Genomic DNA, 55,680 nt, shown 5'->3' on the forward strand with positions numbered 1-55,680 from the left:
TCAGATTGTTTGGGTGTTATATGGTCAAGCCTCACGGGCAATTAGTACTGGTTAGCTCAACGCCTCACAACGCTTACACACCCAGCCTATCAACGTCGTAGTCTTCGACGGCCCTTCAGGGGAATCAAGTTCCCAGTGAGATCTCATCTTGAGGCAAGTTTCCCGCTTAGATGCTTTCAGCGGTTATCTTTTCCGAACATAGCTACCCGGCAATGCCACTGGCGTGACAACCGGAACACCAGAGGTTCGTCCACTCCGGTCCTCTCGTACTAGGAGCAGCCCCTCTCAAATCTCAAACGTCCACGGCAGATAGGGACCGAACTGTCTCACGACGTTCTAAACCCAGCTCGCGTACCACTTTAAATGGCGAACAGCCATACCCTTGGGACCGGCTTCAGCCCCAGGATGTGATGAGCCGACATCGAGGTGCCAAACACCGCCGTCGATATGAACTCTTGGGCGGTATCAGCCTGTTATCCCCGGAGTACCTTTTATCCGTTGAGCGATGGCCCTTCCATACAGAACCACCGGATCACTAAGACCTACTTTCGTACCTGCTCGACGTGTCTGTCTCGCAGTCAAGCGCGCTTTTGCCTTTATACTCTGCGACCGATTTCCGACCGGTCTGAGCGCACCTTCGTACTCCTCCGTTACTCTTTAGGAGGAGACCGCCCCAGTCAAACTGCCCACCATACACTGTCCTCGATCCGGATCACGGACCAGAGTTAGAACCTCAAGCATGCCAGGGTGGTATTTCAAGGATGGCTCCACGCGAACTGGCGTCCACGCTTCAAAGCCTCCCACCTATCCTACACAAGCAGGCTCAAAGTCCAGTGCAAAGCTACAGTAAAGGTTCACGGGGTCTTTCCGTCTAGCCGCGGATACACTGCATCTTCACAGCGATTTCAATTTCACTGAGTCTCGGGTGGAGACAGCGCCGCCATCGTTACGCCATTCGTGCAGGTCGGAACTTACCCGACAAGGAATTTCGCTACCTTAGGACCGTTATAGTTACGGCCGCCGTTTACCGGGGCTTCGATCAAGAGCTTCGCTTGCGCTAACCCCATCAATTAACCTTCCGGCACCGGGCAGGCGTCACACCCTATACGTCCACTTTCGTGTTTGCAGAGTGCTGTGTTTTTAATAAACAGTCGCAGCGGCCTGGTATCTTCGACCAGCCAGAGCTTACGGAGTAAATCCTTCACCCTAGCCGGCGCACCTTCTCCCGAAGTTACGGTGCCATTTTGCCTAGTTCCTTCACCCGAGTTCTCTCAAGCGCCTTGGTATTCTCTACCCGACCACCTGTGTCGGTTTGGGGTACGGTTCCTGGTTACCTGAAGCTTAGAAGCTTTTCTTGGAAGCATGGCATCAACCACTTCGTCATCTAAAAGACGACTCGTCATCAGCTCTCGGCCTTGAAACCCCGGATTTACCTAAGATTTCAGCCTACCACCTTAAACTTGGACAACCAACGCCAAGCTGGCCTAGCCTTCTCCGTCCCTCCATCGCAGTAACCAGAAGTACAGGAATATTAACCTGTTTCCCATCGACTACGCTTTTCAGCCTCGCCTTAGGAACCGACTAACCCTGCGTCGATTAACGTTGCGCAGGAACCCTTGGTCTTTCGGCGTGGGTGTTTTTCACACCCATTGTCGTTACTCATGTCAGCATTCGCACTTCTGATACCTCCAGCAAGCTTCTCAACTCACCTTCACAGGCTTACAGAACGCTCCTCTACCGCGTCACTTGCGTGACACCCGCAGCTTCGGTGTGTGGTTTGAGCCCCGTTACATCTTCCGCGCAGGCCGACTCGACTAGTGAGCTATTACGCTTTCTTTAAAGGATGGCTGCTTCTAAGCCAACCTCCTAGCTGTCTAAGCCTTCCCACATCGTTTACCACTTAACCACAACTTTGGGACCTTAGCTGGCGGTCTGGGTTGTTTCCCTTTTCACGACGGACGTTAGCACCCGCCGTGTGTCTCCCATGCTCGGCACTTCTGGGTATTCGGAGTTTGCATCGGTTTGGTAAGTCGGGATGACCCCCTAGCCGAAACAGTGCTCTACCCCCCAGAGTGATACATGAGGCGCTACCTAAATAGCTTTCGAGGAGAACCAGCTATCTCCGAGCTTGATTAGCCTTTCACTCCGATCCACAAGTCATCCCCTACCTTTTCAACGGGAGTGGGTTCGGTCCTCCAGTCAGTGTTACCTAACCTTCAACCTGCTCATGGATAGATCGCCCGGTTTCGGGTCTATACCCAGCGACTAAACGCCCTATTAAGACTCGCTTTCGCTACGCCTACCCTATACGGTTAAGCTTGCCACTGAATATAAGTCGCTGACCCATTATACAAAAGGTACGCAGTCACCTAACAAGTAGGCTCCCACTGCTTGTACGCATACGGTTTCAGGTTCTATTTCACTCCCCTCTCCGGGGTTCTTTTCGCCTTTCCCTCACGGTACTGGTTCACTATCGGTCAGTCAGTAGTATTTAGCCTTGGAGGATGGTCCCCCCATGTTCAGACAAAGTTTCTCGTGCTCCGTCCTACTCGATTTCACTTCAAAGATCCTTTCGCGTACGGGGCTATCACCCACTATGGCCGCACTTTCCAGAGCGTTCCGCTAAAATCAATGAAGCTTAAGGGCTAATCCCCGTTCGCTCGCCACTACTAAGGGAATCTCGGTTGATTTCTTTTCCTCAGGGTACTTAGATGTTTCAGTTCCCCTGGTTCGCCTCTTGCACCTATGGATTCAGTACAAGATACCTAGGTTATCCTAGGTGGGTTCCCCCATTCAGAGATCTCCGGATCAAAGTCTGTTTGCCGACTCCCCGAAGCTTTTCGCAGGCTACCACGTCTTTCATCGCCTCTGACTGCCAAGGCATCCACCGTATGCGCTTCTTCACTTGACCATATAACCCCAAGCAATCTGGTTATACTGTGAAGACGACATTCGCCGAAAATTCGCGCTTGAACTCGCAAATTTTACCTTGACTTGAATGATCACCAGTGAAAGAGATCATTCAGTCTTACTTCTATCACATACCCGAATTTTTAAAGAACAGTTCTGGTGCAAAGACCAGAAATCAATGTTCATTCACGAACATTCATTTCTGAGCTTTCGACGATTGTTTTAGATGGTGGAGCCAAGGAGGATCGAACTCCTGACCTCCTGCGTGCAAAGCAGGCGCTCTCCCAGCTGAGCTATGGCCCCGTATCGGATCACGCAGCACACCAACAATTGGTGGGTCTGGGCAGATTCGAACTGCCGACCTCACCCTTATCAGGGGTGCGCTCTAACCAACTGAGCTACAGACCCAATCGTCTAACCAGTGAATCAAGCAATTCGTGTGGGAGCTTATGAAGAAGCTGAGATCTTCGATTAAGGAGGTGATCCAGCCGCAGGTTCCCCTACGGCTACCTTGTTACGACTTCACCCCAGTCATGAATCACTCCGTGGTAACCGTCCCCCTTGCGGTTAGACTAGCTACTTCTGGAGCAACCCACTCCCATGGTGTGACGGGCGGTGTGTACAAGGCCCGGGAACGTATTCACCGTGACATTCTGATTCACGATTACTAGCGATTCCGACTTCACGCAGTCGAGTTGCAGACTGCGATCCGGACTACGATCGGTTTTATGGGATTAGCTCCACCTCGCGGCTTGGCAACCCTTTGTACCGACCATTGTAGCACGTGTGTAGCCCTGGCCGTAAGGGCCATGATGACTTGACGTCATCCCCACCTTCCTCCGGTTTGTCACCGGCAGTCTCCTTAGAGTGCCCACCCGAGGTGCTGGTAACTAAGGACAAGGGTTGCGCTCGTTACGGGACTTAACCCAACATCTCACGACACGAGCTGACGACAGCCATGCAGCACCTGTGTCTGAGTTCCCGAAGGCACCAATCCATCTCTGGAAAGTTCTCAGCATGTCAAGGCCAGGTAAGGTTCTTCGCGTTGCTTCGAATTAAACCACATGCTCCACCGCTTGTGCGGGCCCCCGTCAATTCATTTGAGTTTTAACCTTGCGGCCGTACTCCCCAGGCGGTCGACTTATCGCGTTAGCTGCGCCACTAAGATCTCAAGGATCCCAACGGCTAGTCGACATCGTTTACGGCGTGGACTACCAGGGTATCTAATCCTGTTTGCTCCCCACGCTTTCGCACCTCAGTGTCAGTATCAGTCCAGGTGGTCGCCTTCGCCACTGGTGTTCCTTCCTATATCTACGCATTTCACCGCTACACAGGAAATTCCACCACCCTCTACCGTACTCTAGCTCAGTAGTTTTGGATGCAGTTCCCAGGTTGAGCCCGGGGATTTCACATCCAACTTGCTGAACCACCTACGCGCGCTTTACGCCCAGTAATTCCGATTAACGCTTGCACCCTTCGTATTACCGCGGCTGCTGGCACGAAGTTAGCCGGTGCTTATTCTGTTGGTAACGTCAAAACAGCAAGGTATTAACTTACTGCCCTTCCTCCCAACTTAAAGTGCTTTACAATCCGAAGACCTTCTTCACACACGCGGCATGGCTGGATCAGGCTTTCGCCCATTGTCCAATATTCCCCACTGCTGCCTCCCGTAGGAGTCTGGACCGTGTCTCAGTTCCAGTGTGACTGATCATCCTCTCAGACCAGTTACGGATCGTCGCCTTGGTAGGCCTTTACCCCACCAACTAGCTAATCCGACCTAGGCTCATCTGATAGCGTGAGGTCCGAAGATCCCCCACTTTCTCCCTCAGGACGTATGCGGTATTAGCGCCCGTTTCCGGACGTTATCCCCCACTACCAGGCAGATTCCTAGGCATTACTCACCCGTCCGCCGCTGAATCCAGGAGCAAGCTCCCTTCATCCGCTCGACTTGCATGTGTTAGGCCTGCCGCCAGCGTTCAATCTGAGCCATGATCAAACTCTTCAGTTCAATACTGCTTGGGTTTTGAGAAAACCCTAAACTTGGCTCAGCAATCGCATTCTCTTAAAAAGAGATAAAACTCTCGAATTCACGAGTGTTACTTGCGTTGCTGATAATCTTGCGATCACCAGTCTTACATCACAAGCACCCACACGAATTGCTTGATTCGACTTGTTAAAGAGCAGTTGGTCAAGGCTTTCGTCTCAACCGAGGCCGCGCATTCTACAGCAACCTCTCGTTCCGTCAAGCGTTATTTTCGAAAATTTTCTTTTCTACTCAACCGCTTGCGCCGACCTTCAAACCATCTTCCGATCAGCGGGAGGCGCATTCTACAGCGTTCAAATTCGCTGTCAAGCACCTCGGTGAAGCTTCGTTTCGAACCCCTTTCGGGACCGAACCGCTGCGGCGGACAACCTGCCGGAGCGCTTCACCACCCCTGGGAGAGAATCCGTAAATCCTTGATTTTCAAGCATTTACTCTTCGTCGTCGCCGGGAGTGGTGCGCATTATAGGGAGATAGAAACTGGCGTCAACACTTATTTGAAAGAATTATTCAGCCTTCAGCGTGATGCGCGCGAAAGCCTTCTTCCCTGCCTGGAACACACGGGTCTCACCCAGCGCCAGCATGAAGGTGCGGTCGACGACCTGCCCATCCACCTTGACGCTGCCGGCACCCAGGAGATCGCGAGCCGCAGCCGCATTCTTCACCAACCCCGCCTTATTAAGGACAGAGGCAACGGGCATATCCTCGGGGGACGACAGCTCGATCTCCGGCAGGTCTTCCGGCAGCTCGCCATCCTTCAGGCGATTGCCGGCCGACTTGTGTGCGCTCGCCGCCGCCTCCTCGCCATGGAAGCGGGCGACGATCTCCTCGGCCAGCTTGATCTTGATGTCACGCGGGTTGGCGCCCGCCTCGACGTCCTTGCGGAAGCTATCGATCTCATCCAGGGAACGGAAGCTGAGCAGTTCGAAGTAACGCCACATCAGCGTGTCAGGAATGGAGACCAGCTTGCTGTACATGACACCCGGCGCTTCCTGGATACCAATATAGTTGCCCAGCGACTTGGACATCTTCTTCACGCCATCCAGCCCTTCCAGCAACGGCATGGTCAGGATCACCTGGGCCTCCTGGCCATAGGCACGCTGCAGCTCGCGCCCCATCAGCAGGTTGAACTTCTGGTCGGTGCCACCCAACTCGACGTCCGCCTTCAGCGCGACGGAGTCATAGCCCTGGACCAGCGGATAGAGGAACTCATGGATAGCGATGGGCTGATTGCTGGCATAGCGCTTGCTAAAGTCATCGCGCTCCAGCATCCGCGCAACGGTGTACTGAGAGGCAAGACGAATGAAGTCAGCCGGGGTCAGTTGGTCCATCCAGGTGGAATTGAAGGCTACTTCGGTCTTGGCCGGGTCGAGGATCTTGAAGACCTGGGACTTGTACGTCTCCGCATTCTCCAGAACCTGCTCGCGCGTCAGGGGAGGACGGGTAACACTTTTCCCACTGGGGTCACCAATCATCCCAGTGAAGTCGCCGATGAGGAAGATCACCTGATGCCCCAGGTCCTGGAACTGGCGCAGCTTATTAATAAGCACGGTATGGCCAAGATGCAGATCGGGAGCGGTCGGGTCGAAGCCGGCCTTGATCCGCAAGGGCTGGCCACGCTTCAGCTTGGCCACCAGTTCCGCCTCTACCAGGATCTCGTCTGCACCGCGCTGGATCAGCGCCAGCTGCTCTTCAACCGACTTCATTTACAGGTTCTGCCCAATTGCCAAAATCGAAAGGGAACCAACCATACAAGATCGCAGACTAAAAACAAATTTTGCCGACCGTCAGGGGGACGGAGCCAGGCCAGACGCGACTTTTGGCTTGATTCAAGGAGATTTTGGTTATATTTTAGGCAGTTATTTATTCACAATCCAAAAACACCAATCACGCCATGACGCAATCCGATCAGAAAGCGCCGCCGTATTACCCGAAAAGCCACTTGTTGGCCGCCAGCGGTGTTGCAGCGCTCCTCAGTTTGGCACTACTGGTGTTCCCCTCGAGCGAAGTCGAGGCCAAGAGGACCACGCTCAATCTGGAGCTTGAAAGCAACACCGATCGCCTCCTTCAGGAGAAAGACGACCTCCTGCCGCAATCGGTCACCAATTCCAGCGACGAAGGCACGCCTTTCGCTCAGGTAGAAGGCGCCTCCGACGACAACACCGCCGAGCAAGACTCGGACAAACCGGGCACATCTGTAGCCGATGCCGACACCAAGCCCGTCGATCCCGAGTGGAAGACCATCACCGTCGCCAGTGGCGATACGCTGTCGACCGTATTCACCAAGGCAGGCCTTTCCACCTCGGCCATGCACGACATGCTGACCAGCAGCAAGGATGCCAAGCGCTTCACCCATCTGAAGGTCGGCCAGGAGGTCAAGCTCAAGCTCGACCCCAAAGGAGAGCTGCAGGCGCTGCGAGTCAAGCAGAGCGAACTCGAGACCATCGGCCTGGACAAGACCGACAAGGGCTACTCCTTCAAACGCGAGAAGGCCCAGATCGACCTGCATACCGCCTATGCCCATGGCCGCATCACCAGCTCGCTGTTCGTTGCCGGTCGTAACGCCGGCCTGCCCTATAACCTGGTCACGTCGCTGTCGAACATCTTCGGCTACGACATCGACTTCGCCCTCGATCTGCGTGAAGGCGACGAGTTCGACGTGATCTACGAACAACACAAGGTCAACGGCAAGCAAGTGGCGACCGGCAATATCCTCGCCGCCCGCTTCGTCAACCGTGGCAAGACCTACACCGCCGTGCGCTATACCAACAAGCAGGGCAATACCAGCTACTACCGCGCCGACGGCTCCAGCATGCGCAAGGCATTCATCCGTACGCCGGTGGATTTCGCCCGCATCAGCTCGCGCTTCTCCCTGGGCCGCCGCCACCCGATCCTGAACAAGATCCGCGCGCACAAGGGCGTCGACTACGCTGCCCCCATCGGCACACCGATCAAGGCCACCGGAGACGGCAAGATCCTCGAAGCCGGACGCAAGGGGGGCTACGGCAACGCCGTGGTGATCCAGCACGGCCAGCGCTATCGGACCATCTACGGACACATGAGCCGCTTCGCCAAGGGTATCCGCGCCGGTACCAGCGTGAAGCAGGGCCAGATCATCGGTTACGTGGGCATGACGGGCCTGGCCACCGGCCCGCACCTGCACTACGAGTTCCAGATCAATGGCCGTCACGTCGATCCGCTGAGTGCCAAGCTGCCCATGGCGGACCCGCTCGGTGGCGCAGATCGCAAGCGCTTCATTGCGCAGACCCAGCCGATGATCGCGCGCATGGATCAGGAGAAGAAAACCCTCCTGGCCCTGAACAAGCAGCGCTGATCGTGCCGCGCTACCTGGGGTTGATGTCCGGAACCAGCCTGGACGGCATGGACATCGTCCTGATCGAGCAAGGTGATCGCACCACCTTGCTCGCTTCCCATTACCTACCCATGCCGGCCGGGCTGCGCGAAGACATCCTCGCCCTGTGCGTCCCCGGACCCGATGAAATCGCCCGCGCCGCCGAAGTCGAGCAACGCTGGGTCGCCCTTGCAGCACAGGGCGTGCGCGAACTGCTGCTCCAGCAGCAGATGAGCCCCGACGGAGTCCGTGCCATCGGCAGTCACGGTCAAACCATCCGGCATGAACCCGCTCGCCACTTCACGGTGCAGATCGGCAACCCCGCCCTGCTGGCGGAGCTGACCGGCATCGATGTCGTCGCCGACTTCCGCCGCCGCGACGTCGCAGCCGGCGGCCAGGGCGCCCCGCTGGTACCGGCCTTCCATCAGGCGCTGTTTGGCGATGGTGACGCCTCCAGGGCGGTCCTGAACATCGGTGGCTTCAGCAACGTTTCGCTGCTCAGTCCCGGAAAGCCGGTACGCGGCTTCGACTGCGGCCCGGGCAACGTGCTGATGGACGCCTGGATTCATCACCAGCGCGGCGAACATTTCGACCGGGACGGTGCGTGGGCCGCCAGCGGCCAGGTGAACCACGCACTGCTGGCAAGCCTGCTGGCGGATGAATTCTTCGCCGCGCGTGGCCCCAAGAGCACCGGGCGCGAGCGCTTCAACCTGCCCTGGCTGCAGGAGCACCTGGCTCGTCACCCTGCCTTGCCGGCAGCGGATATCCAGGCAACCCTGCTGGAACTGAGCGCGCGCAGCATCAGCGAATCGCTGCTGGACGCCCAGCCGGACTGCGAAGAGGTGCTGGTATGCGGCGGCGGCGCCTTCAATACGGCGCTGATGAAGCGCCTGGCCATGCTGATGCCCGAAGCTCGGGTCGCCAGTACCGACGAATACGGCATTCCCCCTGCCTGGATGGAGGGCATGGCATTCGCCTGGCTAGCCCATCGGTTTCTCGAGCGCCTGCCCGGCAACTGCCCTGATGTGACCGGTGCGCTCGGTCCCAGGACTCTGGGCGCGCTGTATCCCGCCTGAAACGAAAACGCCGCGCATATAAGCGCGGCGTTTTCGTAGCGGCCCCATCGACGTCAGATCGAGAACGACTGTCCGCAACCGCAAGTCGTGGCGGCGTTCGGGTTCTTGATGACGAACCTCGAACCTTCCAGGCCTTCCTGGTAGTCGACTTCCGAGCCCGCCAGGTACTGGAAGCTCATCGGGTCCACCACCAGGCCCACGCCATCGCGCTCGATCACGGTATCGTCATCGGCGATATCTTCGTCGAAGGTGAAGCCATACTGGAAGCCCGAGCAACCGCCGCCGGTGACGAATACACGCAGTTTCAGGCGAGGATTGCCCTCTTCGTCAATCAACGTCTTCACCTTGTTGGCTGCGCCTGGGGTAAAGAGCAGGGGCGTAGGGGTGAAGGTCTCGATGCTCATGTTTCCGAATCTCCCGGCTTGAGGCCGTGCGTTACAACATTACGCCCATTATCCTCTTGTCCCAGAAAAATGGTCAACTAATCCACAGTTTCCACGCTGGCAGGCAGTTCCAGCGGGCGCGGACTGGCCTCGGTCATCGGGCACAGGCGGCCCTCGATCTGGGCCCCCATGGCGGTTTCGATCAGCCCATAGTGAAGATTGCCCTTCACCCGGGCCTGGGCCCCCAGCTCCAGGCGTTCGATGGCATGGATGTCGCCATCCACCTGACCGTCGATGATCACATGGGGGGCCCGGATTTCGCCGTCGACACGACCGCCGGCGCTGACCCGCACCAGCCCTTCGTGCGCCTGCAACGCTCCGCGGACGGTGCCGTCGATCTGCACCGCGCCCTTGAGGTTCATGTCACCGACCAGTTCGGCGCCGCTGGCGATCAGGCTGGTCTGCCCGGTGAAACGCTGGACGTCGGCCCGGCCTTTGTTCTTGCTCCACATAATGCTCACTCACTGCTTCGGCCAATCGAAACGGCGCTGTAGCGGTTTGGACTGGCCATTCAGCTCCGCACGTACGTCGATCAGCTTCGGGATGAAGTTCTTCGGCAGCTCCAGCTCGGCGAAACGCCCCCCTTCTGGGATCGACTGGAAATGCCGGAGGGAAATCGACAGCCCTGTCTTGCCCAGTTCCGGCGAGAGCTGTTCGAGGTCGTAGGTAGCGTCCTTGCGCGCCAGCTTGCCGCTGATGCGGACTTTCAGCCGTCCATCCAGCTTGCGGTCGTCCCTGCCCAGGCGGCTGAGCATCACCTTATAGCGGAAGCGCTGCGGGTCGTCCGTGCCCTGCACCTCAAAGGCACGGATTTCCAGCGCATCCGCCTTGCTGGCCGGCGCGACGACCCCCTTGTAGAACGCGATGTCCTGTTGCTGCTTGAACACCTGGTCCTCAAGCAGCTTGATGGTCTGCCGGCTCTGTTCGGTGGCCTGCTGGCTGAGACGTTCTCCGCTGCGCAACACCTCGATTTCGGTACGCAGGCGCTCCAGCTCGGCCTTCTGCTCGCCGATCAGGGTTTCCTGGCGTTGCACATCGGCCTCGCTGCGAGCGGCGTCCGCCCCGGTCGACCAGCGACCGCCGAGAAACGCCAGCGGAACCGCCAGCAGCAGCGCACCCACCCCGAGGCGGACCAGCCAGGCCCGCCGTGGATCACGGAACTGGAGTTCCCAGCCGGACATCAGGGGAGCAGGGCCGCATGCGAGAGGCCCAGGCGCTCGTCCAGCCCGAACAGGATGTTCATGTTCTGGAGCGCCTGACCCGAGGCGCCCTTGACCAGGTTGTCGATCACCGACAGCACCACCACCAGGTCGCCGCCCTGGGGGCGATGCACGGCGATTCGGCAGACATTGGCGCCACGCACGCTGCGGGTCTCCGGATGGCTGCCGGCCGGCATCACGTCGACGAAGGGTTCGTCGGCGTAGCGCTTCTCGAACAACGCCTGGAGGTCGACCGAGCGATCCGCGACATGGGCATAAAGGGTTGCATGGATACCGCGGATCATTGGCGTCAGGTGCGGTACGAACGTCAGCCCGACCTCGCCGCCGGAGGCCCGACGCAGGCCCTGGCTGATTTCCGGGAGATGCCGATGCCCTTTGACCGCGTAGGCCATCATGCTTTCGCCCGCCTCGCAGAACAGCGAGCCAACCTTGGCACCCCGACCGGCGCCGCTGACCCCGGACTTGCAATCGGCGATCAGCCGCGAGGCGTCGGCCAGGCCGGCCTCCAGCAGCGGGATCAGGCCCAGCTGGGTCGCGGTCGGGTAGCAACCCGGCACGGCGATCAGGCGGGCTTGGCGGATCTTCTCGCGGTTCACTTCCGGCAGGCCGTAGACAGCCTCGTCGAGCAGCGCCGGAGCGCCATGCGGCTGTCCGTACCAGCGCGCCCACTCCTCGGCGTCCGCCAGGCGGAAGTCAGCGGACAGATCGATGACCCGGGTCCCGGCGTCCAGCAGTTCGCCAGCCAGCGCGTGCGCCACGCCGTGCGGCGTGGCGAAGAACACCACGTCGCAGGCGCCGAGGCGCTGCGCGTCCGGCACGCTGAACTGCAGGTCATCATAATGACCTCGCAGGTTCGGGTACATGTCGGCGACCTTCACCCCCGCCTCGGAACGTGAAGTGATCACTTCCACCCGGGCCTGCGGATGCTGCGCCAGCAGGCGCAGCAGTTCCACGCCTGTATAACCCGTACCGCCAACGATGCCGACCTTGATCATCTGTCCATCACTCCGCGCGCTGAGGCAAGCTAGCCAAAAGAGGCCAATGATAAGAGCCGAGCGCCGGCATGAACAGCGCTGGGCGTCCGGCTTTGCGACCGGTTCGGCCCTTCGGTCGGCAGTCTAGCCCCCGGGGTCGTCGGGCAGAAATTGCTGCGAGGCCCTATCCGAATGTTCCTACCTGTTATGCGGCCATATCTGCCGGCAAATCAGACAGCGGCAAGCCGCCAGGGTGACGCGTTCCAGCCATCCCTCTACTATCGGGGCACCGTGATCAAGAGGATGTCCTGATGTACATGTGGCTCAAAGCCTTCCATATCATCGCCGTGGTCTGCTGGTTCGCCGGCCTGTTCTACCTGCCGCGCCTGTTCGTCTACCACGCCATGAGCGAGGACCAGACCAGCCGGGAACGCTTCTGCGTCATGGAGCGCAAGCTCTACCGAGGGATCATGATGCCCTCGATGCTCGCCACCCTGGTCCTTGGCCTCTGGATGCTCTATCTCACCCCCGGCTGGCTGAGCCAAGGCTGGCTGCACGCCAAGCTGACCCTGGTGGTCCTGCTGATCGGCTACCACCACGCCTGCGGCGCCATGCTCAAGCGCTTCGCCCGCGGCGAGCCGGGGCGCAGCCATGTGTTCTACCGCTGGTTCAACGAAGTGCCTGTACTGTTCCTGCTGCTGATCGTCCTACTGGTGGTGCTCAAACCTTTCTGACCCAGGAGTCCTGTCCATGTCCTTGCCCGCCCTGCTCGACCAACGCCTGCGACTGCCGATGGTGGCCGCGCCGATGTTCCTGGTATCCAACCCGCAGTTGGTGCTGGCCTGCTGCCGCAGCGGCATCGTCGGCAGCTTCCCGGCGCTCAACCAGCGCGAGAGCAGCGGCTTCGAGGGATGGCTGGAGGAAATCGGGGCCGGCCTGCAGGCGCTGGACAATCCCGCGCCCTATGCGGTGAACCTGATCGTCCACAACACCAATCCGCGGTTGCAGGCCGACCTGCGGATCTGCGTCGAGCACCGCGTACCGATCGTCATCACCAGCCTCGGCGCAGTGCGCGAAGTGGTAGACGCTGTGCATAGCTACGGCGGCCTGGTGTTCCACGACGTCACCACCCGCCGCCACGCCGAAAAAGCCGCCGAGGCCGGGGTCGACGGCCTGATCGCGGTGGCGGCCGGCGCGGGCGGGCACGCCGGGACCTGGAGCCCTTTCGCGCTGGTCGCGGAAATCCGCCAGTTCTTCGACAAGACCCTGCTGTTGGCCGGCTGCATCAACCACGGCCACGAGATTCTCGCCGCACAGATGCTCGGCGCCGACCTGGCCTATCTCGGCACTCGCTTCATCGCCACCCGCGAGAGCAATGCTTCCGACGCCTACAAGCAGATGATCCTGGAGGCACGCGCCGCCGACATCGTGCACACCCCGGCGGTGTCCGGCGTACCGGCCAGCTTCATGCGGCAAAGCCTGGAGGCCGCCGGCTACGATCTGAAGCGCCTGACCGACAAGGCAGACATGAACTACGGCGAGAAACTCAAGCCGGTGAACGACGAGGCCAAGGCCTGGAAGACCGTGTGGTCCGCCGGCCAGGGCGCGGGCAACATAGACGACTTGCCCGGCGTCGACGAGTTGGTCGCCCGCCTCGACCGGGAATATCGCGCCGCCCTGCGGAACATGGATCGCCTGGCCAACCGCTGGCCGCGCTGAAACCGCCGGGTCACGGCGCCCCGGCTTGTGCGGGAGTTCTCATCTCGCGCTTGTGGGCGCCAAGGCCGCCGATTAGGCTGTCGGCTGCATTTCTCTCACCCCAGCTGACAAGGATGCCTGCATGACCGACCAACGCTTCAAGATCGTCTTCTCCGGCGAGCTGATGCCCGACGCATCGCTCGAAACCGTGAAGGACAATCTCGCCCGCCTGTTCAAGAGCGAACCGGGCAAGATCGACGCCCTCTTCGGCGGTCGCCCGGTGGTGCTGAAACGCGAACTTCCAGAGGCCGAGGCGGAGCGTTACCTGACCGCCTTGCGCCAGGCCGGCGCCAATGCCTACAAGGAAGTCGACCTGGCGGCCAGCCTGAGCCTGGTGGAAACGCCCGATCACAACCCCCAGGTCGCGGAGGAAACCCCGGCGCAAGACCTGCCTCCCATGACCTGCCCGAAATGCGGCCATGAACAGCCCAGCGGAGCGGAATGTTCGGCCTGCGGCGTCATCATCGAGAAGTACCTGGCACGCCAGGCGCAGCTCGGCGAAAACGCCGCGCCTGCGGCCACCGCGGCTGCGGGCGCGTCTCCCTACACACCACCCAGCGCCCAGGTCGGCGACGCTCTCCCCGAGTTCGGCGAGCTGAACGTGTTCACCACCAACGGCCGGATCGGACGCCTGCGCTATCTCGGCTGGTCGATGGCGATGACGCTGTGCTTCCTGGTCATCATGGGCCTGGGCTTCCTGCTCGGCGAAACCGTCGGCGTGGCCGTCACCGCCCTGGCCTCGATCGCCTTCATCGTCATCGCCGTGATGATCGGCGTGCAGCGCCTGCATGACCTCGGCTGGTCGGGCTGGCTCTGGCTGCTCAACTTCGTCCCCTTCGTCGGCAGCGTGTTCGGCATCCTGATGCTGGTCCTGCCCGGCAGCACCGGCGCCAACCGCTACGGTCCGCCGCCGCCGGCGAACAGCACCGGGGTGAAAGTCCTGGCCAGTCTGATCATCCTGCTGCCGATAGTCGGTATCATCGCCGCCATCGCCCTGCCGTCCTACCAGGGTTACCTGGAGCGAGCGAACTATGACGGCGGCGCCAGCGCTCCAGCCGACCCGTACACCACCGACGAGCAGGCCGCCGCAGCGGCGGCCGAAGCCGATGAAGCCGCCACGGCGGCGGCAGAGGCCATGGAAGACGGCGACCAACAGTAGCCACGCAACCCCTCGCGACGGGCGGGGTCCAATTCCCCGTCCGTTTCGGAGAAGTCTCGAATGCCCCGTTATGCCCTGATCACCGGCGCTTCCAGCGGTATCGGCCTGGCCCTAGCCGAAGCCCTGGCCCGGCGCGGTCGCGCCCTGATCCTGGTGGCGCGCCAGCGCGACGCGCTGGAGAGCATCGCCTATGAGCTGGCGCAGCGTTTCGGCGTGGAAGTGCTGTTCCGCACCTGCGATCTTTCCGAGCCGCTGCAACTGTCAGGGTTGTTGCACGAACTGGAACAGGGCGAACGACAGATCGACCTGCTGGTTAACAATGCCGGGATCGGTACCTCCGGCCCCTTCATCGACCAGGAATGGGCGCGGGAACAGGAGCTGATCGAACTCAACATCCTGGCCCTGGCCCGCCTTTGCCACTCCCTCGGCGCCCGCATGGTGGCACAGGGCGGTGGCCAGATACTCAATATCGCCTCGGTGGCCGCCTTCCAGCCCGGCGCCTGGATGAGCAACTACTACGCCAGCAAGGCCTACGTCCTGCACTTCTCGGAAGGCTTGCGGGAAGAACTGAAAGAGCGCGGCGTCAAGGTCTCGGTGCTGTGCCCTGGGCCAACCCGCACGGCATTCTTCCGGGAAGCCGGGATGCGGCTCGGCAGGCTCGACCGGAGCAAGCTGATGATGACCCCGGAGGAAGTCGCGCTGCTGGCCCTGCGCGGGCTGGACAAGAACCGCGCCCTGATCGTCCCCGGTTGGCGCAATCGCCTGCTGGCGCTGAGCCCACGCCTGGCGCCACGCTGGCTGGTGCGCCGACTCGCCGCGCGGATCAACGCCTCGGCGGTACCCTCCGCCCCACGGGGTTGACCGGCCTCTCCTCGCAGGGCGGCAAGGTTCGCCGTTGGCTCAGTCTGCCGGTACCGCCCGCCCCTTGGCCCAGGTCCGCAGCGCGGCGAGCTTTTCCGCCATCAGCACCGACAGCGGCGAGGTTCGCGCCAGTTCCCTGAGCAACAGATCCTGATCCACCGCCTGCTGTCGCGCCTGCCCGGCGTACAGTGCCGCCACCACCGCCTGCTCGATCTCCGCCCCGCTGAAACCCTCGCTGGCAGCCGCCAGCAGATGGAGGTCGAACTGTGCCGGCTCCAGCTCGCGGCGTTGCAGGTGGATGCGGAAGATCTCGGCGCGAACCTCCGGCGTCGGCAGGTCGACGAAGAACAATTCGTCGAAGCGTCCCTTGCGGATCAGTTCGGGCGGCAGGCGGTCGATAGCGTTCGCGGTGGCGACCATGAAGACCGGCGCCTCGCGCTCGGCCATCCAGGTCAGCAGGGTACCCAGCACGCGCTGACTGACGCCGTTGTCCTGGTCGCCACCAGAAATGCCCTTCTCCACTTCATCCATCCACAGCACGCAGGGCGCCATCTGTTCGGCCAGGCGCAGCGCCTCGCGCAGGTTGCGCTCGGTTTCGCCGAAGTACTTGTTGTAGAGACAGGCGAAATCCAGACGCAGCAACGGCAAGCCCCAGAGGCCGGCCACCGCCTTGGCCGCCAGGCTCTTGCCGGCGCCCTGTACGCCGACCAGCATCATGCCCTTCGGCTGGTCGCCAGGCGTGCCGGCGAGGAACGCCGACTGACGCTCGCCGAGCCAGCGCTTGAGCGCGGCAAGCCCGCCGACCTCGGCGAAGCGCGCGGTGTCGTACTCGAAGCTCAGCACGCCCTCCAGGTCGAGTAGCTGGAACTTGGTGCGGTTCAGCTCGGGCAGGTCCTCCTGGGTGATCGCTCCATCGTTGCAGATCACGTTGCGCGCCAGCAGTCGCGCCTCGGCATGGCTGAGCCCGCGCAGGTTCTTCACCACCTGCTGCAGGGTGCGGTTGTCGGTGCGCACGCGGGCACCACGGTTGCGCTCGCTCCAGCGCGTCGCTTCCTCGCGGACGATGCCGAGCAGTTCGTCCTCGCTGGGCAGGGACAGCGAGAACCGCGCGGCGAAGCGCTGCACCTCGGCCGGCAGCTTCAGCGCATGGGACACCAGCACCACGGTCGGTCGATGATTGCCTTCGGCCATGGCGATTTCCTTGAGCAGGCGCACCAGGGTCGGGCTGTCGCCAAGGAAAGGATGCAGGTCGCAGAGCACGTAGAGATTCGCCTGCTGATCGTGCTTGATCAAGCGCAACGCCGCGACCGGGTCGCGGCTCTCCTCCCCGCCCAGCGGCTCGCCGCCGAAGCCCAGGCGCTGCACGCCCTCGGTCACCGACCAGGCATACAGGCCAAGGCCGCGCCTGACCGCCAGGCCGGTGAGGGTTTCCATCACCTTCGGCTCGTCCCAGGACTCGATCAGGATCAGCTTGACCCGGGAATCCAGGACCAGGCCGAGGTCGTGTATGTCGTTCTTCACTGCGGCTCCTTCACGCTTGGGCGGTCGCGACGGGCACCGCTACACTCGGGAAAGCACCCGAGGCCGGAGGAATCGCCCATGGACTGTCTGTTCTGCAAGATCGTGGCGGGGGAAGTTCCCGCGCGCAAGTTCTACGAAGACGAGGAAGTTGTCGCGTTTCACGATATCGGCCCGCAGGCGCCGGTGCACTTCCTGGTCATCCCGAAAAGGCACATTCCCACCCTCGAGCACCTGACCGAGGCCGACCGGCCGCTGGCAGGCCATATCCTCTTCACCGCCCAGCGCCTGGCCCGGGAGCAGGGCTGCGAGGAAGGCTTCCGTGTGGTGATGAACTGCAACGACCTTGGCGGGCAGACCGTGCACCACATCCACATGCACGTGCTGGGTCAACGCCAGATGCACTGGCCGCCGGGTTGAATCCCTGCTGGCGCTGCGACATCGCAGCCCGTCCGCAACATCCTGCTATCAGCGCACTTCCGGTAAACTGGTGCGATCTTTCGTTTCCGGAGGTGCGCCATGTCCGCCGACCGCCACTATTCGCCCATCGACCGTTTCCTGCTGCAGGCCGACTCCGCCCTGCGCACCCTGCTGCCGTTCAGCGGCCAGCCGGCGCGACCGTCGCCGGCCATCGTGGAACCCGATGGCGAACTGAGCGAGGAAGACACCCGCCATATCGCCGGCCTGATGCGCATCAACCACACCGGCGAGGTCTGCGCCCAGGCGCTGTACCAGGGCCAGTCGCTGACCGCCAAGCTGCCCGAGGTCCGCGAGGCGATGGAGGAAGCCGCCGAGGAGGAGATCGACCACCTGGCCTGGTGCGAGCAACGCATCCGCCAGTTGGGCAGCCGTCCCAGCGTCCTCAATCCGATCTTCTACGGCCTGTCCTTCGGCGTCGGTGCCGCCGCCGGGCTGGTCAGCGACCGGGTCAGCCTGGGCTTCGTCGCCGCCACCGAAGACCAGGTGTGCAAGCATCTGGACGAACACCTGGCGCAGATTCCCCAGGAGGATCGGAAATCCCGTGCCATCCTCGAGCAGATGCGTATCGACGAGGAACAGCATTCGAGCAACGCCCTGGCCGCCGGCGGCCTGCGCTTCCCGGCACCGGTGAAGCTGGGCATGAGCCTGCTGGCGAAGGTGATGACCAAGAGCACCTACCGCATCTGAATCGCACGCATGAAAAAGCCCGCTCGAAGCGGGCTTTTTCTTTCTCGTGTGCGATCAGCGCGGCATGTTGCGCGCGTAGAAGATCTCCAGCATTTCGTGCTTGAGCCGTTCCGTGACCTGCTCACGCTGTTCCGCCGAGAGCGTCCGGGTAGCGTCGCCGAACAGGTAGTTCTCCAGTTCGAAGTCCTTGAGCAGCATCTTGGTGTGGAACAGGTTCTCCTGGTACACGTTCACGTCGGTCATCTGGTAGGCCTCGCGCGTGTCGTCGGAGAGATAGTTCTGGATCGAGTTGATCTCGTGGTCGATGAAATGCTTGCGCCCCTCGATGTCGCGGGTGAAGCCGCGGACCCGATAGTCGACCGTGACGATGTCCGAGTCGAACTGGTGGATCAGGTAGTTCAGGGCCTTCAGCGGGGAGATCACTCCGCAGGTGGAAACGTCGATGTCCACGCGGAAGGTCGCGATGCCGTCCACCGGATGGATTTCCGGGTAGGTATGCACGGTGATGTGGCTCTTGTCCAGGTGCGCCAGGATGGTGTCCGGCAGCGGGCCCGGGGACTCTTCGATCTGGCTGTCGGTCGGAGTGACCGGCTGCTCGGAGATCAGGATGGTCACGCTGGCGCCCTGGGGGTCGTAGTCCTGACGCGCGATGTTCAGGATATTGGCGCCGATGATGTCGACAACATCGGTAAGAATCTGCGTCAGACGCTCCGCGTCATACTCTTCGTCGATGTACTGCACGTAGGCCTGGAGGTCTTCGGGCGTCTCGGCGTAGCAGATGTCGTAGATGTTGAAGCTCAAGGTCTTCGTCAGGTTGTTGAACCCGTGGAGCTTGAGTTTGCTTTTCACCGTGGGGAACTCTCTCGGTTGCTTGCGGCTCTGCCGCAGGGTTGGGGCATGCCCGTCAGATGCGAACGACGCACCTGCGTAGGACGGTTAACACCTCTTCGCGATGGCGATTGTGGTTTGTTGAGTTGCACGGGCGCCGGCTGGCGCCATTGGTCACCCGACCGGGATGGCTCGGGAAACGTCTATCAGAGCGGAAGAATCTTCCGAACTGAACGGCCGCCCGACGGAATCGCGCGGCACGAAAAAAGGGGCGCATTATGCAGAGCCAATCAAGCCTCCGCCAGAGTTTGCGCCCCTTTTATGATGACCGGATGTCGTCTCAGCCGAGTTCGACGATCTCGTAGTCGTGGGTGATCTCCACCCCGCCGCGACCGAGCATGATCGACGCCGAGCAGTATTTCTCCGCCGACAGCTCCACCGCGCGCTTGACCTGGGCCTCCTTGAGACCGCGGCCCTTGACCACGAAGTGCACGTGGATCTTCGTGAACACCTTGGGCTCCTCGTCGGCCCTTTCGGCCTCGAGGAAGGCTTCGCAGCTCTCCACCGGCTGGCGCGCCTTCTTCAGGATGCTGACCACATCGAAGTTGGTGCAGCCGCCGAGGCCGATCAGGACCATCTCCATAGGGCGCACCCCGAGGTTGCGTCCGCCATGGTCCGGCGGACCGTCCATGACCACCACGTGGCCGCTACCGGACTCGCCGAGGAACATCGCCTCGCCCGCCCACTGGATACGCGCTTTCATCGTTCAGACTCCCGCCGGCAAAGGGCGCCAGCTTAGCACAGGGCCCAAGGACAGTACGGGATCACAGTCCTGATAGCTGCGTCGCAAAATCACATCGACCTTCATGGTCCGTCTGTTAAGCTGGACGCGGTTTACTGGCACACTTCCTGATCTGCCCGGTTGGGGGGAGCTCTCCGCTGAGCTCCCGGGCCCTGGCAGGTCTCTCCATAAGAACTCAAAAAAACATCGCCTTGTACGTCAGGCATATTCTTTATTCTTTCGGGACTCGGGCATGGTAGCTATTACCCACACACCCAAACTCAAACACCTAGACAAGCTGCTCGCACACTGTCACCGCCGCCGCTACACCGCAAAGAGCACCATCATCTATGCCGGCGATCGCTGCGAAACGCTGTTCTTCATCATCAAGGGTTCGGTCACCATCCTCATCGAGGACGACGACGGCCGCGAAATGATCATCGGCTACCTCAACAGCGGTGATTTCTTCGGCGAGCTGGGATTGTTCGAAAAGGAAGGCAGCGAACAGGAACGCAGCGCCTGGGTTCGCGCCAAGGTGGAATGCGAAGTCGCCGAGATCAGCTATGCGAAGTTCCGCGAACTGTCGCAGCAGGACTCGGAGATCCTCTACACCCTCGGCAGCCAGATGGCCGACCGCCTGCGCAAGACCACCCGCAAGGTGGGCGACCTGGCCTTCCTCGACGTCACCGGACGCGTCGCCCGCACCTTGCTGGACCTGTGCCAGCAACCGGACGCCATGACCCACCCGGACGGCATGCAGATCAAGATCACCCGCCAGGAGATCGGCCGGATCGTCGGCTGCTCGCGGGAAATGGTCGGACGCGTGCTGAAGAGCCTGGAGGAGCAGGGCCTGGTGCATGTGAAAGGAAAGACCATGGTGGTCTTCGGCACCCGCTGAACAGCACCCATGAAAAAGGCCGGTCGCAACCGGCCTTTTTCATGGGATTCGACAGCGCGGATCAGTCAGGATCGGCGCCCAGCACCACGCCGCCACGCTCCTGGAAGAACAGGCGCTTCAACTCCAGGCCAGGATCGTCGGCCCGCATGAACGCCTCGCCAACCAGGAAGGCATAGACCTCGCTGACTTCCATCAGCTCCACGTCGGCCCGGTTGAGAATACCGCTCTCGGTGACCACCAGGCGGTCGCGGGGAATTTCCGGCAACAGGTCGAGGGTGGTTTCCAGGCTCACCTCGAAGGTGTGCAGGTTGCGGTTGTTGATGCCCACCAACGGCGTGTCCAGGGTCTTCAGCGCACGTTCCAGCTCGGTGCCGTCATGCACTTCGACCAGTACGTCGAGACCGACCGACTTGGCAGTCGCCGCCAGTTCGGCCATCAGCACGTCGTCCAGCGCCGAGACGATCAGCAGGATGCAGTCGGCACCGATCGCCCGCGCCTCGACGATCTGGTACGGATCGATCATGAAGTCCTTGCGGATCACCGGCAGCGCACAGGCGGCCCGCGCTTCCTTCAGATAGGCATCGGCGCCCTGGAAGAAGTCCACGTCGGTGAGCACCGACAGGCACGCCGCGCCACCCGCCTCGTAGCTGCGGGCTATCTCCGCCGGGACGAAGTGTTCGCGCAGCACGCCCTTGCTCGGCGATGCCTTCTTGATCTCGGCGATCACTGCCGGCTCCTTGCGCTTGGCCCGCTCCAGCAGGGCATTGGCGAAGCCGCGCGGCGCATCGGCGCTACGCGCCAGCCGCTCGACCTCGGCCAGGTTGACGCGCGCACGGCGCTCGGCGACCTCCTCGGCCTTGCGGGCGAGGATCTTCTGCAGAACCGTCGGCACACTCACTGTGCGTTCTCCTCTCTGTAAACGGCGGTGAAGGCCACCAGTTCGTCCATCTTCTCCCGTGCCAGCCCGGTGTGCAGGGCATCGTGGGCGAGTTGAATGCCCTCGTGCAGGCTGGTCGCCAGATCGGCAGCGTACAGTGCCGGGCCGGCATTCATCACGATCAGCTCGGCGGCCTTCTGCCCAGCCTCGGTCTTGCGCCGCCCCAAAGCGTCGCGGATCAGTTCCAGCGAGGCCTGCGGACTGTCGACCTCCAGCCCCATCAGGGTCTGGCTCTTGATCCCGAAGTCCTCGGGACGCACTTCGTACTCGCGTACCTCGCCGTCCTTCAACTCGGCAATGTGGGTCGCCGCGGCCAGACTGAACTCGTCCAGCCCGTCGCGCGAATGCACCACCAGCACATGCTCGCTGCCGAGACGCTTGAGCACTTCAGCCAGCGGCTTGCACAGTTCCTGGGTGAACACCCCGACCACCTGGTGCCTGACTCCCGCCGGGTTGGTCAGTGGGCCAAGCATGTTGAACAGAGTCCGCAAGCCCAGCTCGCGGCGCGGACCGGCGGCGTACTTCATCGCCTTGTGGTGGACCTGGGCGAACATGAACCCGACGCCGACGGTGTCGATGCAACGCGCCACCTGTTCGGAGGTCAGCTCCAGGTAGATGCCGGCGGCTTCCAGCAAGTCGGCGCTGCCGCTCTTGCCGGAGACCGCGCGGTTACCGTGTTTGGCGACCTTGCCGCCAGCGGCGGCGACCACGAAGGACGCCGCCGAGGACACGTTGAAGATGTTCGCGCCATCGCCGCCGGTGCCGACCACGTCGACCACATGCTTCAGCGTAGGCAACTGCACGCCGTCGGCCAGTTCGCGCATCACCGCCACCGCGCCGACGATCTCGTCGATGGTTTCGCTCTTCATCCGCATGCCCATCAGGAAGGCGCCGATCTGCGCGTCGGTGCATTGCCCGGTCATGATCTGGCGCATGACCGCCTGCATTTCCTCGGTGGTCAGGTCGAGCTGGTTGACGATGCGATTGAGGGCTCCCTTGATATCCATCTCAGTTGCCCTCCCCACGCACGCCGCCCTGCTGGCGGAGGAAGTTGGCCAGCAACTCGTGGCCCTGCTCGGTGAGGATGGACTCGGGATGGAACTGCACGCCCTCGACATTCAGGGTCTTGTGGCGTACGCCCATGATCTCGTCGAGCGATCCGTCGGCATGTTGGGTCCAGGCGGTGACCTCCAGGCACTCCGGCAGGCTCTCTCGCTTCACCACCAGCGAGTGGTAGCGCGTCACCGTCAGGGGATTGGCCAGGCCGGCGAACACGCCGAGGTCCTTGTGGTGGATCGGGCTGGTCTTGCCGTGCATCACCTGCCGCGCCCGCACCACTTCGCCGCCGAAGGCCTGGCCGATGCTCTGGTGGCCAAGGCAGACACCGAGCAGCGGCAGCTTGCCGGCGAAGCGCTCGATCACGGCCAGCGAGACGCCGGCCTCGTTGGGGGTGCAGGGACCGGGGGAAAGGACGATGCGCTCGGGCGCCAGGGCCTCGATCTGTTCCACGCTCAGTTCGTCGTTGCGCACCACCTTGACCTCGGCCTTGAGCTCGCCGAAGTACTGCACCAGGTTGTAGGTGAAGGAGTCGTAGTTATCGATCATCAGCAGCATGCTGGCTGTAACCTCTTGATTTCATTCTTATGCGAATCGCATCACCCGGCTTTCGCCACACCCGTTTCCCGGCGCGCTCGCGGAGGAAGGGGGAGTGGATCGTCGGCATTATGCCTGTGGAAAACGGGGGACGCAGGGAGACGTGACCGGCCAGGCCGGCGAAAAAGAAGTCAGGCGCGCCAGCGCCAACGGGCGAATGCCTTGATGAGGGAGGTGATGATGCTGCTGAGGTGGATCACGATAGCGGTCTCACGGAGCCATGTTGGGGAACATAGCCCAGTGGGGAGGATGGGTGCAACAGCGGGATGTCGGAAGGAAGGCCGATCCGAGAGGATCGGCCGAAAGGTTTAGCGGCAGGCACGCAATGCCGCCTGCAATTCGAGTTCGTAGCCCTGCCGCTGGCGGCGCTCGGCGAGCAATGCGCGAACCTTGGCCTGCAGCGAATCGCCGGCCTTCAGCGTGGCGCCGGCCCAGCTCGGCGGGCGCACGTCAGGTACACGGCAGGGCACTGCGAGGGGAACCTCGACGCGCACGGGGCGAGGTGTCGTCGGCGAGGCTGCGCAGCCCGCGAAAAGCAGACAAAGCCCCAGCAGGAGACGAGTCATAGTCCCAGCTCCCGGTCGATCGCCGCACCTGCCGCCTGGCAGTCCACACCAATGTCGGGTTCCTGGAGCAGACGCACGGCCGCGGCATACTGCTCCGCGGCCTGCGCCCTGGCCTCGCCGAGTGCCTGCTCGACGTCCTTCGCGCGCCTCTCGGCGCTCGCCCGCACCGCCGCCAGCGCGCGCTGCTGCTCATCGAGCAAAGCCTCGAGCTGGCCGCTGGCGACGCGGCTGGCAGTGAGTTGTCCCAGGGCCTCCTCCAGTTGCGGACGATAATGGCGGGCAACCAGGCCGCCGCCGAGCAAGGCGCCGGCCAGCAGGACCAGCAACACGGCCGGCAGGAGCAGAGCGAGCCGGCTCATGACAGCACCGCCCTGGCCCGCTGCCACAACGCCAGGCGCTCCGCCTGGCCATTCAGGCCGCCGTTGATGCGGCGGGTGATGGCAGCGAACTCGCCGCGGTCGGCCAGCTCGTTGAGCCCGTGACCGGCCCACCACCAGGCGGCGCTGCGGGCCGCCGGCACGGGCTGCTCCAGGCGCCAGGGCTCGGCTTCCAGCGGCTCGCCGAGGGCCTCGCCGACCAACCGGTAGTTGGCACGCCCGGTGATTTGTAGCAAGCCACGCCCGCGGAAGCGCCAGCCATCGCCGGACGCTTCGTCGCCATTGCCGTTGCGCGTGGCGTAGGTGTTGTCGGCAATCGCCTGCGGATTGCGCGCCAGCCGCAAGGCCAACGCGTTGGGCTGCCCGTCGGGGCCGAGATAGCGACCCGGCCAGGTCGCCGCCAAGCCTTGGGCGCTGTAATTGAGGTTCTCCACCAGCCGGGTCAACTGGCTGCTTTCGTGGCCGACCTGGGCGAGAAACGCGGCACGCCGCGCCGGTGTGTCGATCTCCCTCTCGTCCATGGCCCGTTGCAACGCCACAACGAAAACGCCCGCGACGAGGCGGGCGTTGGGAAAAATGCGCAGCAATTGCTGCTCGGTCAGTTTCATCGATCCTCCTGCACTCCGATGGGTTTCAGGCGTCACCCCTTGCCGCCTCGGCCGCCGTTGCATTGCACGACAGTGGTCCATCCGCTGGAGCTGTAGGTGTGCTCCACCGAGTCGATCAGGAACTCGCCGTCGATTCCCGCCTTGAAGCCTTGGAGCAGCAGGCTGCGCTCGGCGAACAGGTCGCCACGCCCTGGCAGTTCCAGGCGCACACTGGCGCTGGAGCGGCTGAAGCTCGCCAGGCGAGCCTTCGCCGCCTGCTCGGCCTCTCCACGGCTGGTATAGAGGTGCCGGTCGACATGCTCGCCCATAGCCGTAGCCGGTGCCTTCGGGTTCTTCAACTCGACGCTCTTGACCTCGCCGCTGCCGGGCAATTGGTAGCGGGTCTTCACCGTTCTCATCAGGCTGCGGTCGTCGAAGGTAACGTCGAAGCTACCGACGTCAGCACGTCCCAACACCAAAGGTTCGATCCGACGCCCCGTGGCGCTCTGCCCGCTCTGTCGCGGCAGCACCATGAGCATGCCCTCGGCCAGCTTGGCGGTGCAGTCGTACTGGCGCGCCAGACGGGTGACGAAGTGGTAGTCGGACTCATTGACCTGGTCGACCCGGGCGATCGCCACCTGCAACGGACACTCCACGCGCCAGCCGTTGCGTGCGCCAACATCGCGGCAGACCTGAGCCAGGGTAGTGCCCTCCCAACCTCCGCTGCGTATCGTCTTGCCACTGCCGCGCATGTCGCCGGCCTTGGCAGTGACGGTCAGGCAGTCCGGCGGACCAGCCCACTGCAAGGTGTCCACGGTAAAGCGTCCCATGCGCATCAGTGGCTCGCCGGCATAGCCGAGATGAACCTCCAGCACCGCACCGCGCCTGGGTAAGGCCACCTGTCCATCGCGATCGTCGATCCTCAAGGTCAGGCTGTCGGACTCCATGCCCGGCTTGTCCAGCAGGGTCAGCTTGAGCAGGCGGTCATTCAGCCGCTGGGTGACGTCGGTGCCGTCGGCAACGATACGGAAACTCGGTTGCACCTGGTTTCTCCAGAAAAGAAAAACCCCGCCAAGGCGGGGTTGCGGGTGAGCGGTCGATCAATCCCACAGGCGCACCTGTTCGACATTGACCACCGGCATGTCAGGGAAACTGATCAGCAAGCCGGCGCGGAATGGCTGCTGCTCATCGGCCAGCCCGGGATTGGCGTCGAGGGTCGCCTCGACGCAGCCCAACAGATGGCCATAGACGTGGTAGCAGAGGCTGTCCAGCATGTCGCCGTCAGCGGTTCGGCAGGTCGTCGCCATAGCGCTTGAACTCCAGGTCGAAGGTTTGTTTGCGGGGAGCGCCGTTGCCCAGTAGGGCGCTCTGGTTCTCGCTGATCCGCACCAGACACCAGAGGCCCATCTGCACCTCGCCGTAGCCGCTGCTCAGGATCAGCGGCTCACGCCGCTCCGCCAACCGGCGCAGCGCTTCGAGCTGCTCCAGACCGACGACCTTTTCCTGGTTACCTACCTGTCGACGCAGCGGGAATACCGCACCCTTGAGCAGGATGCTCTCCTCGCCCATGCCGACGCTCTGCAGCGCCGGCCGCCGACCCAGGCGCACCTGCCCGCTCCAGTTGTAGGCACTGTTGCGCTGCAGGGCGTCGAAGGCGGCAGTATTCAGGTTGAAGTAGAACGGTTGGGCATTGGCGGTCAGCGGCTGCAGTACCAGCAGGTGCGGCAAGGACGCTGCGGCCTCGCTCGGGGGCGTCGCCGAGGGTGCCAGCAGCCACGACGGCAGCACCCCCGCCAGCGTCGGACTGATGTCGCCAGCGACCTTGCCGACCGCCTGCGCGGCACTGTTCACCTGCACCTTCAGCGCATCCAGGCGTTCGTCGATACCAAGCAACGCCCGGCTCGCCCGGTCATAGGTGGAGACCACGCGGTTCACCTTGCCCTGCGCCTGGCCGATGCCGCGCATGGCACGCTGCAGCCGGGCAGCCATTTCCGGCGATACGCCGGGCAGGTTCTCCAGCTCCGCGGCTGCGCCGCGGATCTCGCTGATCGCGCCGTTCACCGGAGCGACCACCTTGTCCAGACTCTTGCGTCCGGACTCGCCGGCGCGACCCAGGTACCTCAGGCCGGCCTGCAATTGTTCCAGATATGCCATGGGGACTCCTTAAACCATCGCCGGGTCGTAGAGGCTGCGCCGCTGCCGCTCGTCGGCGAAGTCGACAAGCATGCGTTGCAGGTAGGGCAGCAACTCGTCGGCCAGGCGCTGCGGCTCGTGCACGTTGCCTTGCACCGTCAGGTTGATCTGCGGCGCGAAGGTCCAGTTGGGCGCAGCCGCGACGGGTCCGGCCTGTGGTACGGCCACCGCCGGCTTGTTGTCCGAGGCCGCCGGCGGATCGCCAGCCAGACTGCGCCCCAGGCGCCCCCCCAGTTCGCTACCGCCCCAGGCGCCGATAGCGCCGCCAACCAATCCACCGATCAGCGTACCGACCACCGGCACCACCGAGCCGATGCTCGCTCCCAGAGCGGCGCCAGCCAGGGAACCAGCCAGGGAGCCACCTGCCTCGCCATAGGCAACGGTCTTTTCGCTCTCCGACAGGTCGCTGGAGTAGACCTCAGCAACATCGATCAACGACGAGGCCACTTGCAGCGGCGCGTTGCGTATGGGCAAACGCGACAGGCGCGGCAGCTTTCCTGCCATCGCCCCCAAGCCTCCTCCAGCCGAGAAGCCAAGGGATGGAAGGGAGCGGGCCTTCAGCCCACCGCCCTTGCCTCTCTTCCTGCGTGGTGTTTGACCGCGCTTTCGTTGTGCCGGCCTCCTCGCGGACTCCAGCGTAGAGTCGCCTCCCGGCACCGGCCAGTTGGTAACGAACACGCGTTGTATTTCGCTACCACCCGATACCCGGCCTGCACCCCGTTCGATCAGGTCGCCGACGGCAGCGGTCCCTCGCCGACCGAGCCGACCGCCACGCAGCACGTCGATAGCGCCGCGCCCTCCCTTGTAGGCGAGATACCCGGATAACACCGCACCTGCGGCGGCGGTAAGACCGGCCGTCGTCCGCGGATAGGCTTCGAGCAGCTCCGCAGTCGACTCGCCGAGTGCCTTGCTCCCCTTGGCCAGGTTGTCCAGATATGGATTCAGGGCGCTGCCCAAAGCGGTCTGCGCCCTCTCCCAACTGTCGCTGGAAGCCTTCCACAGCTCCTGGGACATCCCCTTGCGACGCTGCGCATCGCGCTCCGAAGAGCCTACGGAAGACTGCTGGGATTCGAGCAAGCCCTGGAACTCGCCGCGCGACGCTCGATAGGCTTCAAGCGCCGGCGACGCCACGCCGGCGCTGAGCTTGCCGCCCTTATCCCGATAGCGCGCAGCCAGCTCCAGGTTGGCCTCCAGCAGACTCGCTCCGTCCTTGCGCAGCGCTTCCAGGTCCCGGTCGTAGTCCTGGCCATAAGCGCGTTTCAAGCTGCCGCTGCCGACGAACTCCAGCCAGGCCTTCATCCGCACGTCCGCTTTGTCTGGCGTGGTGTTCTTTGCCTGAATCTCCAGCAAGGCACCCAGTGCACCGACATCGCCGGCCGTGGCCTCTCCCGCATTGCCCAGCGCTGACAACAAGGCAGGCAGGCGACGCGCCAGGGCCTCACTGCCGACTCTGCCTTTACCCAGGACGACCAGGCGGTCGAGGGAGGCGGACAATTGCTCTGGCGAGTCCGAACCCTGGGCCAGTTGCAACGCTCGAACCAGCCCCGCAGCCTCGGCTGAAGCAATCCCTTGGCCAAAGCCGAAGCGGCCCGCCAGTCCCAGATTCATTTGCGCGGCGGCGAACCCCATGCCGGTGGCGTTCAAGTGCTCCAGCATGTCCAGCGTCGCCGTGCGTCCCAGGCCGCTCTGGCTTGCACTGTCCTGGATCAGGGATGCCAAGGCTGGCTCCCGGCCGGCGTCCAGGCCGTTGCGGATCGCCAGGTCGCGCAACCGCGCTTGATAACCGGCAGCCGTCTTGCTGGCTTCCACGACCAGTCCGGAAAATGCGCTAGCCAATGGCATTGCCTGGCTGGCCTGCTCCAGCCGTTGCAGGCCGCGGACCTGCATATCCAGGCCACGCTGCATCTCGCCCAGTCGAGCGTAGGCATCGCCCGCGGCCCTGGCCTCGATGCCGAGTCGCTTCAGTTGCTCCTGGCGTTCGCCAAGCTGCCGGGCATGCTCAGCAACGCCGCGATCCCCAACCTTGCGCATATCGGCGAGCTCTCGCTCCAGGCGTATGGCGTCTCCCAGCACATCCCTCAGGCTGGAAGCCTGGCGGGCACGTTCCTGGAGACTGTCGAGCCGTGCCTTGACGGTCTCGAATGCCTTGCCCAAGGAGGGGTCGGCGATGCCGCCGATGGAGACCACCAGGTCCATGTCTTTACTCATGACGGTTCGTCTCGTCTGTTATCGATGTCCGCCTCCGCGGACCTACTGAAGTAGCGCGGGCGCCGCTCGCCTGGCGGACGGCGCCGTCGCTCACTCCTCGCCCTCGGCGAGCCACCAGAGCAGGTCGCCCAGGGTCATGCGCTCCAGTTCGCTGGCCTGGAAGCCCAGCTCAATGGCCAGGCGCCTCGCCAGTTGACGCATACGCGAAGGTGTCGTCCGTGTCGTCTTGCACCAGGCGAAAGTAGGCGCCTTGCAGCCGCTGGTAGTCGCTCAGCTTCAGCCCCTCCAGGTCCTGGCGGCTGACCTGCGCCAGCGAGGCGAACAGTTGCAGTTCGCGCTCCTCGGCATCGTCGCCGGCCACCTTGCCGGCCAGGCGGATATCACGCACGGTGGGTGCACGCAGGGTCAGCGTGTCGACGCTGACCCCGTTGCACTGTGCCGGACGCGAGAGACGAACGAGGGCGGCGTCGGCATCCAGCGTCAGCCAGCCCGGCAGTCGATTCTCTTGGGTCATGTCCGGAGCTCCTCTTACAAGCCGAGGTCGTTGCGCATGCCGGCCAACTGGTCGACACCGTTGATCGCGCGGACACCGTTGACCGGATCGATCTCGTAGACCTCGCGGCCATCGACTTCCAGCTTGTAGTAGCTGACCGCAACGGCGTACTTGAACTCGGCTTTCTCGCCGGCTTTCCAGTCGCCCGGGTCGACCTCCTTGAGCAGGCCGCGCAGGGTAGCCACCAATGGCACGCTGGCGCCCTTCTGGCCCTTGAAGGAGCCACGGAACACGCCATTGAAAGCGCTCTGGTCGGCCAGGCCGAAGAAATTCAGCGCTTCTCGGCGGGCACCGTTGGTGGAGAACTTGGCTTCCATCGCCTCCAGGCCCATGTCGATGGATACCGGCGCATCCATGCCGCCGGCACGGTATTGCTCGGTCTTCACAGCCAGCTTGGGCAGGGTCAGGGATGGCACGTCACCGGCGAAGCTCACGCCGTCGATGAACAGATTGGTATTGGTCAGGGTTTGCGGAATCATCACGGGCGCTCCTTAGGCGACATCCAGAACTTCGGTGAGCCACTGATCGGTCACCTCGACACGGAAATTGGGGTTCTCGGCAGGCGGCACATCGGTGAAGCGGATGTTCCAGTACACCTTGCCCTGGGCCAGCTGGCTGGCGCTGTTCAGGTCCGGGTCGGCATAGACCTCGAAGTTGATCACCGCTCCCTGGTTCTTCAGATCGCGCATGAAGGCGCGCAGGCCCTCGGTGACATCCTTCACGTAGGTCTTGGTGATACCGCGGTCCACCGCCCACTTGTGCCCGGCGAGGATCGCATCCATCACCAGGTCCATGGTCCGAACACGGGTGACGAAAGCCCACTTGCTGTCGCTGGACAAGGTGCGGTTGCCCCACAGGCGATAGCCATCGTCGCGAATGATCGTCGCGATATTGGCGTTGTTGAGCAGGTTGGCGCGACAGGTCTCATCGCCGTCGAGGAACTCCACCGGACGGCTGGTGCCGGTGACGCCCTTGATCTCCTTGTTCGACGGCGAGGACCAGAAGCCGTACTCGGCGTCGGTCCAGGCGAACAGGCCGGCGGCGTAGGCCGAAGCCGGGGCGTTGCGCGCGGCATTGGTGGCGCTGTCCCAAACCTGAACGCCCGGGTCGACCATGAAAAGGCGCTTGCTGCCGAAGTTCTTGGCGTAGGCGACGGCCGCCTCGTCGGTGCTATTGGGACCATCGAGAATGGCGATGGCCCGCAGTTTCTCGGCCAGCCCGTCCATGGCGGTGGCCACCGCTTGCTGGGCCGAATGACCCGGCGCAACTAGTAGACGTGGCTGGGCATTGAAGCGGCTCTTGCCGTCGAGCAAAGCCTGCAGCCCGGTGCGCTCGCCGGCGGCACTGATACCACCTATGACGGCGCTGGCCTGGGCCTCGGGAGTCTCCGCGGCTTCCACGCCCACCGCCACGATCACGGCCTGGGCACGGTTATAGATGGCCTCGCAGGCCAGGTAGATAGACGAGCCGATGCCGAACGCCGCGGCGGCGTCCTTCTTGCTGGTGAGCAGCACCGGGACGTTGGGCTTGGCGCTTGCCTGCGCCCCCGGCGTGAACACATCGCAGAGGCCGATGACGGAACTGGCCGGCAGCGCGATGGTGCGCGCACCGATATCGACGTTGGTTACCGTAACGCCGTGGAAGAAACTCATAGGTAGATCTCCATTAATGAAAAACCCCGCACAAGGCGGGGTTCAGGGGGTGATGAGCGATTGGAGCCAGGCAGGCGGCTCGGGCCTTGCGTTCAGGTCGGGAAACTCCGCGGCAATAGGCCAGTCGCGAAGAACGGCGCGATAGAGAGTTAGCTCACGAAGCTGCTCCTGGCTCAGAGTCGTAGTTTTTCCCAGGTCCTGCTCGTCACGATGCCGAGCGAGAGGCCCGTCGGTGAGCTGTAACTGCCGGTCGCGCCAGATGCGTTCCCGTTGGACCAGAATGTCCTTGGCCGGAGCCGGTGGATCGACGCAGATAGGGCGACCGGTGTGGTCCGTGACAATTCGTTTCCCTTCGCTCTGCGCACGAAGAAGAGCCTGGTACTCGGCGTCTTCGAGAGGATGCATTTCATCCTCCAGAGGCATGCGGGACCCATGAATTTCCTTCGAATAAAAGCCGCCCGTGGCGGCATGGAAAAAAATCATTTTCACCTCAATAGCCGATGGCCATCACTCTGATGCCATAGTTTTGAGCCAGTCCGTAGTACTCGGAGGAAACGATCACACATCCCGTGTTGCTGACGCTGACATCGGCGACCGTAACGGTCGACGCGGACGTCGCTGGTCGCCCCACCTCCTTGACAGTCGGTACGACATGCAGACAGGCGCTAGGGAACGCGATCGGGAACGTCAAGGTACGATCGATTATTCCACCGGGATGATCTCCTACGTTCACCTGCATCCACTGGACGATCAGACCGGTATCGTTGTCCTTCCACCAACCATTGAGCGCCCGGCTCGCCGTGGCCGGCACTCCGGCACCAATGTTGTTGCGTGCTCCGGCCGCTGTATTGGCGCCAAGGCCACCACGAGCGAGAGGCAAGATGCCGGAGGTGATCTGGCTGGTATCGTGGTTATGCCCTGAGGGCGGGAAAGTTGCCGGCTTACCCGGCAAAGCCGCCCAGGTAAATCCCGCCTTTGGCAGGTAGCTGGCCGGATCGAAGTTTCCATCGTCCCAGTTCTGCCGCCACGGACGCCAAGAGCCCGCATAGCAGCAGCGCGAATATGTGCTTCCGTTGAGTGTTACGTAGGTCTGATAGATATGGTCTGCATGTGCGCGGTAGACAATCAGCAAACCGGCCAGCCCCACGGGATAGTTAGCTCCACCCGCCGCCCATTCCGATGTCGATTGCAACCACCATCCGGAATTGACGAAGCTGTTTATATTGACGCCATTTCCAATGGATCCGTCAGTCGTCTTCGTGAAGGAACCTCCAATGTCGCAACGCTGCCAGGGCAACCACTCCCGGATGCTAGGGTTGGCCGCGTAGGACACCCGTACATACATCTCGGATGTAGCGTTGTAGCTCGTTGCAATCTGCGAAGCATTGCCGTTCTGATCCGGATAGAACATCGACTGGATGTAGAAGTATCGTCCGGCAACAGGTCCGTTCGCATGATTGGTCAGCATCAACGGCACGGTCGCGGTGTTCGGATCGCTACTGTTCGAGACAGCAGTAGCCAACCCGCGCGCGAATACCGGCAAACGCTGCTCGGCCAGCACCCCGCTGACCAACTTCGAAGCATCCAGCCCGGGAATGTCCGTCGCCGCCAGCGCCATTCCAGCAGTCACCCTTCCCTTCGTATCCACGGTCACCTTCGGATAGCTGCCCGCCGCCACACCGGTAGCGGAAAGACTCAGCGGCGCAGAAACATTGGCACTGCCGTCGAAGGTCACCGACCAGGAGGCATCGCCACTGGCTGCCAGGCTACGCGGTGCGGCCAGCCTGCTGGATGACACGGCGTTGCCATCGACTCGCAGCGCATCGGTAATGCCATAGCCGGCCAGGGTGGTGGCCTTGTTCGCTTTCTGCGCCAGTTTTCCATCGGTATCGGCCTTGGTATAGGCATCTCCGATCGCATAGCCGGCCAGGGTGGTCGGATTGCTGCCCTGGGTGACCACCCCGTTGGCGTTCACCGTGACCGAACGATAGCTGCCCGCCGTCACGCCGGAAGGCGCCAGACCAATGCTGCGGTCGGCAGAAAGATCGCCCCCACCGACCAAGCCATTGCCAGCCAGAATCTTGCGGCCCTTGAAATCGGCAGCGACCTTTTCCTTCACCCAGTCCTGAGTGGCGTAGATGATGCCGTTGTCGATCAGCAGCTGGACATTCTCCAGGCCGGAGAGCGCGATGTTCACCCGAATGGTCTGGGTCCGCGCACTGCCACTTTCCATTGCAGCCTTGTAGCTGGGCGGGCAGTTGGATACCGCGACGAACTTGCCGTCGGCATCCTGCAGGCCGATCTCGCGGATCCAGAAGCCACCTACCTCAACTGGCAGCACCACCTCGGCAACCAAGGTATTGGCGTTCTTGTCGGAAACGAACAGCCGATTCAGCTGAGCCCGATGGCGTTGGTTGATCAGGCTCTTCTGCGCCGCAGAAGGCAATGGATCCGGCGTGTCGCCCGGCGCACCGCCGGCATCGCCGATCAGCATATGAGTCGGCTGCCATTTCTTGCCTGCTGCACTGGCCGCAGCCAGCGCAGCGGCACCTATGTCGGTGAGCAGGCCACCGTATTTCGGAGTATTGGTCGTCATGTCACTGTTTCCAGGGGAAGATTTCCAGGGTGTCGCCGTCGGTCACGGCCAGTCCGTGACGGGACCGGATTACCGGGGTAATGCGCAGGTCCAGCCGGGTCAGGTGTCTGCTCACCGGGCGGACGTCATCGAGCAAGCGCTCCAGCTCCAGTACGGTGCCTTCGTCGATGCCACGGTCGCTGACGTCCACGGTGATCTCGAAGGTCCCCGGCACGCCAAGCGGGCTTCGCTGCCACCATTCGGTGACCTCGCTCAGCGCACCGATCGGCTCGACCACTTGGCGCAACGCGGTCAGCGTGCCTTTGCGCTGGTGCAGGACGAAGGACGTCGCTACCGCATTGCGCTTGGCCTCGTCGCTCCAGTCCGGGTCCCAGCGGTCCACCGAGCGCGTCCAGGCCAGGTAGGGCAGCAAGGCCGCCTCACAGCGTGCCGGATCGTTAAGCTCACGAAGCGGCACCGGCAGCTCGGCAGGCAATACATCACCCAGAGAGCGTTCCAGAGAACTCCTGTTTGGCGGCAGCAGGCGGCTACTCATCGACGCCTCCCAAGGTGATCGCGTACCCCGTGCAATAGGCCGCCTGGGTTTCATCCAGGACCACGTCGGCCGCAGGCTCCTGCAGTTCGACGCGCTGCACGCCTTCGACATGCAGGGTGGCGAACAGGGCCGAACGCCGGATGTCGCGGCCCAGGCGGCGCTGGGCGGAAATGTAGTCGCGCAGCGAAGCCTCGGCGGCGGCACGGATCAGCTCGGCCTCGGGGCCGGGAAACAGGTAGAGCTGCGCCTTGACCTGATAGGGAACGATTCCTGCCGAGCGCACCGTTACCCGATCCGCGACAGGACGCACGTCCTCCGCGTTCAGCGCCAGGCGCACTGCCTGCAACACCGTTTCCGGTGCCTGCCCGTTGCCTTCCACCCCGAGCACGCTGATCAGCACTTCGCAGGGCGCCGGACTGGTCGCAGAGGCATCCGCCACCCTTCCATCCGCGCCCAGCGCATGGGCTATATAGGCGTTCCGCGGTCCTGCGACGGATAGCTGCTCGAACGCGAGCTGGATGCGATTGCGCAGCGACTTGTCGCTCTCGTACTGCGCCTCCACCGGCGGTACCGCCTCGGGCTGAGCGGGCCTGATCAGCAAACGCTGCACATTGAAGCCGGCACCGATCTGGTCGAGATCGGCACCGCTGGCGTATGCCAGCATCACCGCCCGCGCCGCATCGTTGATCCGCGCCCGCAGCAGCAGTTCTCGATAGGCCGCCAGTTGCAGAAGTTTGAGAACCGGATCGGACTCCACCTCCGCTGTCCATTCGCCAGCCATGGCTTCGCGGAAGTCGCCCAACAGCTCTTGGTAAATCGTCTCGAAATCGAGGTTTTCGATAACCTCTGGCTCCGGCAACTGGGAAAGATCGATGATCACGCCGAGACCTCCATATTGATGTTCTCGCCCTCGAACACGCCGCTCAGGAGCAGATCCACGCGGCCATCGACGACCGCGACGACTCGCACGGCAGACAATGCGATGCGCGGTTCCCAGCGCCCCAGGGAACGGGCTACCTCGGCCTGCACGGCGCTTTTCCAGCCTTCGCTCACCGGCATGTCGACCATCCGCCGCAGCTTGCTGCCGTACTCGGGGCGCATGCGCCTGCTGCCCAACGGGGTGGTCAGGATGTCCTCGACGGACTGTTTAAGATGAGCCAGGCCGGACAGGGGCAGCCCGCTACGGCGATCCATCCCGATCATCGCCCTGCCCTCCCGCTCCGGCAGAGACAGGCCGCGCCTGGCTCCGAATGGCTGTGAGTGTTGCCCATGGCGAACTCCGCAAACGAAAATGCCCGCTCGCGCGGGCCGGTTGAATGTTCGACGGACCGCCCTTCGGCAGCCCCGTCGTATGTTCAATGGGTGTGGTGGTTGCTGTTGCCGGCGGTGTCGATGATCGAGCCGCCGCCGAGGATGTCTCCGCTGACCGTCAGTGTCCCGGCGATCTCCACCGGTCCTTCCAGGCTGATCTTCGGCGCCTTGAGACTGACCGCCCCGTCGCTGACCCGCACCTCGCTGGCGCCGACCTTCACTTCCACTGTGCCGCTGGGCAGCTCGACGCGGTAGCGATGTGCAGCCCAGTCGTAACTCAACGAGGCGCCGTCGTCGAAACGCCAGGTCTCACTGCTGGCGCTGTTGTCCGGCGCCGTGCCCGCATCGCCGTACAGACCGGGAATAAAGGTGCCCATTGACACTCCGCCCGACGGGCTGAGCAGTGTCCCCTGTTCGCCTATGCTCGGCGCACGCCAGTGTCGAACCTTGCCGGCTGCCAGGGAGTGCCAGCGCAGCCAGCCGCTGGTCCAGTCGCCGGAGCGCACCCGTACCCGCGCCGCTGCCAGGTCCACGGCGACCACCACGCAGGGCAGGATCATCGCGGCGAGCATGCGGTCATGCTCCGCACTGACATAGCTCATGCCAACGCCTCCGGAGCGAAGTAGTCCGGCTCATGGCCGGGGCCGGTCTGCGGGTCGAAGCCCAGCATCAGGCTGCCGGGCGGCTGGTCCTCCCAGGCCCACTCCGGGTCTCCGAGACGCAGCGACTGCGTCCACTCGACCAGCCAGACACGCAGGCTCTTCAGCTCCTCGCGACTGCCGTCGACGGCCGAGCGTACGAAGCGCGCCGGTTCCAGAGACAGGTTCCAGGTCTGCTCGCGCAATGTCCGAACGATTCCGCAAGCAATGGATACCGCCTGGCGATCGGCACCAGGCGGCACCATTATCCGCGCCTGCAGGCGGCACAGCAGGGCACTCTCGCCGGTACCGGGATCGCGCTCGGGCAGTAGCTCGGCTATCTCCAGGGAAACCGCCGGGGTATTTTCCGGCACGCCTGGCCAGAAGCCGATCAACTGCGCCTCCGGCAGACGCTCACGCAGTACCTGCTCGATGGCCGCGTACAGAGCCTCGAGCGTAACAGCCTGTTCAGGCATGGTTGACTCCTTCGATCAGTTTCAATGCGGGCCACGGTCGTCCGACTGTTCCTCGGGCAGCTCGCAAACCCCCAGGCGCCGGGCGGCCCAGCGTTCGTAGAGACCGACTGCGATCTCCGCGCCGGCCGCGGCGGTCAGGCTGCCCAGCGCCGCGGCGAACAGCAGCGCGGCGCCGCAAGCCAACGCCAGCAGCATCACCGCCACGCCGCAGACGATCGACGCGCCGGAGCGCAGCGCCAGGCGCCGCAACAAGGCCCAGCCGCCGAGACCGGCCTTGTCGGCACGCCACATCTCGCCGCTGACGCCGCCCAGCGCGGCGAGCAGGATCAGTACCCAGAGCGGCATTTCCGTCAGTGTCTGCGGTTCGTTGCCCATGGGCCCCTCCTTGGCAGGCAGCGCCGGGCACGTCCGCACGAACGTTTTCCCGGGCAATAAAAAACCCGGCGCCAGGGCCGGGTTCCGGTGCTTCACGAGTGCCTCCCTGGGGACGCACCTTTACAAGAATGACTACTTTTTACCGCCCGATTCCCAGCCCGGCAATGCCTTCTCGACAATCCACTGCAATAGGAGGGAGACGCACCACGATATGAGGGTGATATACCGCCCTGAGAACCTTCGCCAGGCATCCGGGCAAGCGCATACCCACTTCCGATATGGAAAGCCCGGCATCGACTGACGAAAAGGATGGCTACGCCAGCCCGACCCCGCCTCTACCGTGCAGGGTCCGCTGCTGTGCATGGGACTCGCCGCCTCCATGGGCGACAGGCATAAAAAAACCGGCCCGAAGGCCGGTTGGAAAATTCCAGGGGGGACACGGTATCCGGTCCAGGAACTCAGGCCGCCCGCCGCAGCAGGCCGTCCTGGATACCCTGGTGCGCCACATGCAGGCGCAGATAGAAGGTGTTGCGGCTGCAACCGCAGTGGCGGTACTTCTGCTCGGGGAAGCTGTCGCGATTGAGATAGTGCTCCACCACCACGTTCTTCAGTTCCTCGGGTAGGCGATTTACCAGGCGATCGACCTCCGCCACACGGTCGAGGATCACCCGGCTGCCACGGTGGCCGCGGACCACCTCGCCCTTGCTGGCGATCAGCATGGCGATCAGGTTGCCGCCGGCGTAGCCGCCTCCGTTGCTGCCTGGCGCGTGCATTTCCTCGGCCCAGAGCTTGAGCATTTCATCGATGGCTTTGATCACGGTCGTGTCTCCTTTCACTGCCCGCGAGGGCTCGGCATGAGGTCGGTTCAACGGCGCTCGTGGCGGTCCTGGCAGTCGATGCAGCGACTGCAGCCCGGTGCCGCCCGGCGGCGCGCCTGGGGAATGGGCTCGCCGCAGTCCTCGCAGTCTTCCGCGGACTCGCGGATGGCCAGCGCCGGGCGCGCCGCCAGGAGGCCGTCGAGGCGAGCCAGGACCAGTTCGTTGGCGTGATCGGCAAGGTCAGCCATGGAAAGCCTCCCTGGCGTGCCCGACGCCCGACGGCCGAATGGATGGAACATGACAGATGCGCGGCGCCGGTTCGGCGACCTGCGTTCCTCTGCGCGGAAATGGCGAGTGCGTATCTCGCGACATGGCAATGACTCCCTGTACGACGCCGCCGTACCTGAAGCAGGTCGGCGACAGAATGAATAAGCGGGATGGAGCGTCTGCATGGACGGCGCTCCGGCCCTCCAGGTGCCGGAGCGCTTTCCCATGGCCCCGGCACCCAAGCAGTCGGCACTTGCATCGTCGGTCGCCGACAACCGGGTGCGTCCCTGCACCCATGTGAAATCTCTGAAAGGCGGGTGGGAAGTTGTGGAACTCACCCCTTCCGCTTTCTGACGGAAGAGAAATTACAACCAAAGCTATTTATCGTCAACACCTAGGCTCTTTACAGAAAATCCATCGGTCTGTAGATTGCCGAGCATGGACAAGAGCACCCAGATCCCGCCCGACAGCTTCGCCGCTCGCCTCAAGCAGGCCATGGCGATGCGCAACCTGAAGCAGGAAACCCTCGCCGAAGCGGCAGGGGTTTCGCAGAACACCATTCACAAGCTGACCTCGGGCAAGGCCCAGAGCACCCGCAAGCTGATCGAGATCGCGGCGGCCCTGGGCGTCTCGCCGGTCTGGCTGCAGACCGGCGAAGGCGCTCCAGCCGCGCGCAGTGCCGTGTCCGTGGCCGATGGCAGCCCATTGGTGCTGGAACCGCTGCATCCGTGGGACAGCGACACACCGCTGGACGAAGACGAAGTGGAACTGCCGCTGTACAAGGAAGTGGAGATGTCCGCCGGCGCCGGACGCACTGCGGTGCGCGAGATAGAGGGGCGCAAGCTGCGTTTTTCCTACGCCACGCTGCGTGCCTCGGGCGTCGATCCGTCGGCGGCGATCTGCGCCCAACTCACCGGCAACAGCATGGAACCGCTGATCATGGATGGCTCCACCATCGGCGTGGACACCGCCACCACCCATATCACCGATGGCGAGATCTACGCCCTCGAACATGACGGCATGCTGCGGGTGAAGTTCGTCTATCGCCTGCCCGGCGGCGGCATTCGCCTGCGCAGCTTCAACCGCGAGGAATATCCGGACGAGGAGTACTCGCCGGAGGACATGCGCAGCCGCCAGATCAGCATGATCGGTTGGGTCTTCTGGTGGTCCACCGTACGCCACCGGCGCGGCCCGTCCCTGGTGCGGTGAGCGCCTGGCGCTCGCCCGCTCTACAACTTCAGCTATTGAACAAGAAAACAACCTGAGCTATATTTCCTTCAACGACGTGTAGCCGCAGGAGGGAATACCATGCAGCCATCCATCGCCCCTAGCACTCCGATTCCACGCCAGGAAACCGTGGAATTGGTCTACCGCATCTTCGGCGACGTCCTGGTGCCGCTGGAGCAGGTCCGCGAACGCTGGTTTCGCAACCTGAACAAGGAAAACTTCAGCAAGGCCCTGGCATGCGGGCGGATCGCCCTGCCGGTGACGACCCTCGACGATAGCCACAAGGCCATGCAGTTCGTGGCCCTCGATCACCTCGCCGCCTACGTCGACCAGCGCGCGAACCAAGCCGGAGGCGCCCGTCGAGCACAGCCAGGCGCGGACAGCATCGCATCCTGAGCGGCCCGCCGTTGCCAGCATCGTAGGGAGCGACACCATGCTCCGCCTGGCGGATATCGCGTGGTGATGTCCCCCCTACGAAAGCGCCTTCTGCGTGGGCAAGTAATGCCGAAGGCGTCATCCGCCAACCGGACATATCGATCACTTCACCTTGAGGCGGGTTCGGCGTCCTGCCCCCTGGCGGATATCGCGCCGCGATATTCGCCCTACGAAAGCGGCTCCACGTAGGGCGAAGCCAATGCGTGGGTCCAGCCGGGCACAAAAAAGGCGGATGACGCAAACGCCATCCGCCTTCTTTTCTTCCGCCTCGCGCCGTCTTATTCGACGCTCTGCTCGGCCAGCGCCACGGCGCGGAACATCGCCCGGCGCTTGTTGATGGTTTCTTCCCACTCCAGCGCGGGCACCGAGTCGGCAACGATACCGCCGCCGGCCTGCACGTGGAGTTCACCGTTCTTGATCACCGCGGTGCGGATGGCAATGGCGGTGTCCATGTTGCCGTTCCATGCCAGGTAGCCGACCGCGCCGCCGTAGACTCCACGCTTGACCGGCTCCAGCTCGTCGATGATCTCCATGGCGCGGATCTTCGGCGCGCCGGATAGAGTGCCCGCCGGCAGAATCGCCCGCAGCGCGTCCATCGCGCTGAGCCCCTCGCGCAATTGCCCGGTGACGTTGGACACGATGTGCATGACGTTGGAGTAACGTTCGATCACCATTTTTTCGGTGACCTTCACCGCGCCGATATCGGACACCCGCCCCACGTCGTTGCGCCCCAGGTCGATCAGCATCAGGTGCTCGGCGATCTCCTTGGCGTCCGACAGCAGATCCTGCTCCAGTGCCAGGTCGGCCTCTTCGTTGATCCCGCGCGGACGGGTACCGGCGATCGGGCGCACCGTCACCAGGCCATCCTCGACCCGTACCAGCACCTCCGGCGAGCTGCCCACGACATGGAAGTCGCCGAAGTTGAAGAAGTACATGTAGGGCGTCGGATTGAAACAGCGCAGCGCGCGGTACAGGTCGATGGGCGCCGCCTTGAATTCGATGGACATGCGCTGCGACGGCACCACCTGCATGCAGTCGCCGGCCAGGATGTAGTCCTTGATCCTTCCTACCGCGTTTTCATAGTCCTCGCGGGTGAAGCTGGCACGAAACGCCGGCTCACGACCCTGGGCCGCCTCGAGGTCGAGGCCGCGACGCGGGGTGATCGGCTGGCGTAGACGCTCCAGCAGCTCCTCCAGACGTGCCTGGCCGCGCTGGTAGGCATTTTCCTCGGAGGGATCGCCGAGGACGATGGCGTGGATCTTCCCGGCCAGGTTGTCGAATACCACTACGGCATCGGACACCATCAACAGGATATCCGGGTTGCCCAGCGGGTCCGGGTTCGGACAGGTGGCCAGGCGTTTTTCCACGTAGCGCACGCAGTCGTAACCGAAGTAGCCGACCAGGCCTCCATCGAAACGTGGCAAGCCGGGCACGGTGGGCACCTGGTAGCGCGCCTTGAACTCCTCGACGAAAGCCAGCGGGTCGGCGCAATCGAAGCGCTCGGTTTCCATGCCATCGATGCTGATCCGCACTTGATGGTCGTAGACCCGCAGCACCGTGCGGCACGGCAGGCCGATGATCGAATAGCGCCCCCATTTCTCGCCGCCCTGCACCGACTCCAGCAGGTAGGAGTTCGGCGCGTCGGCCAGCTTCAGGTAGATCGACAGCGGCGTGTCGAAGTCGGCAAGGGTCTCGAAGGACAGCGGGATGCGGTTGTAGCCATCGGCGGCCAGCCGCAGGAATTCTTCGCGATTCATGATCAGCCTCATCGGAGGAGAGAACGGTCAACAGAGTGCAAACGCGCGCCGGCTATCCGGCGGAGGATGATGTCAGGCGCGCCAGCGCCAACGCGCCAGGGCCTTGATGACCTTCATCCAGAGTTTGCTGACCGCCACGGCTTGATCTCGCTGGTCGGAGGGGGAAAGGGAGTCGTCCGGCAACACTATCTCAGCGGCCTGGTCGGCGCAAGGCAGCAGGTCGCGCAGGTTGTCGATGACCAGGGTGGGCGCTTCCTCGGCGATCGGCCGGCCGTGGTTGTAGCCATAGGTCAGCGCCGCGCAGCGCACGCCGGCAGCTTTGGCGGCGAGCACGTCGTTGCGCGAGTCACCGACGAACAACGCATCTTCGGGCTCGATGCCGGCCATCTTCATCACGAACAGCAGCGCCGCCGGGTCGGGCTTCTGCTGCGGCAGGGTGTCGCCGCCGATGATCCAGCGAAAATAGCGACCCAGCTTCATCTCATCCAGCAGCGGAGCGACGAAGCGCTCCGGCTTGTTGGTGATCAGCGCCATTTCCACGCCGTTGCGCTTGAGCCACTTGAGGGTGTCGACGACGCCGGGGTAGACCTCGGTGAGCGCATGACTGTCGGCATAGGCCTCCATGAACAACGCCAGCGCGGCTTCGGTTTCCTCCTCACCGATGCCGTCGTGCTCGATGCTTCCGGCCAGGGCGCGACGCACCAGGACGCGTGCGCCGTTACCGATCCACTGGCGGACCTTCTCGATGCCCGCCGGCGGCCGCCCGAGGCTGGCGAGCATGCTGTCGACCGCGGCGGTGAGGTCGGGAACGGAATCGACCAGCGTGCCATCCAGGTCGAACATCACCAGACGCGGCAGGCGCGTGGCGAAGAACGGCTCCGCAGCGCTCATTACTGGTGCGCCTGGGCCAGTTCGGCATGCATGGCGCGGATGACCTCGGCGTAGTCCGGGGCGTTGAAGATGGCCGAGCCGGCGACGAAGGTATCAGCGCCCGCCGCGGCGATCTCACGGATGTTCTTGACGTTGACGCCGCCATCGATCTCCAGGCGGATCTCGCGACCGGAGGCATCGATCAGGGCGCGTGCCTCGCGCAACTTGTCGAGGGTACCGGGGATGAATTTCTGCCCGCCGAAGCCGGGGTTGACGCTCATCAGCAGGACCATGTCGACCTTGTCCATCACGTACTTCAGCACCTCCAGCGGAGTGGCCGGGTTGAACACCAGGCCCGCCTTGCAACCGCCGTCGCGGATCAGTTGCAGGGAACGGTCGATGTGCTGGGAAGCTTCCGGATGGAAGGTGATGTAGGTGGCGCCAGCTTCGATGAAGTCGCCGATGATGCGATCCACCGGGGACACCATCAGGTGCACGTCGATCGGCGCGCTCACGCCGTACTTGCGCAGCGCCGAGCAGACCATCGGGCCGATGGTCAGGTTCGGCACGTAGTGGTTGTCCATCACGTCGAAGTGAACGATGTCGGCACCGGCGGCGAGCACCTTGTCCACGTCCTCGCCCAGGCGGGCGAAATCGGCGGAAAGGATCGACGGAGCGATGGCGAAGGGTTGCATGGCGCACCTCAAAGGGGATCACGGAAGGCGCGCATTGTAGCCGTTATCGGTTTTTGGCGGTGAAAATGACGACTTTTCGCCGCAGCAGCCGACGCCCGGACCAAGCCGGGCGCGCCCTGCGCCTCAGCCGCCGGGTTGTGCGGTACGCATCTTCTCGCTGCGCCCGCGCAGCCATTCCAGGGTCAGCAACAGCAGTACGGAGAAACCGATCAGCAAGGTCGCCGCGGCGGCAATGGTGGGGCTCAGGTTCTCGCGAATGCCGCTGAACATCTGCCGCGGCAGGGTGGCCTGCTCGGGACCGGCGAGGAAGAGGGTCACTACCACTTCGTCGAACGAGGTGGCGAAGGCGAACAGCGCGCCGGAAATCACTCCCGGAGCGATCAGCGGCAGGGTCACCCGGAAGAAGGTGGTCAGCGGCGGCGCGCCGAGGCTGGCGGCGGCGCGCACCAGGTTGTAGTTGAACCCCTGCAGGGTCGCGGAGACGGTGATGATCACGAACGGCACGCCGAGCACCGCATGCACCACGATCAGCGACAGGTAGCTGTTGCCGAGCCCCAGCGGAGCGAAGAACAGGTAGCTGGCCACGCCGATGATCACCACCGGCACCACCATCGGCGAAATCATCAGGCTCATCACCAGTGCCTTGCCGCGGAACTCGCCGCGGGTCAGGCCGATCGCTGCCAGAGTGCCGAAGACCATTGCCAGCAGGGTCGCCGCCGGAGCGACGATCATGCTGTTGGTCAACGAGCGCATCCACTCGGCGGACTGGAAGAAGTCGGCGTACCAGCGCAGGGAGAACCCTTGCAGCGGGTAGACCAGGAAGGTGCCGGAGTTGAACGACAGCGGCACGATGACCAGCACCGGCAGTACCAGGAACAGCAGTACCAGGCCGCAGAGGATGCGCAGGGAGTAGAACCACAGGCGCTCGACCGGGGACATGTAGGGACTCAGCATGACTCGCTCTCCAATGTGTTTCGTGCGGATCCCCCTCTCCCCGCCCTCCGGGCAACCTTTTTTCCGAAGGCAGAGGGGAATCGGTTGGCCTTCTCGGAAGGCCCTCTATCCCAGGCGCAGGCGGCTGGCGCCCACCAGCCAGCTGTAGACGACGTAGAGCACCAGGGTGGCGAGCAGGAGCAGGCCGCCGAGGGCGGTGGCCATGCCCCAGTTGATGGTGCTGTTGGTATAGAAGGCGACGAAGTAGCTGACCATCTGGTCGTTCGGGCTGCCCAGCAGCGCCGGGGTGATGTAGTAGCCGATGGACAGGATGAACACCAGCAGGCAACCGGCGCCGACGCCCGCGACGGTCTGTGGGAAATACACCCGCCAGAAGCTGGCGAACGGGTGGCAGCCGAGGGAAATCGCGGCGCGCATGTAGCTCGGCGAAATGCCTTTCATCACGCTGTAGATCGGCAGGATCATGAACGGCAGCATGATGTGCACCATCGCGATGTATACGCCGGTGCGGTTGAACACCAGTTGCAGCGGCTGGTCGATCAGGCCGAGCTTGAGCAGCGCGCCGTTGATCAGGCCACCCGATTGCAGCAGGACGATCCAGGCAGCGACACGTACCAGGATCGAGGTCCAGAATGGCAGCAGGACCAGGATCATCAGCAGGTTGCTCTTGCGCGTCGGCAGGTTGGCCAGCAGGTAGGCCAGCGGGTAGGCCAGCAGCAGGCAGATGACGGTGATCACCGCACCCATCCAGAAGGTGCGGGCGAAGATGTCCAGGTAGATGGCCTGGTCCGGGGTGGCGCGCGCCACTTCGCCGAGATCGTCGATCCGGTGGTCGAGGGCTGCGAGCAGGTAATAGGGCGTATAGCTGCTGGCGTTGCGGCGGATCACCTGCCAGTAGGCGGGGTCGCCCCAGCGCTCGTCGAGCTGCTCCATGGCGTCCTTGTAGGAAGCGGGCTCCTCCTTGAACGGCAGCTTGCGCGCGGTCTTCGCCATCAGGCTGCGATAACCGGCCAGTTCCATGTTCAGGCGCTTGGAGAGATCGCCGATGGTCTGGTTGCGACGAGCCTCGGCGAGATCCTGGCTGAGCGCCTTGTAGACGGCGTCGGCCGGCAGCGACTTGCCGTCCCAGGCGGAGATGGCTTCTACCGTCAGCGGCAACGAGCGAACCACTTCCGGGTTGGACACGCTCTTGTAGAGCAGGGCGGCGATCGGCACCAGGAAGGTCAGGACCAGGAAGGCCAGCAGGGGCAGGATCAGCGCCTGGGACTTCAGGCGGTTCATCCGCTCGGCGCGCGCCAGGCGTTGCTTGAGGGTGCTGCCGGCGGCCTGGGACATGGGCACAGCTGTGGCCATAGCGAACTCCGGAAAAAAAGCGGGCCGTCGGGGGCGACCCTGGAAAGTGTGGAACGGTAGGAGGAGCCGCCGCGCGGCGGCCCCTCCGGCCCTCTCTGGAGGGTCAGGCGAGGATTACCTGGCCGCCCAGGCGTTGAAGCGCTGTTCCAGTTGTTCGCCGTAGTCGGCCCAGAAGGTCACGTCCATTGCCACCTGGTTCTGGATGTTTTCCGGAGTGGTCGGCATGTCCTTCAGCAGGGCCTTGTCCAGCAGCGGCACCGCCTGCTTGTTGGCCGGACCGTAGGCGATGTTTTCCGAGTAAGTCTTCTGCTGCTGGGGCTGCACCGAGAAGGCGATGAACTTCAGGGTCTCTTCCCGTTTCTTCGCCCCCTTCGGGATGGCCCAGGCGTCGAAATCGTAGATGCCGCCGTTCCATACCACCTTCAGGTTGCTTTCCTTCTGCACCGCGGCGATCCGACCGTTGTAGGCAGAACTCATCACCACATCGCCGGAAGCCAGGTACTGCGGCGGCTGGGCGCCCGCCTCCCACCACTGGATGCTCGACTTGATCTCGTCGAGCTTCTTGAAGGCACGATCCTGGCCTTCCTTGGTGGCGAGCACGCCGTAGACGTCCTTCGGCGCCACGCCATCGGCCATCAGGGCGAATTCGAGGGTGTACTTGGCGCCCTTGCGCAGGCCGCGCTTGCCGGGGAATTTCTTGATGTCCCAGAAGTCCGCCCAACTGGTCGGCGCGCTTTTCAGCTTGTCGGCGTTGTAGGCGAGCACCGTGGACCAGACGAAGAAACCCACGCCGCACGGTTGGATGGCGCCGGGCACGAAGTCCTCGGTCTTACCGAACTGCGCCGGGTCGAGTTCCTCGAACAGGCCTTCGTCGCAGCCGCGCGACAGCTCCGGCGACTCCACTTCCACCAGGTCCCAGGACACGCTGTTGGTATCGACCATGGCCTTGACCTTGGCCATCTCGCCGTTGTATTCGCCGGCGACGATCCTGTTGCCGGTGGCTTTCTGGTAGGGCTCGTAGAACGCCTTGATCTGGGCGCTCTTGTTGGCCCCGCCGAAGGACACCACGGTCAGGTCCACCGCCATGGCCTGGGCCGCGCAGGCCAGGCCGGCCGCCAGGGTGGCGAACTTCAGGCTGGCCGCTTTCAGGGATTTCGACATTATTGTTCTCTCCACAGTGCAGGGTTGCTTCGGTACGGTTCGGGACTGCCGGCGCTCACGCCGCCGGCAGAGGGTCGAGCGCCCTCACATGCTCGACCTGCCAGCCCAGCGGAACCACATCACCGACGCTCAGCGTCGGGTCCAGCTCGGCGATCGGCTGCTTGACGAAGAAGTCGTCGCGGCCGCAAACCTCCAGGCGCACACGCACGTGGTCGCCCAGGTAGACGAATTCGGCCACGCGGCCGGAGAAACGGTTGACGCAAGACTCGCTGGCACCGTTCAGGCGCACCCGCTCGGGGCGGATCGACAAGGTCACCGGCTCGCCCGGCTGGCCGACGTTGACCGCCAGCGCCTCGACCTTCTCGCCGCGCGGCAGTCCGACCACGCAGCGCTCGCCGTCGCAACTGAGAAGCTGCCCGGATAGACGGTTGTTCTCGCCGATAAAGTTGGCCACGAAGGTGTTGCGCGGCTGCTCGTAGAGATTGCGCGGCGGCTCGATCTGCTGGATTTCGCCCTGGTGGAACACCGCCACCCGGTCGGACATGGTCAGCGCCTCGCCCTGGTCGTGGGTGACGTAGACCACGGTGACACCGAGGCGCTGGTGCAGATGCTTGATTTCCATCTGCATGTGCTCGCGAAGTTGCTTGTCCAGCGCTCCCAGGGGCTCGTCCATCAGCACCAGTTGCGGCTCGAAGACCAGCGCGCGGGCCAGCGCCACGCGCTGCTGCTGGCCACCGGAAAGCTGCGCCGGATAACGCCCGGCGAAGGCGTCGAGCTGGACCATCGACAACGCGCGCTTGACCCTTTCCTTCACGTCGGTCTTGCTCATGCCACGGACGCTGAGGGGAAAGGCCAGGTTCTCGGCCACGGTCATGTGCGGGAACAGCGCATAGTTCTGGAACACCATGCCGATGTCGCGCTTGTGCGGAGGGACATTGTTGATCGAGCGACCGGCCAGGAGGATTTCGCCGGCGGTGGGGGTTTCGAAACCGGCCAGCATCATCAGGCTGGTGGTCTTGCCGGACCCGGAGGGGCCGAGCAGGGTGAGGAATTCGCCCTTGCGAATGTCCAGGTTGAGATCCTTCACGATGAGGGTCTCGCCGTCGTAGCTTTTCTGCACGCCACGGAAGCTGACCAGCACATCGCCGCCTTGAGTCTCGGCCATAACCGCACCTTTGTTCGTTTTATGGATGCTGTGCGAACAGCCTAGAGAACCCGGCGCAGGACGCAAATCGGCCGGCAAGAGAGTTTTCTATCAGGGGAAAGGAAAGCTCTTTGTAGGAATCGCCCTACAAAAAAGATGCCCCCCGGAATGGGCCAGACCGCTCTGGGAAGGGGCTTTCGAGAAGGGCAAAGGTTTGCGCGCCAGCGCTCTCCGGCTGGCGCGCAACGGCCTCCTCAGCGCTTGGCCCAGTTCTGGAAACGCTGCTCCAGGGCCTCGCCGTGCTCCGCCCAGAAGGCCACGTTCATACCCACCGCGTTCTGCATGTTCTGCGGTGCGGTCGGCAGGTTGGCAGCCACTTGCGGATCGAGGAGGCCTACCGCCTTGCGGTTGGCCGGGCCGTAGGCGATGTTCTCGGCGAAAGCCTTCTGCTGCTCCGGCTGGCTGGCGAAACGGATGAACTCCTCGGCCAACTGCTTCTTCCAAACCCCGACCGGCAGCGCCCAGAAGTCGAAATCGTAGACGCCGCCGCTCCAGACCATTGCCAGGCGCTGCTTCTCGGCCTGCGCCGCGGCGATCCGCCCGTTGTAGGCCGAACTCATCACCACCGTGCCATCAGCCAGGTCGCGCACAGGGTCCTGCCCGGACTTCCACCAATGGATATAGGGCTTCAGCTCGTCGAGCTTGCGGAATGCCCGCTCGACGCCGGCGGGCGTCGCCAGCGTCTGGTAGACGTCCTTCGGCGCCACGCCATCGGCCATCAGGGCGAACTCCAGGCTGTACTTGGCGCCCCAGCGCAGGCCGCGCTTGCCGGGAAACTTCTTCACGTCCCAGAAATCCGCCCAGCCCTGCGGGCTGCCCGCAACCTTGCCGGGGTTGTAGGCAAGCAGCGTGGTCCAGACGAAGATGCCGACTCCGCAGGGCTGCACCGCGCCGGGAACGAAATCCGCGGGATCGCCGACCTTCGCCATGTCCAGCTTCTCGAACAGACCTTCCTCGCAACCGCGCGCCAGCTCCGGCGCCTCGACTTCCACCACGTCCCAGGAGACGTGGCTGATCTCCACCATGCGCTTGAGCTTGGCCAGGTCGCCATTGTAGGAGCCATGCACCACGCGATTGCCGGTGGCGCTCTTGAAGGGTTTGTAGAACGCGGTTTCCTGGGCTTCCTTGTTGGCGCCGCCGAAGGAAATCACGGTCACGTATTCCGCCCAGGCGGGCGCGGTAACTCCGAGAAGGGCGCACAACAGGCCCGTCCTCATGGCTGGCAACATCGTTTCTTCTCCTTATCGTGTTGGCCGGCGAGCATCATTCCCTGCCGCGCGGAAGCCAGGTAGACAGCAGATCGCGAAAACCGGACCTGGCGCACAAGCCGCGAGCAAAACCTGGGCGAACGCCCCTGTCAGAGCAGGCGGTGCTCCATCGCGTAGCGCACCAGGTCGGCTACCGAATGCGCGTTGAGCTTCTGCATCAGGCGTGCCTTGTGGGTACTGATGGTCTTGTTGCTGACCGCCAGTTGCTGGGCGATCTCGTTGACGTTGGCGCCCTGCACCAGCCGCTCGAACACCGAGAACTCGCGCTCGGAGAGCAGCGCATGGGGCGGACGCGAATCGGTCAGGCCGACCTCGAAGACCATCCGATCGGCAAGGTCCGGGTCGATGTAGCGTCCGCCGCCGGCGACCCTGCGGATCGCGGTGAGCAGCAATGCCGGATCGCTGTCCTTGGTGGCATAGCCGGCAGCACCTATCTTCAGGGCGCGGGCGGCCATCTGCGCCTCGTCGTGCATCGACAGCACCAGGATCGCCGGCGGCTCGTTCAGCGCGCGAATCCGCGGAATCGCCTCGAGGCCATTGACGCCGGGCATGGAGATATCCAGCAGGACCACCTCGCAAGGCGTTCCGCGCAGGGTTTCCAGCAACTGCTCGCCATTGGTGGCCTCGCCGACCACCTGCAGGTCCTTGGCCATGCCAATCAGTTGCTTGATGCCTTCCCTGACGATCGTGTGGTCTTCAGCGACCAGGACTCGGATCACCACTCTTTGCTGCCTCACGCTGTTCCGCCTTGCCGGCGGTTGTTCTTGTCACGGGCCCGCGACGCCCAGCGGAATCCTCACGCTGAGCGTGGTGCCCTCGCCGGGGGCACTGTCGATGTCCAGCGTACCGCCCATCATCAGCACCCGCTCACGCATGCCGACCAGGCCGAAGGAACTGCCACGCCCCACCGTGGCAACATCGAACCCGCGACCGTCGTCGCTGACGCTCAGGCACAGCTCGTCGCCCTCGCGCAGCAGACGCAGTTGCACAGTATGCGCCTCGGCATGCCGCATGACATTGGTCAACGCCTCCTGGAGGATGCGGAACAGGCCGATAGCCTTGGCGTCGACCAACTGCGGCGAGTTCTCCGGCACCTCCACCAGGCAGGGAATCTGCGTGCGCGCCTCGAAGCGCCGCGCCTGCCACTCCACCGCCGAGCCGATTCCGGCGTCGAGGATCGGCGGGCGCAGTGCGGTAGCCACGTCGCGCACCAGCTGGAACAACTGGGCGATCAGCTTTTTCATGTTGCCCAGGCGTTCGCGCAGGCCCTCCTGGGCATCGGCATAGGCCAGCTCGCACATCGAGGTTTCCAGCTTCAGCACCGTCAGCACCTGGCCCAGCTCATCATGGACCTCGCGGGCGATACGCGCCTTCTCCTCCTCCCGCACCGACTCCAGGTGCGCCGACAGCTCGCGGAGCTGGGCGCGCGACTCGCCGAGTTCGAGTTCGATCTGCTTGTTCGCGGTGATGTCCCAGACCACCCCGTCCCAGACCGCACGACCATCCTCGAAACAGCGCGCCGAAGCCTTGATGTCGGCCCAGCGCAATTCGCCCTGGCGGGTGAGGATGCGGCCCTGCCAATGCCAGTCGCGATTCTCGTCGAGGGCAGCCATCTGGCTCGACCAGTAGCGCTCGCGGTCGTCGGGATGGACCAGGCCACGAATGCCGCGGCCGCTTTCGATCAGTTCGCGAGCGCTGTAGCCGACCAGCGCCTCGCTGCCCTCGCTGATATAGGCGAAGTCGGAAAACGCGCCGGCCCGCGGGCGCTCCAGGCGGAAGACCATGCCCGGCACGTTGGAGGCGATGCCCTTCATCCGCGCCTCGCTTTCCTGCAATGCCTCGCGGGCACGGCGGCGCTCGGTGACGTCGCTGAGGAACACCACCAGATACTCGGACGTGCCGAAGCGCAGGAAGCTAAGCGAGACGTCGGCCGGCAGCCAACTGCCGTCGGCGCGCAGGCAGCGGGTCTCGAAGCTGAGCGGGCCCTCCTCGCTATTGCGCGCACGACGCCAAAGATTCAACCAGCGGTCCATGTCCAGGCCGGGCTCGAAGTCGGCCAGCGGACGGTCCACGAGTTGACCGTCGGCATGGCCGAGCATCTGTTCGGCGGCGCGGTTGGCGTAGCGTACGCGGCTGTCCCAGTTGACCCAGAGGATGCCCAGGGTGCTGTTGTCGATGGAGAACTGGGTCAGGCGCAGCGCCTCCTCGGCCGCCTGGCGCAGCTCCAGGTCGCGGCGGGCGCCGTACAGCCGGGCTTCCAGCGCATGCTGCTGGCGCCGCTGGAGGAACACCGCCGCCAGCGCGCCGGCCAGCAGCAGGCCGAGGAGGATCGACAGGTTCTGCCAGAACCCCGGCGACTCGCCGAGGCGCGGATACTTGGGTTGCAACCAGCGCTCGTGCAACTGGTCCAGGGACTTGCGCGGCAGCGAGCGCAACGCCTGGTCGACCACCATCGCCAGTTCCGGCCAGTCGCGACGGGTCGCCACCCGTAGCAGTTGCGGGTAGCCGATGTCGCCAACCACCGCTAGCTCGGCGAACTCCGGCTCGCGAGTCAGGCGGCTGAGTTGCGCTTCGTCGATCACCGCGTAGCGTGCCTGTCCGGCGAGCACGGCGCGCAGCACCTCGCGTTCGGAATCGGCCGCCCCCCATTGCAGGCCGCTATAGGTGCTGCTGAGGTAGTCGGCTACCGAACTGCCGGCCCGCACGGCAACCCGGGTATCGCGCTCCAGTTGCTCCAATTCGACGCTGCCGCTGCCATCGCGCTTCCCCACCACCAGCCGGGAAACCCGCAGGTAGGGATCGGAGAACAGCCACAAGCGCAGCCCGGCTGGGGTCTGGCTGAGGCCGGGAGCGATATCCACGCGCCCAGCGCGCAGGGCATCGTCGAGCGCCGCCTGGTCGGGATAGCCCTGCCACCGCAAGGTCACCTGCATTGCCGTGGCCAGCCAGCCCATCAGCTCCACGTTGGCCCCGGAATACTGTTGCAGGCGGCGGTCGTACTGGGCATAGGGCGCTTCGGTGACCACCCCGACGCGCAATTCCCGATGCTCCGCCAGCCAGGTCCGTAGCTCCGCCGTCAGCGGCAAGGCGACCGACTCCTCCGCTCGCACGGGCAGGCTCAACAGCAGACAGAAGAAGAGCAGACAGCAACGACGCAACATGCCGGCGACACTCCACGGAATACACCGCAACGGAAGGAAAAGCGGGCATACCTTACCGCGAGCGCGACCGGCGAACCATGCGAAGGCTCGGCCTGACAAAGAAGTGCTCTGGGTTTAGGCTGCCTTCTGGATTGTCTATCGGGAATTTCCAATGCCGGCCTTCTCTCTACTGCCGAAGCCCTCCGCCCTGCTGCCGCTGCTATTGGCCGCCGCTTTCCTGCCGCCGGCTTTCGTTCATGCCGAAGAGGAGGCCGCCAAGGACCAGCCGCCGGCCCCCGTGGAACGCCCGGCGGTCAGCGAGCGCAGCCAGGACGAGGCCAAGGGGCTGGAGCGCCAGTTGCCGGAGGACGGCCAGCAGATCCTCAAGGCCGGCGACGAAAGCTTCCTCACCCTCTGGTTGCCAGCCAACACCGCCGAGGCCGAAGGTGTAGTGATCCTGGTTCCCGGTGATGGCGAAAGTCCGGACTGGCCGCAAGCCATCGGCCCGCTAAGGCGCAAACTGCCGGATGCCGGCTGGCAGACCCTGAGCCTGGCCCTGCCCGACCCGCAGAGCACCGCGCCGGTTACCCGCCCTGCGGAATCCGCTGCCAGCGCCAGCGCCGACAAGGACGCCAGCGCCGCGGACAGCGCAAGCAAGCCTGACGTGAAAGGAGAAAGCGGCAACGCGCCGGCGCCGGAAAGCACCGCCCAAGCCGGCAGCGGCGAACCGGCGCAGAGCGAGGACCAGGCCCCTCCCCCAGCCATCGATCCGGTCGAGCAGCGCAAGGCGCACGCCGAACGGGTCATGGCGCGCCTGCAGGCGAGCATCGACCTGGCCCTGCAGCACGAACCGAAAAGCGTCGTCCTGCTCGGTCATGGCACGGGCGCCTATTGGGCGGCACGCTACCTGGCGGAGAAGGAGCCTGCGGAAATCCACAACCTGCTGCTGGTTGCCGCGGAGGTACCGCGCGATTTTCGCCCGGCGCTGGAAGATATGGTGCCGAAGCTGAAACTGGCGACCGGCGACTTCTATTACCGCGACGCCCGCGCCGACCGCGAGGCGGCCAGGCTGCGCATGCAGGCCGGCAAGCGGCAGAAACACCCGGCCTACGTACAAATCGCGATGCAGGCGCTACCGGCCGACCCCAAGGCGGAGCAGGAGCAACTGTACCGACGAATCCGCGGCTGGCTCAGCCTTCACCTGCAGGCCGATGCGCAGAAACCTGCGGAGTGATCAGCGGAACCCCTCACGCTCTCGGACCAGGGCGTAGGCCGCCTGCAATTCACGGGTTTTCTCGGTAGCCGCACGCACGCGCTCGACGCTGGCGCCGGCTCCCGCCAGTTTGTCCGGATGATGCTGGCTGATCAGCTTGCGATAGGCGCGTTTGATCAGCGCCGGCTCGCTTCCGGCCTCCACGCCGAGCAGCAGCAGGGCCTCACGGTAGCTATCCCGGGCGACAGCGCGCGTGGGCTTCGGCATGACCCGCGCCGACAAGCGTTCCGTTCGCTCCGCCGACCAACCCAGCCAGCGCCCCCATTGCAACACCAGTTGTCGCGCCGACTGGCTGAGCACGCCGCCAGCCCAGGCCATCCGCCAGCAGGCGAGCAATACTGCCTCCGCACGTTCGCCTTTCAGACGCGCGACCTCCTCCTGCAGATGGGCGATGCCGGCCTTGCCCTTGCCGAAGGACGCGATGGCACGCCGCTGGGCTCGCCTATCGAGCTTGCGCAACGCCATCTCCTCGCGCGCCTGGCGGATATGCATTTCCTCCACCCGCCCGCCGCTCTTGGCCAGATAGCCGAGCAACTGGAACAGCAGGTCGTCCTCATCGTTCACCGCCCGCCCGCGCAAGCGCGCCAGCAGGCCGCGCCAGGACTCCAGGCGCAACCTGCGGTCCAGCAGTTGCCCCAGCAGGCCGCCGAGCAGGGCGCCGGGGATGCTGGCCAGGGCCCAGCCGGCTCCGGCTCCGATCAGCGTAGCGGGCCAGAGCATCTCAGGCGTGCTCCGCCAGCAATCGCTCGACTTCCGCCAGGCGCTCGTGAGTACCGACGTCGACCCAGTGCCCACGATAGTGTTCGCCGCTGACCCGCCCCGCGGCGATGGCCTTGCGCAATAGCGGCGCCAGCTTGAAGGCGCCCGGATGGCAGCCCTCGAACAGCGCGGGATGCAGTACGGCGATCCCGCTGTAGGTCAGGTTGCCGCCCGCTTCGCGGGTCTCGCCCACCCGTCCGCCGGCATCCAGGTGGAAATCGCCGGCGGGATGGTGCGCCGGGTTGTCGACCAGCACCAGATGCGCCAGGTCGCCGTCGGCAAGATGCAGCCGAGAGTAGTCGAAGTCGCTCCAGACATCGCCGTTGAGCAACAGGAACGGCTGCTCGCCGAGCAACGGCAGGGCGCGGAAGATTCCGCCACCGGTTTCCAGCGGTTCACCCTCCGGGGAATAGGCGATCCGCCCGCCCAGGCGCGAACCGTCGCCGAGATAGGCCTCGATCTGCTCGCCAAGCCAGGCATGGTTGATCACCCAGTCGTCGACTCCGGCCTGGCGCAGCGCCAGCAACTGACGCTCGATCAATGGCACGCCGGCGGCCTCGATCAGCGGCTTGGGCGTGTGCAGGGTGGTCGGCCGCATGCGCTCGCCACGCCCGGCGGCGAGGATCATCGCCTTCATGCCTCGGCTCCCTGCGGCAGCGAGGCCAGCAGCTCGCCCAGTTCGGCCAGCTCGGGACGGCGCGCCACGGCGGTTTCCAGATAACGGAAGAAGCGCGGCACGTCACCCAGGTAGCGCGGCTTGCCGTCACGGTGACAGATACGGGCGAAGATGCCAATCACCTTCAGGTGGCGCTGCACGCCCATCAGGTCGCTGGCGCGGAGGAAGTCTTCGAAGCTT

56 protein-coding genes, 2 tRNA genes and 2 rRNA genes (1 of these 60 only partly in view) are annotated in these 55,680 nt (G+C 63.7%); 12 read left to right on the top strand and 48 right to left on the bottom strand.

The genetic code is table 11. The annotated features are described in order from the left end of the window. Positions 1-20 precede the first annotated feature (20 nt). The 5 genes from ACTJJX_RS02020 to tyrS all read right to left on the bottom strand — a co-directional run bounded on the left by ACTJJX_RS02020 (position 21) and on the right by tyrS (position 6,657). Positions 21-2,911, bottom strand: a 23S ribosomal RNA gene (locus tag ACTJJX_RS02020). A gap of 226 nt (positions 2,912-3,137) precedes the next feature. Next, positions 3,138-3,213: transfer RNA gene (locus tag ACTJJX_RS02025), tRNA-Ala, on the bottom strand. A 28-nt stretch (positions 3,214-3,241) separates the two neighbouring features. Next, a tRNA-Ile gene (locus ACTJJX_RS02030) sits at positions 3,242-3,318 on the bottom strand. Between the two features lie 64 nt (positions 3,319-3,382). Next, positions 3,383-4,918, bottom strand: a 16S ribosomal RNA gene (locus ACTJJX_RS02035). Together the 16S and 23S rRNA genes with 2 tRNA genes alongside form the textbook arrangement of a ribosomal RNA operon. Positions 4,919-5,457: 539 nt before the next feature. Continuing rightward, complete coding sequence (tyrS, locus tag ACTJJX_RS02040; protein ID WP_003101660.1) at positions 5,458-6,657, bottom strand: tyrosine--tRNA ligase; 1,200 nt, start codon at positions 6,655-6,657, stop codon at positions 5,458-5,460. 188 nt (positions 6,658-6,845) lie between these two features. Here tyrS and ACTJJX_RS02045 point away from each other — a divergent pair, with 188 nt between their 5' ends. Both ACTJJX_RS02045 and ACTJJX_RS02050 read left to right on the top strand, forming a co-directional pair. Beyond that, positions 6,846-8,285: a peptidoglycan DD-metalloendopeptidase family protein gene (locus tag ACTJJX_RS02045; RefSeq protein ID WP_023081591.1), complete on the top strand. Its 1,440-nt coding sequence runs from the start codon at positions 6,846-6,848 to the stop codon at positions 8,283-8,285. 2 nt (positions 8,286-8,287) lie between these two features. After that, positions 8,288-9,379 carry an anhydro-N-acetylmuramic acid kinase gene (locus tag ACTJJX_RS02050; protein WP_016852420.1) on the top strand — a complete coding sequence of 364 codons (1,092 nt, stop codon included), beginning with the start codon at positions 8,288-8,290 and terminating at the stop codon, positions 9,377-9,379. Positions 9,380-9,432: 53 nt separating this feature from the next. On the opposite strand, the gene erpA is transcribed toward ACTJJX_RS02050, so the two are convergent. The 4 genes from erpA to argC form a co-directional block, all read right to left on the bottom strand. After that, a complete protein-coding gene (gene erpA, locus ACTJJX_RS02055) occupies positions 9,433-9,783 on the bottom strand; it encodes an iron-sulfur cluster insertion protein ErpA (protein ID WP_003085254.1) in 351 nt (116 codons plus the stop codon). Between the two features lie 77 nt (positions 9,784-9,860). Further along, positions 9,861-10,283 (bottom strand): bactofilin family protein, encoded by a 423-nt coding sequence (locus ACTJJX_RS02060; protein WP_003120826.1) that lies wholly within the window; start codon positions 10,281-10,283, stop codon positions 9,861-9,863. Continuing rightward, a complete protein-coding gene (locus ACTJJX_RS02065; RefSeq protein WP_016852419.1) occupies positions 10,284-11,003 on the bottom strand; it encodes a DUF6776 family protein in 720 nt (239 codons plus the stop codon). Further along, positions 11,003-12,037 carry an N-acetyl-gamma-glutamyl-phosphate reductase gene (gene argC / locus ACTJJX_RS02070; protein ID WP_003085247.1) on the bottom strand — a complete coding sequence of 345 codons (1,035 nt, stop codon included), beginning with the start codon at positions 12,035-12,037 and terminating at the stop codon, positions 11,003-11,005. Before argC ends, ACTJJX_RS02065 begins: the two co-directional genes overlap by 1 nt. Positions 12,038-12,327: 290 nt before the next feature. On the opposite strand from argC, the gene hemJ reads away from it, so the two are divergent. The 4 genes from hemJ (at position 12,328) to ACTJJX_RS02090 (ending at position 15,794) form a co-directional block, all read left to right on the top strand. Next, entirely contained in the window at positions 12,328-12,750 is a 423-nt protein-coding gene (gene hemJ / locus ACTJJX_RS02075) for a protoporphyrinogen oxidase HemJ (RefSeq protein ID WP_003113170.1), read from the top strand. 16 nt (positions 12,751-12,766) lie between these two features. Further along, positions 12,767-13,735, top strand: a complete 969-nt coding sequence (locus ACTJJX_RS02080) for an NAD(P)H-dependent flavin oxidoreductase (protein ID WP_003117983.1) — start codon at positions 12,767-12,769, stop codon at positions 13,733-13,735. A 121-nt stretch (positions 13,736-13,856) separates the two neighbouring features. Next, positions 13,857-14,933, top strand: a complete 1,077-nt coding sequence (locus ACTJJX_RS02085; protein WP_016852418.1) for a DUF805 domain-containing protein — start codon at positions 13,857-13,859, stop codon at positions 14,931-14,933. Between the two features lie 60 nt (positions 14,934-14,993). Further along, positions 14,994-15,794 (top strand): SDR family NAD(P)-dependent oxidoreductase, encoded by an 801-nt coding sequence (locus ACTJJX_RS02090; RefSeq protein WP_003142814.1) that lies wholly within the window; start codon positions 14,994-14,996, stop codon positions 15,792-15,794. A 39-nt stretch (positions 15,795-15,833) separates the two neighbouring features. Here the strand turns inward: ACTJJX_RS02090 and ACTJJX_RS02095 are convergent, their stop codons facing one another. After that, entirely contained in the window at positions 15,834-17,315 is a 1,482-nt protein-coding gene (locus ACTJJX_RS02095; protein WP_003117981.1) for an AAA family ATPase, read from the bottom strand. 78 nt (positions 17,316-17,393) lie between these two features. Between ACTJJX_RS02095 and ACTJJX_RS02100 the strand changes: the two genes are divergently transcribed. Continuing rightward, positions 17,394-17,732: a histidine triad nucleotide-binding protein gene (locus ACTJJX_RS02100; protein WP_003085225.1), complete on the top strand. Its 339-nt coding sequence runs from the start codon at positions 17,394-17,396 to the stop codon at positions 17,730-17,732. A 99-nt stretch (positions 17,733-17,831) separates the two neighbouring features. Further along, on the top strand, positions 17,832-18,479 hold the full coding sequence (coq7, locus tag ACTJJX_RS02105) for a 2-polyprenyl-3-methyl-6-methoxy-1,4-benzoquinone monooxygenase (protein ID WP_003085224.1): 648 nt from the start codon (positions 17,832-17,834) through the stop codon (positions 18,477-18,479). A 54-nt stretch (positions 18,480-18,533) separates the two neighbouring features. On the opposite strand, the gene speD is transcribed toward coq7, so the two are convergent. Further along, positions 18,534-19,328 carry an adenosylmethionine decarboxylase gene (gene speD, locus ACTJJX_RS02110; RefSeq protein WP_003101641.1) on the bottom strand — a complete coding sequence of 265 codons (795 nt, stop codon included), beginning with the start codon at positions 19,326-19,328 and terminating at the stop codon, positions 18,534-18,536. Between the two features lie 319 nt (positions 19,329-19,647). Beyond that, positions 19,648-20,070, bottom strand: coding sequence for an OsmC family protein (locus tag ACTJJX_RS02115; protein ID WP_003085219.1), 423 nt, complete (start codon positions 20,068-20,070; stop codon positions 19,648-19,650). 271 nt (positions 20,071-20,341) lie between these two features. Between ACTJJX_RS02115 and crp the strand changes: the two genes are divergently transcribed. Beyond that, positions 20,342-20,986 carry a cAMP-activated global transcriptional regulator CRP gene (crp, locus tag ACTJJX_RS02120; RefSeq protein WP_003085214.1) on the top strand — a complete coding sequence of 215 codons (645 nt, stop codon included), beginning with the start codon at positions 20,342-20,344 and terminating at the stop codon, positions 20,984-20,986. 61 nt (positions 20,987-21,047) lie between these two features. On the opposite strand, the gene trpC is transcribed toward crp, so the two are convergent. The 23 genes from trpC to ACTJJX_RS02235 form a co-directional block, all read right to left on the bottom strand. Beyond that, positions 21,048-21,884 carry an indole-3-glycerol phosphate synthase TrpC gene (gene trpC / locus ACTJJX_RS02125; protein WP_003085205.1) on the bottom strand — a complete coding sequence of 279 codons (837 nt, stop codon included), beginning with the start codon at positions 21,882-21,884 and terminating at the stop codon, positions 21,048-21,050. Next, positions 21,881-22,930 (bottom strand): anthranilate phosphoribosyltransferase, encoded by a 1,050-nt coding sequence (trpD, locus tag ACTJJX_RS02130; protein ID WP_003085203.1) that lies wholly within the window; start codon positions 22,928-22,930, stop codon positions 21,881-21,883. The genes trpC and trpD overlap by 4 nt, the downstream gene beginning before the upstream one ends. Position 22,931: 1 nt before the next feature. Further along, a complete protein-coding gene (locus ACTJJX_RS02135) occupies positions 22,932-23,537 on the bottom strand; it encodes an aminodeoxychorismate/anthranilate synthase component II (protein ID WP_003113175.1) in 606 nt (201 codons plus the stop codon). A 347-nt stretch (positions 23,538-23,884) separates the two neighbouring features. After that, on the bottom strand, positions 23,885-24,142 hold the full coding sequence (locus tag ACTJJX_RS02140) for a hypothetical protein (RefSeq protein WP_003118919.1): 258 nt from the start codon (positions 24,140-24,142) through the stop codon (positions 23,885-23,887). Continuing rightward, entirely contained in the window at positions 24,139-24,501 is a 363-nt protein-coding gene (locus ACTJJX_RS02145; protein WP_003121852.1) for a hypothetical protein, read from the bottom strand. The genes ACTJJX_RS02140 and ACTJJX_RS02145 overlap by 4 nt, the downstream gene beginning before the upstream one ends. Further along, on the bottom strand, positions 24,498-25,127 hold the full coding sequence (locus tag ACTJJX_RS02150; RefSeq protein WP_003113192.1) for a glycoside hydrolase family 19 protein: 630 nt from the start codon (positions 25,125-25,127) through the stop codon (positions 24,498-24,500). The genes ACTJJX_RS02145 and ACTJJX_RS02150 overlap by 4 nt, the downstream gene beginning before the upstream one ends. A gap of 32 nt (positions 25,128-25,159) precedes the next feature. Further along, a complete protein-coding gene (locus ACTJJX_RS02155; protein ID WP_003113193.1) occupies positions 25,160-26,149 on the bottom strand; it encodes a phage late control D family protein in 990 nt (329 codons plus the stop codon). A 57-nt stretch (positions 26,150-26,206) separates the two neighbouring features. Next, positions 26,207-26,413: a tail protein X gene (locus ACTJJX_RS02160; protein WP_003101635.1), complete on the bottom strand. Its 207-nt coding sequence runs from the start codon at positions 26,411-26,413 to the stop codon at positions 26,207-26,209. After that, a complete protein-coding gene (locus ACTJJX_RS02165) occupies positions 26,388-27,260 on the bottom strand; it encodes a phage tail protein (protein WP_003113194.1) in 873 nt (290 codons plus the stop codon). Before ACTJJX_RS02165 ends, ACTJJX_RS02160 begins: the two co-directional genes overlap by 26 nt. A gap of 9 nt (positions 27,261-27,269) precedes the next feature. Next, positions 27,270-29,507 carry a phage tail length tape measure protein gene (locus tag ACTJJX_RS02170; RefSeq protein WP_019416282.1) on the bottom strand — a complete coding sequence of 746 codons (2,238 nt, stop codon included), beginning with the start codon at positions 29,505-29,507 and terminating at the stop codon, positions 27,270-27,272. Between the two features lie 169 nt (positions 29,508-29,676). Then, positions 29,677-30,021, bottom strand: a complete 345-nt coding sequence (locus tag ACTJJX_RS02175; protein WP_003085178.1) for a phage tail assembly protein — start codon at positions 30,019-30,021, stop codon at positions 29,677-29,679. Between the two features lie 14 nt (positions 30,022-30,035). Further along, complete coding sequence (locus ACTJJX_RS02180; RefSeq protein WP_016852416.1) at positions 30,036-30,539, bottom strand: phage major tail tube protein; 504 nt, start codon at positions 30,537-30,539, stop codon at positions 30,036-30,038. Between the two features lie 12 nt (positions 30,540-30,551). Then, positions 30,552-31,712: a phage tail sheath subtilisin-like domain-containing protein gene (locus ACTJJX_RS02185; RefSeq protein ID WP_003121848.1), complete on the bottom strand. Its 1,161-nt coding sequence runs from the start codon at positions 31,710-31,712 to the stop codon at positions 30,552-30,554. A 42-nt stretch (positions 31,713-31,754) separates the two neighbouring features. Beyond that, positions 31,755-32,195 carry a hypothetical protein gene (locus ACTJJX_RS02190; protein ID WP_016852415.1) on the bottom strand — a complete coding sequence of 147 codons (441 nt, stop codon included), beginning with the start codon at positions 32,193-32,195 and terminating at the stop codon, positions 31,755-31,757. 7 nt (positions 32,196-32,202) lie between these two features. Further along, complete coding sequence (locus tag ACTJJX_RS02195) at positions 32,203-34,308, bottom strand: phage tail-collar fiber domain-containing protein (protein ID WP_003161927.1); 2,106 nt, start codon at positions 34,306-34,308, stop codon at positions 32,203-32,205. Between the two features lies 1 nt (position 34,309). Further along, the gene (locus ACTJJX_RS02200; RefSeq protein WP_003118911.1) at positions 34,310-34,843 is read right to left on the bottom strand and encodes a phage tail protein I; all 534 of its coding nucleotides are present in this window, start codon (positions 34,841-34,843) and stop codon (positions 34,310-34,312) included. Continuing rightward, positions 34,836-35,723, bottom strand: coding sequence for a baseplate assembly protein (locus ACTJJX_RS02205; protein WP_003161928.1), 888 nt, complete (start codon positions 35,721-35,723; stop codon positions 34,836-34,838). Before ACTJJX_RS02205 ends, ACTJJX_RS02200 begins: the two co-directional genes overlap by 8 nt. Beyond that, positions 35,720-36,046 (bottom strand): GPW/gp25 family protein, encoded by a 327-nt coding sequence (locus ACTJJX_RS02210; RefSeq protein ID WP_003085143.1) that lies wholly within the window; start codon positions 36,044-36,046, stop codon positions 35,720-35,722. The genes ACTJJX_RS02205 and ACTJJX_RS02210 overlap by 4 nt, the downstream gene beginning before the upstream one ends. Positions 36,047-36,198: 152 nt before the next feature. After that, positions 36,199-36,756 (bottom strand): phage baseplate assembly protein V, encoded by a 558-nt coding sequence (locus ACTJJX_RS02215; RefSeq protein WP_016852413.1) that lies wholly within the window; start codon positions 36,754-36,756, stop codon positions 36,199-36,201. Next, the gene (locus tag ACTJJX_RS02220) at positions 36,753-37,268 is read right to left on the bottom strand and encodes a hypothetical protein (protein ID WP_003101620.1); all 516 of its coding nucleotides are present in this window, start codon (positions 37,266-37,268) and stop codon (positions 36,753-36,755) included. Before ACTJJX_RS02220 ends, ACTJJX_RS02215 begins: the two co-directional genes overlap by 4 nt. 21 nt (positions 37,269-37,289) lie before the next feature. Continuing rightward, positions 37,290-37,643: a phage holin family protein gene (locus ACTJJX_RS02225; RefSeq protein WP_003101619.1), complete on the bottom strand. Its 354-nt coding sequence runs from the start codon at positions 37,641-37,643 to the stop codon at positions 37,290-37,292. 458 nt (positions 37,644-38,101) lie between these two features. Continuing rightward, on the bottom strand, positions 38,102-38,461 hold the full coding sequence (locus tag ACTJJX_RS02230; RefSeq protein WP_003459419.1) for a PA0613 family protein: 360 nt from the start codon (positions 38,459-38,461) through the stop codon (positions 38,102-38,104). A gap of 47 nt (positions 38,462-38,508) precedes the next feature. Further along, positions 38,509-38,709, bottom strand: coding sequence for a TraR/DksA C4-type zinc finger protein (locus ACTJJX_RS02235; protein WP_003085132.1), 201 nt, complete (start codon positions 38,707-38,709; stop codon positions 38,509-38,511). A gap of 457 nt (positions 38,710-39,166) precedes the next feature. Here ACTJJX_RS02235 and prtR point away from each other — a divergent pair, with 457 nt between their 5' ends. Both prtR and prtN read left to right on the top strand, forming a co-directional pair. Next, positions 39,167-39,937: a transcriptional regulator PrtR gene (gene prtR / locus ACTJJX_RS02240; protein ID WP_003113202.1), complete on the top strand. Its 771-nt coding sequence runs from the start codon at positions 39,167-39,169 to the stop codon at positions 39,935-39,937. 99 nt (positions 39,938-40,036) lie between these two features. Then, positions 40,037-40,351: a pyocin genes transcriptional regulator PrtN gene (gene prtN, locus ACTJJX_RS02245; RefSeq protein ID WP_003121843.1), complete on the top strand. Its 315-nt coding sequence runs from the start codon at positions 40,037-40,039 to the stop codon at positions 40,349-40,351. Between the two features lie 317 nt (positions 40,352-40,668). On the opposite strand, the gene trpE is transcribed toward prtN, so the two are convergent. From trpE to ACTJJX_RS02295, 10 genes are all read right to left on the bottom strand, one after another. Further along, positions 40,669-42,147, bottom strand: coding sequence for an anthranilate synthase component I (gene trpE, locus ACTJJX_RS02250; RefSeq protein WP_016852412.1), 1,479 nt, complete (start codon positions 42,145-42,147; stop codon positions 40,669-40,671). A 72-nt stretch (positions 42,148-42,219) separates the two neighbouring features. Next, complete coding sequence (locus ACTJJX_RS02255; RefSeq protein WP_003099532.1) at positions 42,220-43,038, bottom strand: phosphoglycolate phosphatase; 819 nt, start codon at positions 43,036-43,038, stop codon at positions 42,220-42,222. After that, a complete protein-coding gene (rpe, locus tag ACTJJX_RS02260; protein WP_003085122.1) occupies positions 43,038-43,712 on the bottom strand; it encodes a ribulose-phosphate 3-epimerase in 675 nt (224 codons plus the stop codon). Before rpe ends, ACTJJX_RS02255 begins: the two co-directional genes overlap by 1 nt. A gap of 123 nt (positions 43,713-43,835) precedes the next feature. Continuing rightward, positions 43,836-44,666, bottom strand: a complete 831-nt coding sequence (locus ACTJJX_RS02265; RefSeq protein WP_003099535.1) for an ABC transporter permease — start codon at positions 44,664-44,666, stop codon at positions 43,836-43,838. Between the two features lie 105 nt (positions 44,667-44,771). Then, positions 44,772-46,019, bottom strand: coding sequence for an ABC transporter permease (locus tag ACTJJX_RS02270; RefSeq protein ID WP_003109044.1), 1,248 nt, complete (start codon positions 46,017-46,019; stop codon positions 44,772-44,774). A gap of 114 nt (positions 46,020-46,133) precedes the next feature. Then, complete coding sequence (locus tag ACTJJX_RS02275) at positions 46,134-47,180, bottom strand: ABC transporter substrate-binding protein (RefSeq protein WP_003099539.1); 1,047 nt, start codon at positions 47,178-47,180, stop codon at positions 46,134-46,136. 55 nt (positions 47,181-47,235) lie between these two features. Next, positions 47,236-48,345, bottom strand: a complete 1,110-nt coding sequence (locus tag ACTJJX_RS02280; protein ID WP_003085109.1) for an ABC transporter ATP-binding protein — start codon at positions 48,343-48,345, stop codon at positions 47,236-47,238. 233 nt (positions 48,346-48,578) lie between these two features. Beyond that, positions 48,579-49,613, bottom strand: coding sequence for a polyamine ABC transporter substrate-binding protein (locus ACTJJX_RS02285; RefSeq protein ID WP_003085106.1), 1,035 nt, complete (start codon positions 49,611-49,613; stop codon positions 48,579-48,581). 128 nt (positions 49,614-49,741) lie between these two features. Then, positions 49,742-50,374 carry a response regulator gene (locus ACTJJX_RS02290; RefSeq protein ID WP_003085103.1) on the bottom strand — a complete coding sequence of 211 codons (633 nt, stop codon included), beginning with the start codon at positions 50,372-50,374 and terminating at the stop codon, positions 49,742-49,744. 45 nt (positions 50,375-50,419) lie between these two features. Further along, complete coding sequence (locus tag ACTJJX_RS02295) at positions 50,420-52,813, bottom strand: PAS domain-containing sensor histidine kinase (protein WP_009875783.1); 2,394 nt, start codon at positions 52,811-52,813, stop codon at positions 50,420-50,422. 151 nt (positions 52,814-52,964) lie between these two features. Between ACTJJX_RS02295 and ACTJJX_RS02300 the strand changes: the two genes are divergently transcribed. Beyond that, complete coding sequence (locus ACTJJX_RS02300; RefSeq protein WP_012613533.1) at positions 52,965-54,026, top strand: alpha/beta hydrolase family protein; 1,062 nt, start codon at positions 52,965-52,967, stop codon at positions 54,024-54,026. Here the strand turns inward: ACTJJX_RS02300 and ACTJJX_RS02305 are convergent, their stop codons facing one another. The 3 genes in view from ACTJJX_RS02305 to ACTJJX_RS02315 are tightly spaced (at most 1 nt apart) and all read right to left on the bottom strand, a layout consistent with a single transcriptional unit that may run on beyond the window. Then, positions 54,027-54,785, bottom strand: a complete 759-nt coding sequence (locus ACTJJX_RS02305; protein ID WP_016852411.1) for a DnaJ domain-containing protein — start codon at positions 54,783-54,785, stop codon at positions 54,027-54,029. It abuts the gene before it with no gap. A 1-nt stretch (position 54,786) separates the two neighbouring features. Continuing rightward, complete coding sequence (gene murU, locus ACTJJX_RS02310) at positions 54,787-55,461, bottom strand: N-acetylmuramate alpha-1-phosphate uridylyltransferase MurU (RefSeq protein ID WP_016852410.1); 675 nt, start codon at positions 55,459-55,461, stop codon at positions 54,787-54,789. Beyond that, positions 55,458-55,680, bottom strand: the final stretch of a protein-coding gene (locus ACTJJX_RS02315) for an aminoglycoside phosphotransferase family protein (protein WP_003099554.1). Its footprint extends 794 nt past the window's final position; the window shows 223 of its 1,017 coding nt (coding positions 795-1,017); its start codon lies beyond the right edge, outside the window — the gene reads right to left on this strand; the stop codon is at positions 55,458-55,460. The genes murU and ACTJJX_RS02315 overlap by 4 nt, the downstream gene beginning before the upstream one ends.

Origin of the sequence: Pseudomonas sp. 22490 (assembly GCF_052044465.1) — a bacterium.
Taxonomy (GTDB): Bacteria; Pseudomonadota; Gammaproteobacteria; order Pseudomonadales; family Pseudomonadaceae; genus Pseudomonas; species Pseudomonas aeruginosa.

Bases quoted from the DNA above. Each gene is read 5' to 3' on its own strand.
- ACTJJX_RS02225 (WP_003101619.1), bottom strand. From the start codon at position 37,643: ATGGGCAACGAACCGCAGACACTGACGGAAATGCCGCTCTGGGTACTG.
- ACTJJX_RS02170 (WP_019416282.1), bottom strand. From the start codon at position 29,507: ATGAGTAAAGACATGGACCTGGTGGTCTCCATCGGCGGCATCGCCGAC.
- ACTJJX_RS02215 (WP_016852413.1), bottom strand. From the start codon at position 36,756: ATGAGCTATGTCAGTGCGGAGCATGACCGCATGCTCGCCGCGATGATC.
- ACTJJX_RS02300 (WP_012613533.1), top strand. From the start codon at position 52,965: ATGCCGGCCTTCTCTCTACTGCCGAAGCCCTCCGCCCTGCTGCCGCTG.
- ACTJJX_RS02280 (WP_003085109.1), bottom strand. From the start codon at position 48,345: ATGGCCGAGACTCAAGGCGGCGATGTGCTGGTCAGCTTCCGTGGCGTG.
- crp (WP_003085214.1), top strand. From the start codon at position 20,342: ATGGTAGCTATTACCCACACACCCAAACTCAAACACCTAGACAAGCTG.
- ACTJJX_RS02140 (WP_003118919.1), bottom strand. From the start codon at position 24,142: ATGACTCGTCTCCTGCTGGGGCTTTGTCTGCTTTTCGCGGGCTGCGCA.
- ACTJJX_RS02235 (WP_003085132.1), bottom strand. From the start codon at position 38,709: ATGGCTGACCTTGCCGATCACGCCAACGAACTGGTCCTGGCTCGCCTC.
- ACTJJX_RS02160 (WP_003101635.1), bottom strand. From the start codon at position 26,413: ATGGCGACGACCTGCCGAACCGCTGACGGCGACATGCTGGACAGCCTC.
- trpE (WP_016852412.1), bottom strand. From the start codon at position 42,147: ATGAATCGCGAAGAATTCCTGCGGCTGGCCGCCGATGGCTACAACCGC.
- trpD (WP_003085203.1), bottom strand. From the start codon at position 22,930: ATGGATATCAAGGGAGCCCTCAATCGCATCGTCAACCAGCTCGACCTG.
- ACTJJX_RS02090 (WP_003142814.1), top strand. From the start codon at position 14,994: ATGCCCCGTTATGCCCTGATCACCGGCGCTTCCAGCGGTATCGGCCTG.
- ACTJJX_RS02080 (WP_003117983.1), top strand. From the start codon at position 12,767: ATGTCCTTGCCCGCCCTGCTCGACCAACGCCTGCGACTGCCGATGGTG.
- ACTJJX_RS02275 (WP_003099539.1), bottom strand. From the start codon at position 47,180: ATGTCGAAATCCCTGAAAGCGGCCAGCCTGAAGTTCGCCACCCTGGCG.
- ACTJJX_RS02295 (WP_009875783.1), bottom strand. From the start codon at position 52,813: ATGTTGCGTCGTTGCTGTCTGCTCTTCTTCTGTCTGCTGTTGAGCCTG.
- ACTJJX_RS02180 (WP_016852416.1), bottom strand. From the start codon at position 30,539: ATGATTCCGCAAACCCTGACCAATACCAATCTGTTCATCGACGGCGTG.
- ACTJJX_RS02165 (WP_003113194.1), bottom strand. From the start codon at position 27,260: ATGGCATATCTGGAACAATTGCAGGCCGGCCTGAGGTACCTGGGTCGC.
- ACTJJX_RS02135 (WP_003113175.1), bottom strand. From the start codon at position 23,537: ATGCTGCTGATGATCGATAACTACGACTCCTTCACCTACAACCTGGTG.
- ACTJJX_RS02145 (WP_003121852.1), bottom strand. From the start codon at position 24,501: ATGAGCCGGCTCGCTCTGCTCCTGCCGGCCGTGTTGCTGGTCCTGCTG.
- ACTJJX_RS02305 (WP_016852411.1), bottom strand. From the start codon at position 54,785: ATGCTCTGGCCCGCTACGCTGATCGGAGCCGGAGCCGGCTGGGCCCTG.
- prtR (WP_003113202.1), top strand. From the start codon at position 39,167: ATGGACAAGAGCACCCAGATCCCGCCCGACAGCTTCGCCGCTCGCCTC.
- tyrS (WP_003101660.1), bottom strand. From the start codon at position 6,657: ATGAAGTCGGTTGAAGAGCAGCTGGCGCTGATCCAGCGCGGTGCAGAC.
- hemJ (WP_003113170.1), top strand. From the start codon at position 12,328: ATGTACATGTGGCTCAAAGCCTTCCATATCATCGCCGTGGTCTGCTGG.
- ACTJJX_RS02270 (WP_003109044.1), bottom strand. From the start codon at position 46,019: ATGGCCACAGCTGTGCCCATGTCCCAGGCCGCCGGCAGCACCCTCAAG.
- ACTJJX_RS02085 (WP_016852418.1), top strand. From the start codon at position 13,857: ATGACCGACCAACGCTTCAAGATCGTCTTCTCCGGCGAGCTGATGCCC.
- ACTJJX_RS02220 (WP_003101620.1), bottom strand. From the start codon at position 37,268: ATGCCTGAACAGGCTGTTACGCTCGAGGCTCTGTACGCGGCCATCGAG.
- prtN (WP_003121843.1), top strand. From the start codon at position 40,037: ATGCAGCCATCCATCGCCCCTAGCACTCCGATTCCACGCCAGGAAACC.
- ACTJJX_RS02185 (WP_003121848.1), bottom strand. From the start codon at position 31,712: ATGAGTTTCTTCCACGGCGTTACGGTAACCAACGTCGATATCGGTGCG.
- ACTJJX_RS02190 (WP_016852415.1), bottom strand. From the start codon at position 32,195: ATGATTTTTTTCCATGCCGCCACGGGCGGCTTTTATTCGAAGGAAATT.
- ACTJJX_RS02285 (WP_003085106.1), bottom strand. From the start codon at position 49,613: ATGTTGCCAGCCATGAGGACGGGCCTGTTGTGCGCCCTTCTCGGAGTT.
- ACTJJX_RS02200 (WP_003118911.1), bottom strand. From the start codon at position 34,843: ATGAGTAGCCGCCTGCTGCCGCCAAACAGGAGTTCTCTGGAACGCTCT.
- ACTJJX_RS02065 (WP_016852419.1), bottom strand. From the start codon at position 11,003: ATGTCCGGCTGGGAACTCCAGTTCCGTGATCCACGGCGGGCCTGGCTG.
- ACTJJX_RS02045 (WP_023081591.1), top strand. From the start codon at position 6,846: ATGACGCAATCCGATCAGAAAGCGCCGCCGTATTACCCGAAAAGCCAC.
- ACTJJX_RS02195 (WP_003161927.1), bottom strand. From the start codon at position 34,308: ATGACGACCAATACTCCGAAATACGGTGGCCTGCTCACCGACATAGGT.
- ACTJJX_RS02100 (WP_003085225.1), top strand. From the start codon at position 17,394: ATGGACTGTCTGTTCTGCAAGATCGTGGCGGGGGAAGTTCCCGCGCGC.
- ACTJJX_RS02210 (WP_003085143.1), bottom strand. From the start codon at position 36,046: ATGATCGGGATGGATCGCCGTAGCGGGCTGCCCCTGTCCGGCCTGGCT.
- rpe (WP_003085122.1), bottom strand. From the start codon at position 43,712: ATGCAACCCTTCGCCATCGCTCCGTCGATCCTTTCCGCCGATTTCGCC.
- ACTJJX_RS02265 (WP_003099535.1), bottom strand. From the start codon at position 44,666: ATGCTGAGTCCCTACATGTCCCCGGTCGAGCGCCTGTGGTTCTACTCC.
- ACTJJX_RS02255 (WP_003099532.1), bottom strand. From the start codon at position 43,038: ATGAGCGCTGCGGAGCCGTTCTTCGCCACGCGCCTGCCGCGTCTGGTG.
- coq7 (WP_003085224.1), top strand. From the start codon at position 17,832: ATGTCCGCCGACCGCCACTATTCGCCCATCGACCGTTTCCTGCTGCAG.
- erpA (WP_003085254.1), bottom strand. From the start codon at position 9,783: ATGAGCATCGAGACCTTCACCCCTACGCCCCTGCTCTTTACCCCAGGC.
- ACTJJX_RS02115 (WP_003085219.1), bottom strand. From the start codon at position 20,070: ATGAAAGCGCGTATCCAGTGGGCGGGCGAGGCGATGTTCCTCGGCGAG.
- argC (WP_003085247.1), bottom strand. From the start codon at position 12,037: ATGATCAAGGTCGGCATCGTTGGCGGTACGGGTTATACAGGCGTGGAA.
- ACTJJX_RS02150 (WP_003113192.1), bottom strand. From the start codon at position 25,127: ATGAAACTGACCGAGCAGCAATTGCTGCGCATTTTTCCCAACGCCCGC.
- ACTJJX_RS02175 (WP_003085178.1), bottom strand. From the start codon at position 30,021: ATGACCCAAGAGAATCGACTGCCGGGCTGGCTGACGCTGGATGCCGAC.
- murU (WP_016852410.1), bottom strand. From the start codon at position 55,461: ATGAAGGCGATGATCCTCGCCGCCGGGCGTGGCGAGCGCATGCGGCCG.